At 71.9% G+C, this 57,671-nt stretch carries 45 protein-coding genes; 27 read left to right on the top strand and 18 right to left on the bottom strand.

Annotated features, from left to right (window positions below; genetic code table 11):
* Positions 1-59: 59 nt before the first annotated feature.
* The 6 genes from ACSDR0_RS31195 to ACSDR0_RS31170 form a co-directional block, all read right to left on the bottom strand.
* Positions 60-797, bottom strand: a complete 738-nt coding sequence (locus ACSDR0_RS31195) for an acetoacetate decarboxylase family protein (RefSeq protein WP_435292484.1) — start codon at positions 795-797, stop codon at positions 60-62.
* Positions 782-1,867, bottom strand: coding sequence for a glycosyltransferase (locus ACSDR0_RS31190; RefSeq protein ID WP_435292483.1), 1,086 nt, complete (start codon positions 1,865-1,867; stop codon positions 782-784). The genes ACSDR0_RS31195 and ACSDR0_RS31190 overlap by 16 nt, the downstream gene beginning before the upstream one ends.
* Before the next feature lie 100 nt (positions 1,868-1,967).
* A complete protein-coding gene (locus ACSDR0_RS31185) occupies positions 1,968-3,983 on the bottom strand; it encodes an acyltransferase family protein (protein WP_435292482.1) in 2,016 nt (671 codons plus the stop codon).
* 364 nt (positions 3,984-4,347) lie between these two features.
* The gene (locus ACSDR0_RS31180; RefSeq protein WP_435292481.1) at positions 4,348-5,964 is read right to left on the bottom strand and encodes an LCP family protein; all 1,617 of its coding nucleotides are present in this window, start codon (positions 5,962-5,964) and stop codon (positions 4,348-4,350) included.
* Entirely contained in the window at positions 5,961-6,131 is a 171-nt protein-coding gene (locus tag ACSDR0_RS31175) for a hypothetical protein (RefSeq protein ID WP_435292480.1), read from the bottom strand. The genes ACSDR0_RS31180 and ACSDR0_RS31175 overlap by 4 nt, the downstream gene beginning before the upstream one ends.
* Complete coding sequence (locus tag ACSDR0_RS31170) at positions 6,118-7,488, bottom strand: hypothetical protein (protein WP_435292479.1); 1,371 nt, start codon at positions 7,486-7,488, stop codon at positions 6,118-6,120. The genes ACSDR0_RS31175 and ACSDR0_RS31170 overlap by 14 nt, the downstream gene beginning before the upstream one ends.
* Positions 7,489-7,855: 367 nt before the next feature.
* Between ACSDR0_RS31170 and ACSDR0_RS31165 the strand changes: the two genes are divergently transcribed.
* The 4 genes from ACSDR0_RS31165 (at position 7,856) to ACSDR0_RS31150 (ending at position 13,400) form a co-directional block, all read left to right on the top strand.
* Entirely contained in the window at positions 7,856-9,985 is a 2,130-nt protein-coding gene (locus tag ACSDR0_RS31165) for a hypothetical protein (protein ID WP_435292478.1), read from the top strand.
* A 394-nt stretch (positions 9,986-10,379) separates the two neighbouring features.
* On the top strand, positions 10,380-11,330 hold the full coding sequence (locus ACSDR0_RS31160) for a permease-like cell division protein FtsX (protein WP_435292477.1): 951 nt from the start codon (positions 10,380-10,382) through the stop codon (positions 11,328-11,330).
* Between the two features lie 85 nt (positions 11,331-11,415).
* Positions 11,416-12,309 carry a glycosyltransferase family 2 protein gene (locus ACSDR0_RS31155; protein ID WP_435292476.1) on the top strand — a complete coding sequence of 298 codons (894 nt, stop codon included), beginning with the start codon at positions 11,416-11,418 and terminating at the stop codon, positions 12,307-12,309.
* Positions 12,310-12,311: 2 nt separating this feature from the next.
* Positions 12,312-13,400, top strand: a complete 1,089-nt coding sequence (locus ACSDR0_RS31150; RefSeq protein WP_435292475.1) for a glycosyltransferase family 4 protein — start codon at positions 12,312-12,314, stop codon at positions 13,398-13,400.
* Here the strand turns inward: ACSDR0_RS31150 and ACSDR0_RS31145 are convergent.
* Positions 13,364-14,308 carry a lysylphosphatidylglycerol synthase domain-containing protein gene (locus ACSDR0_RS31145; RefSeq protein WP_435292474.1) on the bottom strand — a complete coding sequence of 315 codons (945 nt, stop codon included), beginning with the start codon at positions 14,306-14,308 and terminating at the stop codon, positions 13,364-13,366. The genes ACSDR0_RS31150 and ACSDR0_RS31145 overlap by 37 nt on opposite strands.
* A gap of 265 nt (positions 14,309-14,573) precedes the next feature.
* Between ACSDR0_RS31145 and ACSDR0_RS31140 the strand changes: the two genes are divergently transcribed.
* The 8 genes from ACSDR0_RS31140 (at position 14,574) to ACSDR0_RS31105 (ending at position 25,529) form a co-directional block, all read left to right on the top strand.
* Complete coding sequence (locus ACSDR0_RS31140) at positions 14,574-15,413, top strand: class I SAM-dependent methyltransferase (RefSeq protein ID WP_435292473.1); 840 nt, start codon at positions 14,574-14,576, stop codon at positions 15,411-15,413.
* Between the two features lie 121 nt (positions 15,414-15,534).
* Entirely contained in the window at positions 15,535-16,452 is a 918-nt protein-coding gene (locus tag ACSDR0_RS31135) for a lysylphosphatidylglycerol synthase domain-containing protein (RefSeq protein ID WP_435292472.1), read from the top strand.
* Positions 16,453-16,543: 91 nt separating this feature from the next.
* Entirely contained in the window at positions 16,544-17,665 is a 1,122-nt protein-coding gene (locus ACSDR0_RS31130; protein WP_435292471.1) for a glycosyltransferase family 4 protein, read from the top strand.
* A 17-nt stretch (positions 17,666-17,682) separates the two neighbouring features.
* The gene (locus ACSDR0_RS31125) at positions 17,683-18,777 is read left to right on the top strand and encodes a sugar phosphate nucleotidyltransferase (RefSeq protein WP_435292470.1); all 1,095 of its coding nucleotides are present in this window, start codon (positions 17,683-17,685) and stop codon (positions 18,775-18,777) included.
* A gap of 28 nt (positions 18,778-18,805) precedes the next feature.
* Positions 18,806-19,702, top strand: coding sequence for a DNA-3-methyladenine glycosylase family protein (locus ACSDR0_RS31120; RefSeq protein WP_435292469.1), 897 nt, complete (start codon positions 18,806-18,808; stop codon positions 19,700-19,702).
* A 419-nt stretch (positions 19,703-20,121) separates the two neighbouring features.
* Positions 20,122-22,731 carry a bifunctional FO biosynthesis protein CofGH gene (locus tag ACSDR0_RS31115; protein ID WP_435292468.1) on the top strand — a complete coding sequence of 870 codons (2,610 nt, stop codon included), beginning with the start codon at positions 20,122-20,124 and terminating at the stop codon, positions 22,729-22,731.
* A 111-nt stretch (positions 22,732-22,842) separates the two neighbouring features.
* A complete protein-coding gene (locus ACSDR0_RS31110; RefSeq protein ID WP_435292467.1) occupies positions 22,843-24,573 on the top strand; it encodes a substrate-binding and VWA domain-containing protein in 1,731 nt (576 codons plus the stop codon).
* 95 nt (positions 24,574-24,668) lie between these two features.
* Positions 24,669-25,529 carry a tetratricopeptide repeat protein gene (locus ACSDR0_RS31105; protein ID WP_435292466.1) on the top strand — a complete coding sequence of 287 codons (861 nt, stop codon included), beginning with the start codon at positions 24,669-24,671 and terminating at the stop codon, positions 25,527-25,529.
* Positions 25,530-25,694: 165 nt separating this feature from the next.
* Here the strand turns inward: ACSDR0_RS31105 and ACSDR0_RS31100 are convergent, their stop codons facing one another.
* Positions 25,695-27,014: a coenzyme F420-0:L-glutamate ligase gene (locus tag ACSDR0_RS31100; protein ID WP_435292465.1), complete on the bottom strand. Its 1,320-nt coding sequence runs from the start codon at positions 27,012-27,014 to the stop codon at positions 25,695-25,697.
* Entirely contained in the window at positions 27,011-28,099 is a 1,089-nt protein-coding gene (gene cofD, locus ACSDR0_RS31095; protein ID WP_435292464.1) for a 2-phospho-L-lactate transferase, read from the bottom strand. Before cofD ends, ACSDR0_RS31100 begins: the two co-directional genes overlap by 4 nt.
* A 251-nt stretch (positions 28,100-28,350) precedes the next feature.
* Between cofD and ACSDR0_RS31090 the strand changes: the two genes are divergently transcribed.
* The 4 genes from ACSDR0_RS31090 to ACSDR0_RS31075 all read left to right on the top strand — a co-directional run bounded on the left by ACSDR0_RS31090 (position 28,351) and on the right by ACSDR0_RS31075 (position 35,935).
* Entirely contained in the window at positions 28,351-30,822 is a 2,472-nt protein-coding gene (locus ACSDR0_RS31090; protein WP_435292463.1) for a hypothetical protein, read from the top strand.
* 228 nt (positions 30,823-31,050) lie between these two features.
* On the top strand, positions 31,051-31,311 hold the full coding sequence (locus ACSDR0_RS31085; protein ID WP_037969494.1) for a WhiB family transcriptional regulator: 261 nt from the start codon (positions 31,051-31,053) through the stop codon (positions 31,309-31,311).
* 329 nt (positions 31,312-31,640) lie between these two features.
* Positions 31,641-34,523, top strand: a complete 2,883-nt coding sequence (locus tag ACSDR0_RS31080; RefSeq protein ID WP_435292462.1) for a glycosyltransferase — start codon at positions 31,641-31,643, stop codon at positions 34,521-34,523.
* Complete coding sequence (locus ACSDR0_RS31075; RefSeq protein WP_435292461.1) at positions 34,520-35,935, top strand: DUF5719 family protein; 1,416 nt, start codon at positions 34,520-34,522, stop codon at positions 35,933-35,935. Before ACSDR0_RS31080 ends, ACSDR0_RS31075 begins: the two co-directional genes overlap by 4 nt.
* A gap of 95 nt (positions 35,936-36,030) precedes the next feature.
* Here ACSDR0_RS31075 and ACSDR0_RS31070 read toward each other — a convergent pair whose 3' ends face one another.
* The gene (locus ACSDR0_RS31070) at positions 36,031-36,486 is read right to left on the bottom strand and encodes a metallopeptidase family protein (protein WP_435292460.1); all 456 of its coding nucleotides are present in this window, start codon (positions 36,484-36,486) and stop codon (positions 36,031-36,033) included.
* Positions 36,487-36,793: 307 nt separating this feature from the next.
* On the opposite strand from ACSDR0_RS31070, the gene ACSDR0_RS31065 reads away from it, so the two are divergent.
* Genes ACSDR0_RS31065 through ACSDR0_RS31045 form a run of 5 tightly spaced genes read left to right on the top strand, consistent with a single transcriptional unit; the run spans position 36,794 to position 40,848 of the window.
* Complete coding sequence (locus ACSDR0_RS31065) at positions 36,794-37,162, top strand: DUF3499 domain-containing protein (protein ID WP_329090499.1); 369 nt, start codon at positions 36,794-36,796, stop codon at positions 37,160-37,162.
* Between the two features lie 48 nt (positions 37,163-37,210).
* Entirely contained in the window at positions 37,211-38,566 is a 1,356-nt protein-coding gene (locus tag ACSDR0_RS31060) for a phosphomannomutase/phosphoglucomutase (RefSeq protein ID WP_435292459.1), read from the top strand.
* A 4-nt stretch (positions 38,567-38,570) separates the two neighbouring features.
* A complete protein-coding gene (locus ACSDR0_RS31055; RefSeq protein ID WP_012888128.1) occupies positions 38,571-38,744 on the top strand; it encodes a Trm112 family protein in 174 nt (57 codons plus the stop codon).
* A complete protein-coding gene (locus tag ACSDR0_RS31050) occupies positions 38,741-39,847 on the top strand; it encodes an SIS domain-containing protein (RefSeq protein WP_435292458.1) in 1,107 nt (368 codons plus the stop codon). Before ACSDR0_RS31055 ends, ACSDR0_RS31050 begins: the two co-directional genes overlap by 4 nt.
* Before the next feature lie 47 nt (positions 39,848-39,894).
* Positions 39,895-40,848 carry a cation diffusion facilitator family transporter gene (locus ACSDR0_RS31045; RefSeq protein ID WP_435292457.1) on the top strand — a complete coding sequence of 318 codons (954 nt, stop codon included), beginning with the start codon at positions 39,895-39,897 and terminating at the stop codon, positions 40,846-40,848.
* Positions 40,849-40,973: 125 nt separating this feature from the next.
* On the opposite strand, the gene ACSDR0_RS31040 is transcribed toward ACSDR0_RS31045, so the two are convergent.
* Positions 40,974-41,315, bottom strand: coding sequence for a MerR family DNA-binding transcriptional regulator (locus ACSDR0_RS31040; protein ID WP_435292456.1), 342 nt, complete (start codon positions 41,313-41,315; stop codon positions 40,974-40,976).
* 222 nt (positions 41,316-41,537) lie between these two features.
* Between ACSDR0_RS31040 and ahcY the strand changes: the two genes are divergently transcribed.
* Positions 41,538-42,965: an adenosylhomocysteinase gene (ahcY, locus tag ACSDR0_RS31035; protein ID WP_435292455.1), complete on the top strand. Its 1,428-nt coding sequence runs from the start codon at positions 41,538-41,540 to the stop codon at positions 42,963-42,965.
* A gap of 103 nt (positions 42,966-43,068) precedes the next feature.
* Positions 43,069-44,310, top strand: a complete 1,242-nt coding sequence (locus tag ACSDR0_RS31030; RefSeq protein WP_435292454.1) for an adenosylhomocysteinase — start codon at positions 43,069-43,071, stop codon at positions 44,308-44,310.
* Between the two features lie 200 nt (positions 44,311-44,510).
* Here the strand turns inward: ACSDR0_RS31030 and ACSDR0_RS31025 are convergent, their stop codons facing one another.
* Positions 44,511-45,143 (bottom strand): DUF305 domain-containing protein, encoded by a 633-nt coding sequence (locus tag ACSDR0_RS31025; protein WP_435292453.1) that lies wholly within the window; start codon positions 45,141-45,143, stop codon positions 44,511-44,513.
* Between the two features lie 181 nt (positions 45,144-45,324).
* Here ACSDR0_RS31025 and ACSDR0_RS31020 point away from each other — a divergent pair, with 181 nt between their 5' ends.
* The gene (locus ACSDR0_RS31020; protein ID WP_435292452.1) at positions 45,325-46,749 is read left to right on the top strand and encodes an LVIVD repeat-containing protein; all 1,425 of its coding nucleotides are present in this window, start codon (positions 45,325-45,327) and stop codon (positions 46,747-46,749) included.
* Positions 46,750-47,033: 284 nt separating this feature from the next.
* A complete protein-coding gene (locus ACSDR0_RS31015; protein ID WP_435292451.1) occupies positions 47,034-48,422 on the top strand; it encodes an LVIVD repeat-containing protein in 1,389 nt (462 codons plus the stop codon).
* 181 nt (positions 48,423-48,603) lie between these two features.
* Here the strand turns inward: ACSDR0_RS31015 and ACSDR0_RS31010 are convergent, their stop codons facing one another.
* A complete protein-coding gene (locus tag ACSDR0_RS31010) occupies positions 48,604-49,839 on the bottom strand; it encodes an RDD family protein (protein ID WP_435292450.1) in 1,236 nt (411 codons plus the stop codon).
* Positions 49,840-49,876: 37 nt separating this feature from the next.
* Here ACSDR0_RS31010 and ACSDR0_RS31005 point away from each other — a divergent pair, with 37 nt between their 5' ends.
* The gene (locus ACSDR0_RS31005) at positions 49,877-50,872 is read left to right on the top strand and encodes a stage II sporulation protein M (RefSeq protein ID WP_435292449.1); all 996 of its coding nucleotides are present in this window, start codon (positions 49,877-49,879) and stop codon (positions 50,870-50,872) included.
* Positions 50,873-51,014: 142 nt separating this feature from the next.
* Here the strand turns inward: ACSDR0_RS31005 and ACSDR0_RS31000 are convergent, their stop codons facing one another.
* The 5 genes from ACSDR0_RS31000 to ACSDR0_RS30980 all read right to left on the bottom strand — a co-directional run bounded on the left by ACSDR0_RS31000 (position 51,015) and on the right by ACSDR0_RS30980 (position 56,572).
* On the bottom strand, positions 51,015-52,379 hold the full coding sequence (locus tag ACSDR0_RS31000; RefSeq protein ID WP_435292448.1) for a DUF58 domain-containing protein: 1,365 nt from the start codon (positions 52,377-52,379) through the stop codon (positions 51,015-51,017).
* 2 nt (positions 52,380-52,381) lie between these two features.
* The gene (locus ACSDR0_RS30995) at positions 52,382-53,344 is read right to left on the bottom strand and encodes an AAA family ATPase (protein ID WP_435292512.1); all 963 of its coding nucleotides are present in this window, start codon (positions 53,342-53,344) and stop codon (positions 52,382-52,384) included.
* Positions 53,345-53,415: 71 nt separating this feature from the next.
* Positions 53,416-54,654 (bottom strand): DUF4350 domain-containing protein, encoded by a 1,239-nt coding sequence (locus ACSDR0_RS30990; protein WP_435292447.1) that lies wholly within the window; start codon positions 54,652-54,654, stop codon positions 53,416-53,418.
* Complete coding sequence (locus tag ACSDR0_RS30985) at positions 54,651-55,292, bottom strand: DUF4129 domain-containing protein (protein ID WP_435292446.1); 642 nt, start codon at positions 55,290-55,292, stop codon at positions 54,651-54,653. The genes ACSDR0_RS30990 and ACSDR0_RS30985 overlap by 4 nt, the downstream gene beginning before the upstream one ends.
* Complete coding sequence (locus ACSDR0_RS30980; RefSeq protein ID WP_435292445.1) at positions 55,277-56,572, bottom strand: hypothetical protein; 1,296 nt, start codon at positions 56,570-56,572, stop codon at positions 55,277-55,279. Before ACSDR0_RS30980 ends, ACSDR0_RS30985 begins: the two co-directional genes overlap by 16 nt.
* 343 nt (positions 56,573-56,915) lie before the next feature.
* On the opposite strand from ACSDR0_RS30980, the gene mtrA reads away from it, so the two are divergent.
* Positions 56,916-57,593, top strand: a complete 678-nt coding sequence (gene mtrA, locus ACSDR0_RS30975; RefSeq protein ID WP_030907316.1) for an MtrAB system response regulator MtrA — start codon at positions 56,916-56,918, stop codon at positions 57,591-57,593.
* The last annotated feature ends 78 nt before the right edge of the window (positions 57,594-57,671 follow it).

Below are 57,671 nucleotides of genomic sequence, written 5' to 3'. Positions count from 1 at the left end.
CCGTGATCCTGCCGGGCGGGGCGTCCGGTCCTCCTGCCGGGCGGGGACGTCCGGGGCCCTCAGGGCTCCTTGGCCTCGCCGAGGGTCATGGACAGGTGGGAGATCGTGCTCGTCACCAGGGCGCGCTTGGGCAGGCCGAGCTCGCTCAGCTCCTTGGCGATCGGGTGGTTGCCCAGGCGGATGAGAGCGCCCCCGGGGCGCGTGCGGATCCCCCGGGGGGACATCGACCACGGGATGCGGCGGGTGACGCCGTCCAGGTGGCTGTAGGCGTCGAGGGCGGTCATCATGCCGGTGCCCGGCATCGGGACGCCGGGTTTGATCAGCAGGTCCAGCACCAGGCGGCCGTCCTTGCGCACGATGCACCGCTTGTAGGGGGAGGACACGCGCAGGTCGATGTCGGCGAGCTCCTTGGGGAAGCCCCAGATGGCGCGGCCCGCCTCCAGGGTGAAACCCTGGTCGACCGGCAGCCAGTGGACGAACGCCCCGGCGCCGGTGCGGCGCAGCTCCGACAGGTTCGTGCGCAGCCCCCCGGCGGGAACGTGGCCGGTGCCGGGCGGCCTGACCAGGAAGGCGACGCCGAACTCGTGGTAGCGGTCCAGGTCGCCGTCGCGATAGTCGGCGAACACCAGGGTGCACAGGGCCTTGCGAGGAAGCACCTCGGCGACGTCCAGTTGGGAGTAGGCGATCACCGCCCGTGCGGCGTCCGCCCGGACCAGGTAGGACGCGCTGCAGACCATGACGTCGCGGACGCGGACCGGCATGGCGACCTCGCGCCCCTGGATCAGATGGCGTGCCATGCCTCCAGTACACCAATCTCCAGGCCGGACGTCACTGGTTTGCCCGCCCATTCCTCCAGCCGCCCGACGAACGCGCCCGCGTGATCCGGCCAGTTGTGGCGGGCCAGGGCCTCGGCGTGGCCGCGAGCGCCCATCTCGGCCGCCCCTTCGGGGTCGTCCCGCAGCGCCAGCACCGCGCGTACCGTCGCCTCCGCGTCCCCGAAGGGGACGACGACGCCGCATCCGGTCCGCTCGACCATGGACGCGGCGGCGGGCAGGGGCGTGGTGACCACGGGGACTCCCCGGGACATGTAATCGATGATCTTGGCCGGTACGGGCCGGGGGCCGGGCGCGTCGTACGGGAGCGACAGGCCGGCGATCGCCCCCTCGGCCATCCGCAGCGCGTGCCGGTTGGCCACGTATCCGTACCAGTCGAGCAGGCCCTCCCGCTGCGCGTCCCGCAGCAGCGGCCGGATCCGGACGTCCGCGGAGCCGATCAGGTCGAGCCTGATCCCGTGCGGGAGCAGTCGCCGGGCCGATTCGATCAGCTCGGTCACGCCCCCGGCCTCGGAGAGGTGGCCCACGTGGACGACCCGGTTCCGGCCGGGCGGCGCGGGCGGGCGCGGGGACACGTAGGCGGCGTTGGGCACGACCGGGTGGGGCCCGGAGAACCGCTCCCGGTAGGAGTCCTCGGCCAGGATCAGGTGCAGGCGGTGCTCGGCGCGGGCCTCGACCCGGCGTACCAGGGCGGGCAGGGCGCGGCGCAGGTGGCCCGGGAGGGGGAGACCGGCGCCCAGCGCGGTGGCCGTGTCCCCGACGTCCTCGCGCACGTCCCAGACGGTGGTGGGGCGGCGCCTGGGCAGGCGGAACAGCAGTTCCATGTCGTGCACGACCAGCAGGTCGGCGCCCTCCACCCCGCGCTTGAGAGCCCCCCGCGCGGCCTTCAGCGCGCGCCTGCGACGGTTGGCGGTCGCCCGGGGCACGTCGACCGCGCGGATCCCGGGATCCGGGGTGACGTTGCAGTCGGTGAAGGGGGCGACATAGGTGATCTCATGCCCGGCGTCGAGAAGCGCCCGGATCTGCCGATGCATGATCCGGGCGTCCTCTGGGTGATGAGCGATTGTCGCAACGCATACCCGCATATCCCGATGCTGAGCGTTCGTTCCGTCATCACCGGATGTGTTGCGTTAATTACCGGGTAACTGAGGTTGAACTCTCCTTGGCGGCGGGTGCGGCCTCGGCCGGTGCGGTGGTAGCGGCGGGGGAAGCGGACGGCCGGCGGTAGAGCCAGACCAGGCGGGGTTCGAGCATCCACTTGAAGAGCCTGCGCGTCTCCGGCAGGCACAGCACGATGGCCAGGGCCAGCGAGCTGGAGGCGATCGCCGCCACGCCCAGCGGGCCGTACAGCCAGGGGAAGCTCAGCCAGCCCTGGTCCTTGGCGATGACCACCACGACGCCGTGGAGCAGGTAGGCGTACAGGGTGCGGGTGCCGAGGTCGGAGAACCAGGTCTCGCCCCGGGGCACCAGCGCGAGCACCGCGACCGTCATGACGAGCGCCGCGACCAGTACGGCGCCGCGCACGCCGAAGCCCAGCCACCAGGACATGTCCATGGCCTTGAAGCTGTAGCGGAAGTAGATCGGGTCGAGCGGGACGCGGGGCGCGACGACGATCGCCACCGCGGCGGCACCGGCGAGGACGACCGCTGAGGTGATCTTGACCCAGAGGGGCTTGAGCAGGTCGAAGTGCTCCGGCTTGAGCAGCAGGCCGAGGACGTAGAACGGCAGCAGGCCGAAGAAGCGGTCGATGCTGAAGTCACCGGAGATCTCAGAGAAGCCCGCGGCCATGTAGATGACCACCGCGACCAGCAGCGGCTGCCGCATCCGGGTCCAGATGGGCGTGGAGATCCGCCAGAGGACCAGGGCCAGCAGGTACCAGTTCAGCCAGGCCGGATCAATTATCGTCAGCGTCCACTTCTGGCCAAGCCCGTAGCGCAGCAGCGCGTAGCCGATCTCCACGACCACGTACGGGATCAGGAGGGTGTCGACCAGCTTGTTGATCTTCGCGTTGGAGTTCCAGAAGTTGCGGCCCAGGTAACCGCTGATCAGCACGAACGCCGGCATGTGGAACATGTAGATGAACAGGTACGCGGCCTCCGCCGAGTGCGCCTTGAGGGTGGGGACCAGCGAGTGGCCCGTCACCACCAGGGCGATCAGGACGAACTTCACGTTGTCGAGGTAGGGCTCGCGCTTCTTCTTGGCCGGAGGGGCCGTGGGCTCCTCGGCGCTCGACTCGCGCTCGCGCTCCGCCCGCAGCTCCTGCTCGGCCTGCGGGCCCTGGTTCCAGAACGAGGGCTCGCTCTCCCGGTTGGTGTTCTCCCAGTACGAGAAGGGGCGCTCACCGGCGGGCCGCGGCTCCTGCCGGGGCCGCGGGGCGGACGGCGGTCGTTCCGGGTCGGGGAACCGCACGGGGGCCTGGGGCTCTCCGGGGAGGCGGGGCCGTCCGGGAAGGTCGGGGTCTTCGGGGAACCGGGACCGCCCGGGAGCGGCCGGCCGGCCGGGGGTCGGCCGGTCGGGGGCCTGAGGGCGCGCGGCCGCGTCCCGCGGGGGGACGCGCGGCGGCGTGGGCGGCGGGGCCCAGTCGGGCCGGGGGGACGGCACCTGGGGGGCGCCCTGTGGAACCTGGGGGGCACCCTGCGGAGGGGTGGGGCCCTCTGTCGCCCACGACGGCAGCGGGGGCGTGGAGCTCTCCTGGGCCCACGACGACTCCTGCGCCCACGCCGGCCCCTCCTGGGCCCAGGAGGGCTCCTCGCGGGCCCACGAGGGCTCCTGGGGAACCGGCTCGGGCTCCAGGGGCTTGGACAGGTCGAGCGGGTCCTGGGAGCTGTGGGGTCCACTGAGGTGGGGTCCGCCGGAGTGGGGTCCGCTGGGGTGGGGCTCGCGATATGCCGGGTAGGCCCCCCACTCGGTGACCTCGCCGGGGCTCTCCTCCCGGCCGTCCCCGGCGTCGCGCCGGGACGCCCTGCCGGAGGTGGCCGGGCCCGGGGGCTCCGGCCATGAGGGCTGGGATCCGCCGGCCGCCTGCGCGTGGCCCGGCGCGGGCCACGGGGCGGATCTCCGGCCCTGCCCGCCGGTGGGCCCACCGGAGCCGGGGTCGGAACCGCCGTCGTCCTGGGGGGCCGGCACCTGGAAGGATCGGATGTCGCTCACGAGGGGGAGGCTCAGCTATCTGTCGGAGACCGGGGGTAGTCGGGCAGACCTGCGGGGCGCCCGGGGGCGGGCCGGGAATGCGGGCGGATGTTCGCCTCGCCGCCTCGACCACCCTAAACCGACTGTGCGCCCTCTGTCGCACGCGCGCACTCTGATTTGGGAGGTTCTCGGGTAATCGTGACGGTCCACCACCCCGGGAACGGCCGGTGCCCGCCGCTTCCCCGGTCGGGGGCTCCCCGCCGCCGGGGCACGATGTCCGGTTCGCTGGGTTTCGCCGTCGCGTCCGGCCGTGCGGCCCGGCTCCGCCCGGTCGGGCCCGGGCCGGTCGCCCCGCCGGAGTGGCGGGGCGACCGGGCCAGGGGCCTCAGGTGCAGGGGTTGGTCTTGCTGTCGACGACCTTGTCCGTGAGGGCGTCGGGGATCTTCGGGAGGGCGCGGACGCCCGGCCAGTCGGCGCCGATGATCAGCTGGATGACCGGTCCGGTCGGGGCCTTGCCCCCCGGGGTGGGCGGGGGCGCCACGGTCGGGACGTACTTCTCGGTGCTGATGGGCTTGACCTTGCCCTCGACCGGGGCGCGCTTGTCGCCGGAGAGCCTGGCGGCCACCGCGTCGCCGTACGAGACGCCCTCGTCGGCGTCCTTCTTGGCGTAGCGCACCGCGGTGGTGGGCACGTTGGCGGCCGCCGGGCGGGCGTTGCCGACGTGGGTGACCACGAAGCCCTGGTCGGCCAGCTCGGCGGCGACCTCCCTGGCCCGGTTCGGCGTGTCCGTGCCGTTGAACACCTGGACCCTGACCTGCTCGCGCTTGACGGCCGGCTTGGCCTTGGGGTCCGGGGGCGGGGTGACCTCGGTGTCGTTCTTGATCGCGGCGAACAGCTGGTTCGCGTACGGCTGCACCCAGGCGACGCGGTTCGGGTCGTCCGGGTGGGGCCCCCACGGGACGGTGATCAGCTTGACGCCGCCCGCGGTCAGCTTCTGGGCGCTCTGCCCGATCTGCAGCAGGGTGCCGGTGTCCTTGGCCAGTTCCTCGTCCATCCGGACGGACTTGGCCGCGGTGTTGATGAAGTTCAGCATCTTGGCGGGGTCGGTCAGCAGCTCGCTGCTGGTGGCCTTCTTCACCACCTGGCTGAGGAAGACCTGCTGGCGCTTGATGCGGCCGATGTCGCTGCCGTCACCGTAACCCCGCAGCCGGACGTAGCCCAGGGCCTTCTCGCCCGCCAGGAGGTGCCAGCCCGCCGGGAGGGTGAGCTTGGCCTTCTTGTCGTCGACCGGTTTGGTGAGGCAGATCCTGACGCCGCCGAGGGCGTTCACGATGTTCTTGAAACCGGTGAAGTCGACCTCGACGAAGTGGTCGATGCGGATGTCGGTGAGCGCCTCGATCGTGGAGATCGTGCAGGTGATGCCGCCCTCGTTGTAGGCGGCGTTGATCATCTCGGTGCGGGCGGCGACCGGGACGCCCGTCTCGGACGTGCAGGCGGGCATGGCGACCACCGAATCGCGGGGGAAGCTGACGAACGTCGCCTTGTCACGGTCGGGGGCGATGTGCATGAGGATGATCGTGTCGGTGCGCTTGCCCGCGTCGGCCATCTTCTGGCCGTACTTGAGGTTGTCGCCCTCGCGGGTGTCGGAGCCCACGATCAGCACGTTGAGGGCGCCCTTGACGGCCGCCGGCCGGTTGTTGCCGAGCTTGCCGACGATATCGAGGCCGTTGATGTTGCCGATCGTGTTGCGGTAGACCCCGTAGCCGCCCAGGGTGCCGAGCACCAGCAGGCCGGTCGCCGCGATGCCGGCCCAGGCGCCGACGGTGAGCCGCCGCTGCTTGCGGCCCCTGCCCTTCGGCGCCGTCTCCTTCGGATGCGGCGGGAGGTCTCCCGGCGGGATTTCCTGGGGGACGTTGCCTTTCGCGCGCCGCGCGCCCCGGTGACCGGGGGAGGTCTGTTCGCTCCGGCGGTCTCTGACGGCCGCCTGCCGGTGGTCGCTCATGCGATCCTCCCGATCGACGGCGGCGTCCGGTGCTCGTGCTCGATCATCGAGCCCAAAGGGTAGATCACGAGGTGCGCACCAGGAGTCGTGATGATGCGAACTTGGCCAAGACCGCCCCCTGCCACCGCCATGATGATCCGGCCGCCAGCATACTCAAATACGGACATTTGTTGGAATGTTACTGAAACTAGGTTTACGAACCGCAAGAGCCGCCGCCAGGCAGGCGGCGGGTACGGCCGGCAGGACGTACCGGTAGTCGAACTCCGCCACCGCCGGAGGCATCACCAGCAGCACCACCGCCACCGACCAGGGCAGCGCCCACACCGTGGAGTCCGGACGAAAACGCCGGACGCACGCCGCCGCGGGCGGTAGCAGCAGGATCACCAGGACCGCCGCGCCAGGCAGTCCGGCGATTCCCTGATAGGTACGCATCCAGCCCGCGTACGGTTCGACGATCCGGGTGGAGATCGGGCCGCGTTCGTAGCGCTCCGCGGCCTCGGCGCCCACCGTCGCCGGATAGCGGCCCGGCGGCGCGGGCGGTGTGGCGGGGAATCGGTAATAGTCGTAGATCTCCTGGTCGGGGTAGACCGGGCGGTTCACGGTGAACGAGCGGGCCAGCTCCGAGGCGACCGAGCCCAGATAGTCCAGCGGCTGGCTCAGGATCGCCAGCGACGCGAACCGCCCGGCCAGCGTGTCGTTCGTCCTGGTGAAGGTGATGCCGGGCAGTTTGACCAGCGGCGAGTCCTGTGCCCAGACGTACTCCTGCGCGGGAGGCCGCAGCGCGGGCGGGCGGGGGTCGCAGAGCACCGCCAGGTCCGGCGGCGGGCGCATCACGCCGCAGTCGGCGAAGGTCATCGTCTTGGCGTACAGGAAGACGCCGTTCGCGCCCACGATGCCGATCCGCTGGTACGTCGCGTGGAACCAGGCCCCGTACCCCAGGATGGGCACCGTCGCGGCGGCGAGCATCACCCCCGCCGCGAACACCCGGCCCCGCTCCCTGAAGATCAGCCAGCCCGCGAAGAGCGCCACCAGCGGCAGCCCGACGGTCCTGGTCAGCGTCGCCGCCGCGAGCAGCAGCCCGATCCCGCACGCCGTACGCCATCCGACCGAGCGGCGCACGGCCAGGCAGGCCGCCGACAGGACCAGGACCGTGAACAGGGTGTCGGAGACCAGCAGGTGCTCCAGCTCGATCTGGTAGGCGTCCAGGAGGGAGGGGACGGACGCCAGCGTCGCGGCCCAGCCGGGCGCCCGCAGCCTCCGCGCGGTGAGATAGACCAGTACGCCGACCAGCAGCCCGAGCAGGTGCTGGGCCAGCACGACGACCGCGAACTCGTGGAACGGTTCGAGCAATCGCATGAACATCGGGTACCCGGCGGGGCGGACCAGGTCGGGCCGGGGTTTCAGCGCGGTGACGACGTACGTGTAGGAGTCGGGGAACCAGAGCGCGGGCCGGTAGCCGAGCATGGTGATCACCCGCAGCGCGATCCCCGCGCCCAGCACGGCCAGGAACCAGCGGTGGTCCATGAGCCGGCGGCGATCCGGGAACCCGTTGCGGCCCCGGGATTCACGGTCGCCCCGAAAACGGCGACGCTGCCGCACCCACCCGACCACTCGTCCCCCTATCGCACGCTGCGCGTACGCTACCGGCTTCCACCCGGCCCCGCGCCCACCTGTACCCCGGCCCCGCGCCCACCTGTACCCCGGCCCCGCGTCCACTTGTGTCCCGGCCCCGCGTCCACCTGTGCCTCGCGCGTGCCTCCGACCCGCGCCCATCCGGATCCCGGCGTTCCGTGGCCCCGCGCCCACCCGGGCTCACCCGCGTCCACCTGGGCGCACCTGGGCCCGGCGTGCCCGGGGCGGGCCGGGGTTGGTACTACGCTCGGTTCGCATCATGACCACCGGCTGGCTGGACCGTACGCGCAGGCCCTCGGCGGGCAGGGTGCTCGCCGTGGTCTCCGTCGTGCCCGCGCTCGTCCTGGCGGGCTGGCTGCTGGCCGGGTTGCCGCTGCTGCTGCTCGGCTGGTTCCGGCCGCTCGTCGCGGTCCCGCTGGGGCTGGCGGCCGTCGCGCTGCTGTGCCGGTACGGCCTGCGCCGCCTGCCGGAGACCGTCGAGGCGACCGCCTGGCAGGTCACCGGGGTGATCGCCGCCGCGCTGGCCTCCGGAATCTTCAACGGCCTGCTCCACGGCGAGCAACTGATCGTCCGCCGCGACCCCGCCACCTACGCGCAGTACGGCGTCTGGCTGGCCCGGCACGGCTCGCTGCCGATCCCCTTCCAGGAGTGGGCCTTCGGCGGCACCGACCCGGCGCTCCACTTCGACAGCGTGGGCTTCTACGCCTCCGGCGGCGCGGTCGTGCCGCAGTTCATGCCGGGGGCGCCGATGCTCCACGCGGTGGGCGCCTGGCTGGGTGACGTCGCGGGGCTGCTGCTGGTGCCGCCGGTGCTGGGAGCGGCGGCCGTGCTCGTCCTCGCGGGGGTCGTCGCCCGGCTCGCCGGGGCTCGCTGGGCACCTCTCGCCGCGCTGGTCTTCGCCGTCTGCCTGCCGATCCTCTACACCTCGCGGACGACCTTCAGCGAGATCCCGTCCCTGGTCCTGCTCTTCGGCGGCCTCGCTCTGCTGCACGACGCCGAGGCCAGGCTCCGCCCCCGTGCCGTCGCCGTCGGCGACCCGCCTCCCGTGCTCTCCGGCTCCGGTGAGGGCCCGGCGCGGGCGGGGGCCGCCCTGGCGGGGCTGGTGTTCGGGCTGGCCGTCCTGGTCAGGATCGACGGGCTGCGCGACGTGCTCCCGGTGCTCGTCTACGCCGGGCTGCTCATCGCCGTGCGCCGGGCGGGGAACCGGGACGGGGGGCGGCTGGGCGTGCCGCTGCTCGGCGGGCTGGCGGCGGGGGCCGGGCTGGGCCTGGCCGCCGCCTACCTGCTGTCCAGGCCGTACCTGAGATACCTGTCGGACTCGGTGATCCCGCTGCTGGCCATCTGCGGCGCGGTCGTGGTCCTCACCGTGGTGGCGGCGGCGCTCGCCCCGCGGCTCGCGGCCCCGCTGCGGCGGGTGGCCGGGATCCCGAGGCTGCCCGAGATCGCCTCCGGCCTGGTCGTGCTGGTCGCGGCGGCCTTCGCCGCCCGGCCGTGGCTGGAGACCGTGGTCCGGCCGCCCGTCACGCCGGAGGACCGGGTGACCGCGCAGTTCATCGAGGGGGTCCAGCGGATCAACCGCCTGCCGATCGACGGCTCCCGGCTCTACTACGAGAACTCGGCGTACTGGGTGGTCTGGTACGTCGGGCTTCCCGTGGCGATCATGGCCACGATCGCCGCGGCCGTGCTCGCGCGCAGGCTCGTCAACGGGACGGGCTCCGGCTGGCTGCTGCCGCTGGCCGTCATCGGCTGGACCACGGTCACCACGCTCTACCGGCCCGGCATCACCCCCGACCAGCCGTGGGCCGCCCGGCGGCTGGTCCCCGTCGTCATCCCCGGCCTGATCCTGCTCGCGGTCTGGGGCCTGCGCTGGACGCGCGACAGGGCGCGGAGGTCGGGGTACGGCCCGGCCGCGCACAGGGGCCTCGTCGCGGCCGGTGCGATCCTCTTCCTCGTCCCCCCGGTGATCACCTCGGGGGGGACGGCGTTCAGCCCGGTAGACCGCGACGAGCTCGCCGCGGTCGAGACCATGTGCGCGGCCCTCCCGCCACGCGCCTCGGTACTCGTCGTCGAGCGCGTCACCGCCGCCCGCTTCACCCAGGTCGTCCGGGGCGTCTGCGGCCTTCCCGCCGCCCGGCTCACCATCTACCGCTCCGACATCCCCAGGGCCGCCGACGTCGCCCGCCTGGCCGCCCGCGTCCGCGCCGCCGGCCGCACCCCGGTCCTGCTCGCCGCCGAGTCCCGCCAGCTCTCCGGGTACGGCACCCCCGTCCACATCATGAACCTCCGCACCCGCCAGGACGACCGCTCCCTCGTCGACCCCCCCAACAACACCTGGTCCCTGGCCGCCGACGTCTGGATGACCGTCCCGCGCGCGAACGTGGACACGTGAGGGACGGGGCCGAGGAGTCGTCCTCCGGGAGGCCGGAGCATGGTCGTCCCGCGCCGGCCCGGGAGAGTCATGCCCGCTGTGGGCTTTGCCATCAGCGGAAACCCCGCGTGGGCATCCCGCGTCGATAAGAATCTTGACGGATTCGGCGAGTGATCATCGCGGATACCGTGATGATCCTGGCCATGGCGCTGGCGATTCGTGAACGTACTTCCACTGTGACCTGGCATATCCAACATTGATGATCAAAAGGTGGTCATTTCTGTCAGGATATTGAGATAAATATCGGGTTATCACTCTGGGTGACAGGGTGAATGCGACGGACCCGGCGGCCGGTTCGGATGATGGGAGCGCTGTGAGCAGCGGAGCGCGAAATTCTGGGCGAGCGCCTTCCAATATGACGGTCCTCGAAGCCGGAGAGCCGCCCGCCAGGGGGGCGGAGCGCGGATCACGTGGCCGGACGTGGGCCGGGGTTCGTCGTGCCCTGCTGGCCGGCGTGGTGGCCGCCGCCGTGGTGCTCGGGGCGGGGGGCGTCGGCCTGCCTCTCACGGAGGGCGCCGCCTTGGGGGCCGTGTCTCCCGGCGGGCCGTGGCCCGGGAACAAGGAGGTGTCCCCGCCGCCGGACGACTGGCCCCAGGCCGTCACGTTCAGCGTCTTCCTCTGCCGTGACCTGGACGTCTTCAAGCAGTGCCACGAGCGGGCGATCACGGCGAAGCAGAGGCGCGCGCTGGAGGCGAGGCTGCGGGCGATGCCCGAGGTGGCGGAGGTGGAGTTCGAGTCCCGGCAGGAGGCGTACGCGAACTTCACGGAGCAGAACGCCGACAACGAGATGCTGCTCTCCGCCATCCAGGAGGAGGACATGCCGGAGTCGTTCAGGGGCACGCTCAACCGGTGGCGCGACATCGCGCCGTTCAGAGCCGCGATGGACAGGACGCCGGGCGTCGCCAACGTCTTCACCTTCGGAGAGTTCTTCTGGCAGGACAAGGCGGACGTCGTCGTCTCGCTGTGCGGGCGCAAGGGGACGATCTTCGCCTGTAAGGGGCGGGGACCGGCCACGGCCAGGGAGAAGAAGGCTGTCGGGGACAGGCTCCTCGCCCTCAAGCAGAGCGAGAGCGTCTACTTCGAGGACGTCGCCCATGCCCGCCGGGTGTTTGCCTACAGGTGGGGGAACAAACCCGACAAGTCCCCTCTTCCTGAGAGGTACTACGTCAGGCTCTCGGATCCGGGGGCCGCTCCGGAGGTCGTCGGCGCCGTCGAGGGGATGGCCGGTATCAAATCGGCCGGACGCCTGGACGGAGGGTGTTCCTGGCTGGGAATAGCCCAAGAGTGCTCGGGGAAGCTGTCCTGAGAAGGTGATGTGCGCTCGGGTCCCGCTCGGGCAGAGTATCCTCGCCCGTCGAGAGCATGCCCGAGAGCCTGAGAGTGGATCAGCCGTGGACGCAACGCCGTACGTGACCATCGTTCTGCCGTGTTACAACGAGCAGGACCACGTCATCGCCGAGGTCGAGCGCATCTGCGAGGCGATGGACCACAGCGGATACACCTACGAGCTCGTGGCGGTCGACGACTTCTCCACCGACGAGACCCTGGCCAGGCTGCAGGAGGCCGCGCCCAGGTTCCCGAACATGCGGATCAGGGCCTTCCACCGCAACGGCGGCTCCGGCACGGTGCGCAGGATCGGCACGCAGGAGGCGCGCGGCGAGATCGTCGTGTGGACCGACGCCGACATGACGTACCCGAACGAGCGCATCCCCGAGCTCATCCAGATCCTGGAGAAGGACCCGGCGATCGACCAGGTCGTGGGCGCGCGGACCAGCGAGGAGGGCTCGCACAAGTTCCTGCGGGTCCCGGCCAAGTGGTTCATCCGCAAGGTGGCCGAGCGGCTGGCGGGGCAGAAGATCCCCGACCTCAACAGCGGGCTGCGGGCGTTTCGCAAATCGGTCGCCAAGCCCTATCTGAGGCTGCTGCCCCCCGGCTTCTCCTGCGTCACGACGATCACGCTGTCGTTCCTGTCGAACCAGCACGACGTCTACTACCTGCCGATCGGCTACAGCAAGCGGGCGGGCAAGTCCAAGTTCAGTTTCATCTCCGACGCCTACCGCTACATCCTGCAGGTGCTGCGGATGGTCATGTACTTCAACCCGCTCAAGGTCCTCATGCCGCCCGCGCTCTGGCTGGTCGGCATCGGTTTGGTCAAGGGCGTCGTCGACATCGTCCGCTACGGCTTCTACCTGACCAGCAACACCATCGTGATCTTCCTGTCCGGCCTGCTCATCGGCTCGCTGGCGCTGCTGGCCGACCTCATCGTGCGCTCCAGGAGCGAGTAGAGATGCGGATCGCCGTCGTCGGGCCGACGTACCCCTACAAGGGCGGTGGCGCGGCGCACACCACCGAGCTCGCCCACCGGCTGCGGGCCGCCGGGCACGACGTGGTGATCGAGTCGTGGCGGTCGCAGTACCCCTCCTTCCTGTATCCGGGGCAGCAGACCGTCGACACGCCCGACGGTGAGCCGTTCCCGCACGTCCTGCGCGACCTCGACTGGCGCCGCCCGGACGGCTGGGTCCGCGCCGGGCGGCGGCTTCGGAGCGCCGACCTGGTCGTCCTCGCCGTCCTCAGCCCGGTGCAGGTCCCGCCCTATCTGGGCATCCTGTCCGGCCTGCGCCGCGGGACGCCGGTCGTGGCGCTCTGCCACAACGTCCTGCCGCACGAGCGCAAGCCGTACGACACGCCGCTGATGAAGGCGCTGCTGCGCCGGGTGGACGCGGTGCTCGTCCACTCGGAAGGGCAGGCGGAGAAGGCCCGCGACCTGGCCCCCACGCCCGTGCGGGTGGCCGAGATGGCGCCGCACCTCCCGTCGGGGACCGGCGGGCACAGCGGGCACAGCCCGGCCGGGGGCGTGCACAACAGGCTGCTGTTCTTCGGTCTCGTCCGGCCGTACAAGGGGCTGGACCTGCTGATCCGCGCGCTGCCCGAGGGCGTGTCGCTGCGGGTCGCGGGGGAGTTCTGGGGCGGCCTGGAGGAGACGACCAGGGCGCTGGTCACCGAGCTGGGGCTGGACGGGCGGGTGGAGCTGCGGCCGGGGTACGTGGCCTCGGCCGACGTGCCGGGACTGTTCGCGGACGTGGACGCGCTGGTCCTGCCCTACCGGAGCGGGACGGCCAGCCAGCAGGTGTGGCTCGGCCACGAGCACGGGGTGCCGGTCATCGCCAGCCGGGCGGGCACGCTCGGCGACCACGTCACCGACGGGGTGGACGGGCTGCTGGTCGAGCCCGGCTCGGTGGAGGGGCTGCGCGCCGCGCTGGCCGCGTTCTACCGGCCCGGCGAGCCCGAGCGGCTCCGCGCCGGGGTCAAGGCCGTCGACCCCGAGCCGTACTGGACCTCCTACGTCGAGACGCTGGTCTCCGGCTCCTCGCGCTGACCCGCGGGGCCGGAGAGGCGTCCCCAGAGGAAGCCGATCCCGGCCCAGCTCAGGTCGGCCAGGGTGAACATCACCCTCGACACCACTGCGGCCACCAGCGCCCTGGGGGAGTCGAGCACCGGTGCCAGGGCGAGCACCAGCGCCCCCTCGCGGACGCCGATCCCGGCGGGGACGATCACCGTGACGATGCCCGTCGCCCAGGCCAGCGCGTAGGCGCCGGTCGCCACCAGATAGAGGGAGTCGCCGGAGGCGCCCAGGTCGGCCATGGGGAGCAGCAGGTGGGGGCCGTACACCAGCCAGCCGGTGACCGTCAGGGCGACCGCGACGAGCACGGCCCTGCCGCTGAGCAGCCGGCCCTGGCCGAGGGGCTCCTGGCGGGCGATCCGCAGGGCCAGGTTGAGCCCGAAGGTGAGCACCGCCGGGTGCAGGCAGACGGCGATGACGGGGATCAGCGCCAGCAGGTACCACGCCTGGGTCATGGTCTCGCGCAGGGTCACCGCCGCGACGAGGAGGGCGCAGCCCAGGGAGATCAGCAGGGCGAGGGAGACGGAGCCGAACATGCGCCGGGGCGGGACGTCGTGGTCGCGGCCGAGCTCGATCATCGCGGCGTACGCCCAGACGCTGCCGGGCACGTACTTGCCGAGCTGGCCGACGAAGAACACCCTCGCGGTGCTCCCGAGGGGGAGCGGCGAGCCCATCCCGGCCAGCACCGTCCGCCAGGCCAGCACCATGACGCCGATCCCGGCCATCACCGAGAGGTAGGACCCGCCGAGCGACCACCACGACAGCTGGGAGATCGCGGCCGTCGTCTCGTCACGGTTCCTGACCAGGCCGTAGCCGAGGAAACCTATCGCGACCAGCGCGAGCAGCACCCGGAGGAGGCGGCTTGACCGCAGTCGGCTGAGCATCCGCCAAGGGTACGACGGTCTCGTTACCCGGCGGTAGGGTCGCGGGTCACCGGTACTCTTGGGCGGCGTGGTGGAGCGGTGGCGGAGCGCCCCCGGGGCGTCGCGCGCCATCCTGGAGGCGTCGTGCGGGAAGCGCCGTGCGGGAGCCGTACGGGAAGCGCCGTACGAAGGACGCCGTCCTGAGGTGTCCGTGGATGTCCTTGGACGTCCGGAGAGAAGGTCCCGGCGTCACGCGGAGGGGAAGAAGAGGAGCGGTGAGCGAGTGATGAGCGCCGAACGGGTCGCGCAGCTTGAATACTCCGAGTTCCAGGCGGCGATGCTGGACGAGGAGAAGCGCCGCAGGAAGGCCGCGAAGATCGTCGCGGTGCTCGGGCACTTCCTCGGCAGGGACGAGGACGTCCTCGCCGGCCTGACGGTCGCCGACATCGGCTGCTCGGCGGGCTTCATCGCCGACGAGCTGGCCGCGGCGGGCGCGAGCCGCACGTTCGGCGTCGACATCGACGTGCCGGGCCTGCGCAGGGCGTCCCAGAGGTTCGGCGAGCGGGTCGAGTTCGTGTGCGCCGACGGCACCGCGCTGCCCTTCCCCGACGGCTCGGTCGACGTGCTGGTCTTCAACCACATCTACGAGCACGTGGTCGACCCGGACGCGATCATGGCCGAGATGCGCCGGGTGCTGTCCGACGACGGCGTCCTCTATCTGGGGCTGGGCAACCGGCTCGGGGTGATGGAGCCGCACTACAAGCTGCCGTTCCTGTCCTACCTGCCGCCCGCGCTGGCCGACCGCTACGTGCGGCTCTTCGGCCGGGCCGACAGCTACTACGAGCGCTACCGCACCCGCCGAGGCCTGCGCAGGATGGTGCGCGGCCTGAGGGTGTGGGACTACACCTTCCCCGTGCTCGTCACCCCGGCCGCGTTCGCCGGGAACGAGCTCTTCCCCGGCGTGGTGGGACGGGTGGCGGGTGGGGTGCTGTCGAAGCTGCCCCGCCCGGTGCTGCGGGCCCTGCTGCCGGTGGTGCCCACCTACCTGTGGGTGGCGACCAGGGGCGACCGCCGCCCGGCCGGGCCCTCCCTGCCCCGGCCGCCAGAGCCGGTCCGCCCCCTGTGAGCTCCTCACGGGCCTCCCGCGAGCCTTCCGCCGGACCCGCCGTGATCGCCGGAGCCGGTACGACCCCGGCGGGTCTCCTGTGACCGCGGGCACCGGATCCGGCGGGTCCACCCTCAGGCGGGTGGCCCGCGTCGCCTTCCTGCTCGTCGCGCTCGGGTTCGGCGCGTGGGTGGTGGTGGGCCAGTGGGACGGGATCCGCGCGGGGTTCGCCCGGCTGTCGTGGACGTCGCTCGCGCTGTCGCTGGTCGCGGTGCTCGCCGCGTTGTGCGGCGGGATGATGACGTGGCGGGCGCTGCTGGCCGACCTGGGCTCGCCGCTGCCCCTGCGGGCGGGGGCGAGGGTCTTCTTCGTGGGCCAGCTGGGCAAGTACATCCCGGGCTCGCTGTGGCCGGTGATCGCCCAGATGGAGATGGGCCGGGAGCTGGGGGTGCCCAGGTCGCGGAGCGCGACGGCGTTCTTCCTGACGCTGCCGGTGCAGCTCGGCAGCGGGCTGGTGGTCTCGGGGGTGACCCTGCTGGCGGCGCTGCCGGGGTCGGTGGCGCCGTACGCGTGGGTGTTCCTGCTGATCCCGGTGCTCGCGGTGGCCTTCGAGCCGAGGGTCGTCAACGCGGTCCTCGGGTTCGGGCTGCGGAAGCTGAGACGTGAGCCGCTGGAGCGGCCGCTCACCCGCAGGGGCATGCTCACCGCGCTGGGCTGGGCGCTGCTCGGCTGGATCGCGTACGGGCTGCACCTGGCGGCGATCGTCCACGACCTCGGGTCCTCCGGTTTTCCCGCCGTTCTGTTCTCGATCGGCGCGTTCGCGCTGTCGTGGTGCCTGGGGATCATGACGTTCGTCGTGCCCGCGGGAGCGGGGGTGCGCGAGGTGGCGATGGTGGCCGTCCTGGCGCCGATCCTGGACCAGGGAACGGCCATCGCGGCGGCGCTCTGCTCCCGGATCGTGATCATTCTTGGCGACCTTCTCTGCGCGGGTCTCGCGGGTCTGGCCGCGCGCCGCGCCGGGGGTTCCCAGAAGGACCACGCTTCGGGAAAAGCAGTGTGATTTCCCCCACGGTTTCGGACGGTCTGGCAATAGAGTAAACAGAGGAAGGGGACGGTTGTCCCGCTGTGGATCATGAGGGGAGCGATCCTTCTTGACGCCGAGAGTGCTCGTCGACGCGGCCGCGGTTCCGGCCGATCGCGGTGCGCTGATCAGGTACGTCGATGGACTCGTCGCCGCACTGGACAGGGCGGGCGCTGACCTCGCGGTCGTCTGCCAGCGCGCCGATGCCGCCCGATATGCCGGACTAGCGCCCTCCGCACGGATCGTGCCGGGGCCTCACGGGATCACCAACAGGGCCGCTCGCCTGACGTGGGAGCAGACGGGTCTCCCGTTTCTCGCCCGGCAGGTCGGCGCCGAGGTCATCCACGCCCCCTATTACTCGATACCGCTGAGCCCGGGCCTGCCGACCGTGGCGACCGTGCACGACCTCACCTGTTTCACCGAGCCCCTGCAGCACGACGCGGTCAAGGCGGCGTTCTTCCGCGCCGCGACCCGTACCGCGGTCCGGCACGCCGCCCGGGTGATCGTGCCCTCCAAGGCGACCAGGGACGAGCTGATCAGGCTGCTCTCGGCCGATCCGACCCGCATCGACGTCGCCTACCACGGTGTCGACCCGGCGCTGTTCCACCCACCGTCCGAGCGTGAGATCACGCACGCCTCCGACAGGCTCGGCCTGCACGGCACCCCGTACGTGGCCTTCCTGGGCCCGCTGGAGCCGCGTAAGAACGTGCCAAACCTGATCCGGGGCTTCGTCCGCGCCGTCGAGAACATCACGGACCCGCCCGCCCTGGTGCTCGCCGGGGGCACCCGCGACGTCGAGGTCGACGCCGCGGTGGAGGAGGTCCCCTCGACCGTGCGGGTGCTCCGTCCCGGCTTCCTGTCGTTCGCCGACCTGTGCGGCTTCCTCGGCGGGGCGGTGGTCGCGGCCTTCCCCTCGCGGGGCGAGGGTTTCGGGCTGCCGGTGCTGGAGGCCATGGCCTGCGGCGCGCCGGTGCTCACCACCCACCGCACCTCGCTGCCCGAGGTGGGCGGCGACGCGGTCGCCTACACCGAGCCGGACGCCGAGAGCATCGCCGACGCGCTCCGTACGCTGCTCTCGTCGCCCGAGCGCAGGCAGGCGCTGTCGGTGGCCGGGATAGCCCGCGCCAAGGAGTTCACCTGGGACGCCTCGGCCGAGGCGCACCTGCTCTCCTACCAGCGCGCGGCCGAGTAGTGAGCTAACCTCGCGGAATGATGGAGACCCCCTTGCCCGATCTAGAGGCGATCCTCCTTGTGGGTGGACGAGGGACGCGCCTGCGTCCGATGACGCTCGGCACGCCGAAACCCCTGCTGCCCACGGCCGGGGTTCCCTTTCTCGCCCACCAGCTCGCCAGGGCCAGGGCGTTCGGCGTGCGGCGCATCGTGTTCGCCACCTCCTATCGGGCGGAGATGTTCTCCGAGGCGTTCGGAGACGGCGAGGCGTTCGGTCTCGCGCTCGAATACATGACGGAGGAGGTCCCGCTCGGCACGGGCGGGGCCATCCGTAACGCCGCCGAGGCGCTGACCTGCGGTCCCGACGAGCCGGTGCTGGTGCTCAACGGCGACATCCTGTCCGGTCACGACATCGGCGAGCAGGTCGCGACGCACGTCGCCAGGGGCGCCGCCGTCACCCTGCACCTGACCGAGGTGGAGGACCCCTCGCGCTTCGGCTGCGTGCCGACCGACGAGGACGGGCGGGTGACCGCCTTCCTGGAGAAGACCCCCAACCCGGTCACCAACCGGATCAACGCCGGATGTTACGTCTTCACCCGCTCGGTGATCGACACGATCCCCGCGGGCGAGGTCGTCTCGGTCGAGCGCGAGACCTTCCCCGGCCTGATCGAGGACGACGCCCTGGTGCTCGGCTACGCCGACGCGTCCTACTGGCTCGACGTGGGCACGCCCGCGGCCTTCGTGAAGGGCTCCCGCGACCTGGTCCTCGGCCGCCTCGCCTCGCCCGCCCTGCCGGGACCCACCGGCGACTTCCTCGCCCTGCCCGGCGCCATGATCTCGCCCGAGGCCAAGGTCTCCGGCGGTTCCGTGATCGGTGCCCGCGCGATCGTGGAGTCGGGGGCGCAGATCAGCGGCAGTGTGCTCGGAGACGACTGCGTCGTGCACTCGGGCGCGGTCGTGGTCGACTCGGTGGTCGGCATCGGCGCGCGTGTCGATTCTGGAGCGGTCCTGAGGGACGTGGTCCTCGGCGACGGCGCCGTGGTCGGTTCGGGCAACGAGCTGCTCGCGGGCAGCCGGGTCTGGCCGGGCGTGGTGCTCCCCGAGTTCGCGATCCGCTTCTCCAGCGACATCTGACCGCCCGCGGCGCGCGGCGGGGACCTTCGTGAGGAAACGTGAGTGGTGCCCGCCGTGGCCGGTCGACCTGGCGCTGGTGCTCGACCCGCACCGGCGCGGGACCGGCGACCCCACCCTGAGGACGGTGCCAGGCGGGGCCGTCTGGCGGACCTCGCGGACGCCCGACGGGCCGGGGACGCTGCGCGTGGCGGAGGCGGGTGGCCGGGTGGCCGCCGCGGCGTGGGGGCCGGGGGCGGAGTGGATGCTGGAGACGCTTCCGGAACTGCTGGGGGCCGGTGACGACGTGTCGGGGTTCGTTCCCGGGCACGAGGTGCTGCGGAACGCGGCGAGACGCCATCCGGGGCTCAGGATCGGCAGGACGTCGAGGGTCCTGGAGGCACTGGTTCCGGCCGTGCTGGAGCAGAAGGTGGTGTCCACCGAGGCGTGGCGGGCGTGGCGGTGGCTGCTGGGCCGCTACGGCGAGCCCGCGCCGGGTCCGGCGCCCGAGGGGATGAGGGTCTTTCCCGAGCCCGAGGTGTGGCGGTCGATCCCGTCGTGGGACTGGCACCGCGCGGGGGCCGAGGCGGTGCGGGCCCGTACGATCGCGAACGCCGCCCGGCACGCGGGGAAGCTGGAGGCGATCGGGGGCAGCGCCGACGCGGATCGGCTGTTACGGGCGCTGCCCGGGATCGGGGTGTGGACGTCCGCCGAGGTGCGCCAGCGCTCGCACGGCGACGCGGACGCCGTCTCGGTGGGAGACTTCCATCTGCCGTCGCTGGTCGGCTGGTCGCTCAGCGGCGAGCGGGTGGACGACGCGCGGATGTTGCGGCTGCTCGCTCCCTACCGGGGGCACCGGCACCGGGTCAGCCGGCTACTGGGGTTGGGCGGTGTGCGGCCACCCGCTCGCGGGCCGAGGATGCCCGTGCGGGACTACCGGTCGTTCTGAGCGTTCTCTCGTCGGGGAACGGTTCGTCGCGATGCCAGTCGAGGCTGTCGCGCGTGTCGGCTCCGACCAGCGGGGCGAGGACGGCGGCGGCGGCGAGGACGAGAAGAAACCAGATCATTTTCGGCTCCTGCTGAGTGGGGTCCGAGGGAGGTTCCCTCGGAGGATCCGGGTGGTTTCCCGTGGATACGGGGGTTCCGGTTGACTTCTCCAATTTATGCATCTGCAAGCATTTACGTCTATCGAGACTTGCTTGACCGCACCCTTTAGAAGATCTGAAGTGTCGGGGCCTCGGCCCGGTACCTCCCCGTACGGGAGGGTCGGGGGTGTCTACCTGCGTCTCACCGCCGGGCGCGCGCCGCCGGGCCCGCCGGCGGGCACCCGCCGCCTCGCATGTCCGTGTCGGGCCGTACTGTGCCGTCATGAGCGCTCATCCCACCGACAACGCGATGCGCCGGGCTCTGGCCAGGGCCCGCGACGGCAAAGCTCTCGATATCGCCGAAGCCACAGTCCTGCTGCACGCTCGGGACGAACATCTGGAGACCCTCCTCGACCATGCCGGGAGGGTCAGGGACGCCGGTCTGGAGGCGGTCGGGCGGCAGGGGGTCATCACCTACAGCCGCAAGGTCTTCATCCCGCTGACGCGGCTCTGCCGCGACCGTTGCGGATACTGCACGTTCGCCACCGCCCCGCACAAGCTGGAAAGCATGTTCCTGAGCCCCGACGAGGTGCTGGAGATCGCCAGGCAGGGCGCGGCGATGGGGTGCAAGGAGGCGCTGTTCACCCTGGGCGACCGGCCCGAGGACCGCTGGCACCAGGCCCGCGAGTGGCTGGACGCCCACGGCTACGACGACACGCTGTCCTACGTCCGCGCGATGGCCGTGCGGGTGCTCGAGGAGACCGGGTTGCTGCCGCATCTGAACCCGGGCGTCATGACCTGGCAGGACCTGCAGCGGCTCAAGCCGGTCGCGCCCTCCATGGGCATGATGCTGGAGACGACCTCGCGGCGGCTCTTCGAGGAGAAGGGGCAGGCGCACCACGGCTCGCCCGACAAGGACCCCGCCGTGCGGCTGCGCGTGCTGGAGGACGCCGGGCGGACGAACGTGCCGTTCACCAGCGGCATCCTCATCGGCATCGGGGAGACGGTCGAGGACCGCGCCGAGTCGCTGTTCGCGCTGCGCAGGGTGGCACGCGAGTACGGCGGCATCCAGGAGATCATCGTCCAGAACTTCCGCGCCAAGCCGGACACCGCGATGCGCGGCATGCCGGACGCCGACCTGCAGGAGCTGGCCGCCGCCATCGCGGTGACCCGGCTGGTGCTGGGGCCGAAGATGAGGGTGCAGGCCCCGCCGAACCTGGTCGACTCCGAGTACGAGCTGATGATCAGGGCGGGCATCGACGACTGGGGCGGCGTCTCGCCGCTGACGCCCGACCACGTCAACCCCGAGCGTCCCTGGCCGCAGATCGACGACCTCGCCGCCCGTACGGCCGCGGCCGGGTTCGCGCTGCGCGAGCGGCTGACCATCTACCCCGAGTTCGTGCTGGCCGGGGAGCCCTGGCTCGACCCCAGGCTCAACGCGCACGTCGCCGCCCTGGCGGATCCGGAGACCGGGCTCGCCCGCGAGGACGCGGTCCTGACCGGCCGCCCCTGGCAGGAGCCGGACGGCGGCTTCGTCTCCCTGGGCCGCGTCGACCTGCACACGGCCGTCGACACCGAGGGGCGCGGCGCCGACCGCCGCGAGGACTTCGACCACGTGTACGGCGACTGGGAGGCGCTCAGGGAGCGCCTGCCCGCCGCCTCCTCGATCGTGAGGGGCGACGTGCGGGAGGCTCTGAGGCAGGCGGAGAGCGACCCGGCGGGGCTGAGCGACGCCCAGGCGCTCGTCCTGATGGACCTCGCCGGAGACCAGAACGGGGTGGGCGCCGACGACGCCGCGCTGGACGAGCTCTGCCGGATCGCCGACGGCCTGCGCGGGGAGGCGGCCGGAGACGAGGTCACCTACGTGGTGAACCGGAACATCAACTTCACCAACGTCTGCTACACCGGCTGCCGTTTCTGCGCCTTCGCGCAGCGCCGCACCGACGCCGACGCCTACACCCTCTCGCTGGAGCAGGTCGCCGACCGCGCCTGGGAGGGATGGCAGGCCGGGGCGACCGAGGTGTGCATGCAGGGCGGCATCCACCCCGACCTGCCCGGCACCGCGTACTTCGACATCGCCAGGGCGGTCAAGGCCAGGGTGCCGGAGATGCACGTCCACGCGTTCTCGCCGATGGAGGTCATCAATGGCGCCAGCCGCACCAACCTGTCCATCGAGGACTGGCTGGTCGCCGCCAGGGAGGCGGGCGTCGACTCGCTCCCCGGCACCGCGGCCGAGATCCTCGACGACGACGTCCGCTGGGTGCTGACCAAGGGCAAGCTGCCCACCAGGGAGTGGGTCGAGGTCATCTCCACCGCGCACCGGGTCGGCATCCCGACGACCTCCACGATGATGTACGGCCACGTCGACAACCACGCGCACTGGGTGCAGCACATCCGGCTGATCCGCCGCATCCAGGAGGAGACCGGCGGGTTCTCCGAGTTCGTGCTGCTGCCGTTCGTCCACCACAGCGCGCCCATCTACCTGGCGGGGATCGCCCGCCCGGGGCCGACGGCGCGGGAGAACCGGGCCGTGCACGCGCTGGCCCGCGTCCTGCTGCACGGCGCGATCGCCAACATCCAGTGCTCGTGGGTGAAGCTCCAGGACGGGCTCTGCCGCGAGGTGCTGCTGGGCGGGGTCAACGACCTCGGCGGCACGCTGATGGAGGAGACGATCAGCAGGATGGCGGGGTCGGAGAACGGCTCCTTCAAGACCATCAGCGAGATCGAGGCCATGGTCGCCCCGACCGGGAGGCCGATCCGGCAGCGGACCACCTCCTACGGCGTACCGGACGCCGAGCGGGTGGCCGCGGCCAGGGCGAGCGACGGCGTCTGCCGCAGCGTCCGCCCCAACGTCCTCCCGCTTCTCTCCCTGGAGCCGTCGGCAAAGTTATAACGAGTTCTACATCGACCCGCCTTTCGTGAGAGGTTCATTGGCACAATCGTCATTCCTGTGTAGTCATCTGTAACGGGAGGTCCGGGTTTGTCCTCCTCCGGTCGACACCGTGTGGCCGCCGGCATCGAGCGGCGCCGGCGTCAGGCGCGCCTGCGCCTCTCGCTGGCGGCGGTCGCGGTCGTGGTCGCCCTGGCGGGAAGCGCCGTCCTGGTGTTCGACAGGGTGGGGGGCTCGTGCTCCAGCCGTGACCCGGTGCTGGTCGGCGTCGCCGCCGCCGTCGACGTCGCCCCGGTCGTCATGGAGGCGGCGGGGCGGTTCAACCGGAGCGGCGCCGGTGTCGACGGCCGGTGCGTGCTGGTGCAGGTGACCGAGCAGCCGCCCGCCACCGTGCTGCGGACCCTGCTCGGCGGCACCGCGGGGGTGCTCAGCCGGCGCCCCGACGGCTGGGTCTCCGACTCCTCGGCCTGGATCCGCCTCGCGCGCAAGCAGGGGGCCGCGGACCTGGCCGGGACCGAGACCGTCATGGCGACCTCGCCCCTGGTCTTCGCCACCCGCAAGTCCCTGGCCCAGCGCTTCGCGGTGGGCAAGACCGACATGAACTGGCGGATGGTCTTCCCCGCCACCACCCGCGGCCGGATCCGGCCGACGGAGAACGAGCCCGACGTGGTCCGCGTTCCCGACCCCTCGCTCGCGGGGGCCGGGATCGCCACCGTGGCCGCGGCCAGGGACGTGGTCGGCAGCGGTCCCGAGGCCGACCGGGCGCTCACCGCGTTCGTCCGCTGGGCGCAGGCGGGGTCGGCGCCCGACTACCGGAGCATGCTCGCCACGGTCGACGACCGCTCCTTCTGGCAGCGGCCAGTGGTGATCGTCCCGGAATCGGCGGTGTGGGCGCACAACCGCCTGCCGTCCGACGACCCGGTGGTCGCCCTCCACCCCCGCGAGGGGACGATCAACCTCGACTACCCGTACGTGGTCACCTCCTCCGACGAGGCGAAGGCGAGCGGGTCGCGGGCCTTCGCCGCCTGGCTGCGCTCCCCGGAGACGCGGGAGGAGGCCCGCAGGGGAGGCTTCCGCTCGGCCGACGGCTCCCTGGGCCCGTACTCGCCCGGTCCCGAGATCCCCACCGAGGCGCCCCGCACCCGCCCGACCATCCTGCCCGGCATGATCGACGAGGCGCTGGAGGCGTGGAGCAGGCTCGCCCCGCCGACCAACATCCTGGTCATGGCCGACACCGGCAAGCACATGGCCGAGCCGATCAGGGGGCAGAAGGGGAAGACCAGGCTCACCGTCGCCCTGGAAGCCGCCAGGCTCGGCCTGCAGCTCTTCCCCGACTCCACCCACATGGGCCTTTGGGACTTCTCCTCGGCCAGGGGAAGGGACCAGCGCGAGCGGGTGCGCTTGGGCCCGGTCGTCGAGCCCGACGGCGGGCAGGTCGTCCGGCGCGGACGCCTGGAGGAGCTGACCCGCACCCTGCGCGCCGCCCCCAAGGAGCCCAGCGCCCTGCACGACTCGATCCTCGCCGGGTTCCAGGAGATGACCAAGGTCTACGACGAGGGCATGAACAACACCCTGCTCGTCATCACGGCGGGGAAGGACGACGGCAAGGGCATCTCGGGCACCGAGCTGGTGCGGGCGCTGCGCGACGCGTGGGACCCCGAGGCGCCGATCCAGGTCGTCGTCCTCGCCTTCGGCACCGACCTCGACCGCGCGGCCCTCACCCAGGTCACCTCCGTCACCAACGGCTCCCTGCACGTCGCCCAGGACCCGGAAGAGATCATCGACGTCTTCCTGTCGGCCCTCGCCAGGCGGCTGTGCCATCCCACCTGTCGTACCTCCGGCTGAGCGTCGCTCGCGACCAGGTAGACATGCTGAAATGTGATGCCTTCTCGGTGCATAGCGCCTACGATCGCTGGTGATCTAGAGAGAGGGCCGGGCGTGTGAGCGGGGCGAGTTCCAGGGGCGGCGGGCAGCGGCAGAGGCTGCTCATCGAGCGTGCCAAGACCTACACGGAGATGGAGCGCTTCGAAGAGGCGGCCGCGGACCTGACCGAGGTGCTCGGGCTCAACCCCGGCGACGACGTCGCGTGGGCCAACCGGGGCGAGCTGTACCGGAGGATGGAGCGATTCGACGAGGCCCTCGCCGACTTCGACCGCGCGATCGAGATCGACCCCGAGTACGCGTTCGCGATCGGCAGCCGAGGTCAGGCCTACGCGGCGCTCCGCCGGCCCGCCGAGGCCCTGGCCGACTTCGACCGCGCGATCGAGCTGACTCCGGACCAGGTCTGGCTCCTCGCCGACAGGGCGAGGCTGCTCCGCGGGCTTGAGCGGTACGACGACGCGGAGACCGATCTGATGCGGGCCATCATGCTCGCCCCGGAGGACGCCGACCTGTACAACGCCCGCGGCGACCTGTACTACCAGATGGACCGCTACGCGGACGCGCTCACGGACTTCTCCCACGCCCTGAACCTGGAGCCGAACAACGTCCGGGCGCTCGTCTCGCGCGGAGAGACGCACCGCATGATGGACGCGTTCGACGAGGCGCTCGGAGACCTGAACCACGCCCTCCAGCTGGAGTCCGACAACGACCGTGCCCTGGCGAGTCGCGGGGCGGTCCTGCACGAGCTCGGGCGGAACGAGGAGTCGGTGGCCGATCTCAGCAGGGCGATCGAGATCGACCCCGAGTACACCTGGGCCTACATCCGCAGGGGCGAGGTCCTGCGCTCCCTCGGCCGCTACGAGGACTCGCTCGTCGACATCAACCGGGCGATGGAGCTCGACGAGGACGGAGAGGCCTGACCCGCCGGGACCGGCCTCCGAGCGGGTCTGAACGGGGAGACCCGGTTCCGTCGGGGCCGGGCCCCGAGCGGGTCTGAACGGGGAAACCTCGTTCCGTCGGAACCGGGCGCCGAGCGGGCCTGAACGGGGAGACCCGGCCCCGCCGGGACCGGGCCCCGAGCGGGCCTAGCGGACGACGATGAAGTCCGCCGCCCGCCTGGGCGCGCGGTCCCTCGGCGGGGCGGCGGGACGGCCGATGGCGACGGCGCCCATCGGGTCCCAGTCCGGGGGCAGGGCGAGGACCTCGCGGACCACGTCGCGGCAGAACATGGTGGACGACACCCAGGCGGAGCCCAGGCCCTCCACCGCGAGCTGGACCAGGAAGTTCTGCACTCCCGCGCCGGTCGCGACCACGAACATCTCCCGCTCCGCCGCGTTGCGCCGGTCGTCGCGGTAGGTGTGCGAGCCGTCCATCACCAGGCAGGGCACCGCCAGGTACGGGGCCGCGCGCAGCACGTCACCCCGCCTGACACGCTTGGCGATCGACTCCTCGGAAAAGCCGTCGCCGCGCAGGTCGGCGATCCAGGCGTCGCGCATGGCGTCGAGCAGCTTCTCGCGGATCTCGGCGGACTCCAGCAGGACGAACCGCCACGGGGTCGTGTGGTGCGGGGCGGGCGCGGCGATCGCGGCGTCGACCGCCCTGCGGACCTTGGCGCCGTCCACGGGGTCCGCGGAGAACTCGCGGACGGTCCTGCGGGCGAAGACCACGTCGCGCGAACCGTAGCGGAACATGTCGTCGGCGGACGGGCGGAGCAGCTCGCCGACTCCCGGCCCGTCCTCCTCGGTGGTGTACTCCGCCAGACCCCTGATCACCGCCACCGGCGTCTGCGCGACCTTCCCCTTCACCAGGTCCCCGGCCGCCGCGAACTCGTCGGCGACGGCGGTCAGGGTGACCTCCAGCGCGTTGCCGTGGTCGTCGGACATGCCCCGGTAGTCGAGCGCGGGGGTCACCCCCGCGATGCCGACGGCCATGTCGGTCTGGCCGTTGCGCCACGGGCGGCCGAAGGTGTCGGAGACGACCACGCCGACCGACACGCCGAGCAGCTCCTTGATACGCGCCCTGACGGCCGAGGCGGAGGCGTCCGGATCGGAGGGTAGCAGGACGACCGTGCCGGGGCGGGTGTTGGAGGCGTCGACCCCGGCGGCGGCCATGACGAACCCGTGTGCCGTCTCGGCGATCACGGTCTCCCCCCTGCGGGCGACCACCCGCCTCGTCTCCGCGTCGATGGCCTCGGCGCGGTTCGCGCCGCGCAGCACCCGGCCCTCCGCCTTGCTGGAGATCTTCGAGGTGACCACGAGGATGTCGCCGTCGCGCAGGTCGGGCAGGGCCGTGGCGATCAGCTCCCCGACGTCGTCGCCCTCGCGAACCTCGGGCATGCCGGGGACGGCGAAGATCTCCAGCCTGACGTCGGCGGGCTCCTCCTGCCGGCGCCTGATCCGGCTCATCGCGAACCCTCCTCGCGGGCCGGGCGGGACTCGCCGGGTCCGCCGGGTTCACTGGCTTCGTTGCGTTCGTTGGATGCTTCGGGTTCCGCCGAGGAGGCGGCCCGCGGGGCGGGGGACTCCCCGTACGGCGCCGGAGATCCGGTGTCCGGGCTCGCGAGCCGCGCGGCCATGTCCAGGGCGGCTCGGGCGATGGCGGCGGCGGACTCGACGTCGTGCATGATCAGCGGGCGCGCCTCGACGTCGACGCCGCCGAGGGCCACCCCGGCGTCCTCCTCCGCGACCAGCCAGCCGTTCACCAGTGGCGATCCGTACAGTTCGAGGACCGCCTGCGCGCTGGTCTCCACGCCGATCGCGGTCAGGCAGGCGTCGGCCATGCCCCGGACGGGGGCGCCGCCGACGATGGGCGAGACACCGACGACGGTCTTGCCCTCAAGGGCCTCGCGGATGCCCTTGATCTGCAGGATCGTGCCGATGCTGACGACCGGGTTGGACGGCGGGAGGATGACCGCGTCGGCGGCGGCGATGGCCTCCAGCACGCCGGGGGCAGGGGAGGCCTTGTCCGCGCCGACCAGGATGATCTGCTCGGCCGGGACCGAGGCGCGCAGCCGCACCCACCACTCCTGGAAGTGGATGGCGCGGCGCCCCCGCTCGTCGGAGATGACGACGTGGGTCTCGGTCCTGTCGTCGCTCATCGGGATCAGGCGCACGCCCGGCTGCCAGCGCGCGCACAGCGCCTCGGTGACCGCCGACAGGGGGTATCCGGCGTCGAGCATCTGGGTGCGCACGATGTGGGTGGCGAAGTCGCGGTCGCCGAGGCCGAACCACTGCGGCTCGACGCCGTAGGCGGCCAGCTCCTCCTTGACGACGTGTGACTCCCGCCGTCGCCCCCAGCCCTGCTCCTCGTCGATGCCGCCGCCCAGCGTGTACATCACGGTGTCGAGGTCGGGACAGACCCGCAGGCCGTAGAGGCTGATGTCGTCACCGGTGTTGCCGATGACGGTGATCTCGGAATCGGGGGCCGCGGTGAGGAGGCCCCGCAGGAAACGGGCGCCGCCGATCCCGCCGGCGAGGGAGACGATGCGCATGCCGTCCAGTGTTCCACTAGGTCACCGAGCTCGTCGGCGGGGTGCCCGCGGGCGGTCCGGAGTAGTCTTTTCATGATCGTTATTCGGAGTGTCCCGCCTGGCGGGATCGCCTGATTGGCCGCCCGATATGTGGCCTTATAGGGTGTAATGGAGCACTTATGGGGTTGGTGGGCTTCCTGGGACCACCGGCAACAAAGTCAGCCATGTGCAAAACTGACCCGGGTTTACCTAAAGACCCTATGGGGGTAGTTGTGATCAATGTCGAGGCAGGTCGGCTTCGGGAACCGGCGGCGTGGCTCATGGTCGCCGTCGCGTCCGCGAGCGTTCTCGTCGGCATCGAACGCCTGTTTTTCGGGGGTGGATCGGCCTCCTTCGCCGAGCGCGCGGCGGGCTCCCTGGGGCAGCTCACCTCGCCGGTCGTCCCGGCGTTACTCGTGGGTGCCGTGCTGCTGGCGACCAACCTCGGCCCGGTGATCGGACGGCTGAAGGCGATGGCGCTCGTGGTGGCCGGCACGCTCGGGCTCTCCGTGCTGTTCGGCCTGATCGGACTGTTCGGCGGGCTGTTCGGAGGAGTGGAGGGCTTCCTGGGGAAGATCGAGTTCCTCCTGGTCAGCCTGCCCGCCCTCGCGCTGGCCGCGGTCGCGCTGTTGTACGTGCTGCCGAAGGCGGTCCCCGCGGGCTCGCGCGCCGGCACCCTCCGTGCCGACGGCGGCCGCGGCCGTTCCCCGGAGCACCCACGGGAGCAGCGGTACGCCCACGGCCAGCCGCCCGTCCCCGCGCAGGGGCCGATCCCCTTCCAGGAGTACCCCCAGGGACAGGGTGTCCCGCAGGGCGCGTACCCCCAGGCCCAGGGCGGCGTCCACCCCCAGGGACCCCAGCAGGGCTTCCCCCACCCGCAGGGGCAGGGACCGCAGGGACAGCAGGGTGGCCATGGCTACCCGCAGGAGGCTCCGCCGGCCCCGCAGCCCCCGCACAACCGCCCCGCCCTCCCGCCGGCGCCCGCGCACAGCTCCGCCGGAGCCCCGGAGGGGTACGGCCAGCAGGCGGCCTCCCACGCGCCGCCCGCCTCCCACGCGCCGCAGGCCGGTGACGGGTACTCCCAGGCCCCCTACGCGCCGCCCGCGGAGAACCAGTCGTATGCCCCCCAGCCCGGTGGCCCCTACCCGCAGCCGGAGTCGCAGGGACAGGGATACGCGCAGCCGGAGCCGCCGAGCTACCCGCAGCCCGTCCCGCAGGTGCCGCAGCCAGCCGCCCCCGCCGCCTACACCCCGAGCCCGTACGTCGCGGCGGACGTCCAGCCCGCGGCCCCGGCCAAGCAGTACGAGCCCCCGTCCGCGGCCTACGACCCGCCGGTCTACGCCGCCCCGGTGGAGCCGCAGGCCCAGACGGAACCCCGGCTGCCGAGCTACCCCCAGTTCCCGGACCCGCAGTTCCAGGACTCCTCGTTCCAGGACTCCTCCTCGTACGGTCAGGAGTCGCAGGGCTTCGGCCGGCAGGCAGAGTCCCCGGCGTCCCCGGCGTCCCCGGTTCCCCCGGCGTACGGTCAGGAGCCGCAGCCGTCGGGGTCCGGCCGGCACTCCAGCCCCCAGCTGCCGAGCTACTCCCAGTACTCGGACTCCTCGTCGTACGGTCAGGAGTCGCAGGCGTACGGCCAGGAGTCGCAGGACTTCGGCCAGCAGCCCGACTCCTCCGCGTACGGCCATCGCTCTGACCGGCCGCAGCCCGACTACGGGCAGGCCACCTCCTCCAGCCGGCCCGACCCGCTCTTCGGCCGGCAGGCAGAGTCCCCGGTCTCCCCGGCGTCCCCGGTCTCCCCGGCGTCCTCGGTTCCCCTGGCCTCTCCGGTTCCCCCGGCGTACGGCCAGGAGCCGCAGCCGTCGGGTTCCCGGCCGCAGTCCGAGCAGCCGGGCTACTCACAGCCCGATCCGCAGGGCTACCAGCGGTCCGAGGCCCCGGGCTTCGGCAGGCAGCAGGAGCCGCAGGGCTTCGGGCAGCAGGAGCCGCAGTCGCCCGGCTACGGTCACCAGCCCGAGCAGCAGGCCCCCGCGTCCTACCCGCCGGCCGACGGACGCCAGGGCCAGCCGCTCGACGCCCAGCAGCGCCCGCCGCTCGACGGCCGGCCGCCGCAGTCCTTCCCGCAGCCTCCGGAGAACTACGGCCAGCCGTTCAGCGGTTTCTCCGGCGCGGAGTTCGGCCGCCAGGCCGAGCAGGGCCCGGCCTACCAGGCGCCCGACCCGGTGGACCTCAGGTCCCAGCAGATGGCCCAGGCCTACCAGCAGGCGGAGAGCTACCAGCAGCAGGCCCAGCAGGGCGGCAACGAGCCTCAGCTGCGCGTTCCCGAGTACGGTTCCCCGGGCTACGAGGGCCCGTTCGGGCACCCGCAGACCCCGCAACCCACCCAGGCCCCGCCAAGTCCCCAGCCCGCGCAGAACCCCCAGGCTCCCCAGGCTCCCCAGACGCCGCCGTACCCGTCCCACCAGTGGGATCCCCAGTCGGAGGCGACGCTCCGGTTCGATCCGAACGCCTACCAGGGAGACCCGCTGAACGACCCCGCGCCCGCCGCCAGGACCTGGGACTCGCAGCCGATAGACCCCACGGCGATCTACAAGCCCGAACAACGCCCAGGTCAGGTCACGGATGAGGAAACCCCGGATAGAGAGAGGGTGGGCCCGGGTCAGGATCAGAACATGTCCTGGTACGGTTCCGACCGCCGAGAGCACTGAGCCCCTGGCGGTCACAGCGATCACCTGGTGCAATTGCCGTCGTGGCAGGCACACGACCCACAACCGGGGAGAGCAGGTCTTTCCCCGGATACCAGCATGCCGCTTGACGCCACACCGGGCACGCGCGTGTAATTACACACGTGTTGTTACGCCTTCCTCTGGGTGGGTAAGGGGGAGGCGTTCATAGGGGGGCTCCAATTTTGCGGGCGTGCGGCAGGGAGGTGTGCAGTGGCCGACCTGGTCATCGCACAGGAGAGCATCGCTGAAGAGCAGCTTGGCTGGCAGGAGCGCGCCTTGTGCGCGCAGACCGACCCGGAGGCGTTCTTCCCGGAGAAGGGAGGGTCCACCCGCGAGGCCAAGAAGGTTTGCCGCTCCTGCGAGGTGCGTGCCGAGTGTCTTGAGTACGCGCTTGAACATGACGAGCGGTTTGGAATCTGGGGTGGGTTGTCGGAGCGTGAACGCCGCCGGATCAAGCGTGAGGCGGTCTGAGCCGTCCGTGAACCGGGTGGCCGGAAGGCTTGAGCGCTCTGAGGTCCGGACGGTCTGGACGTCCGCGCACCGACGAACACTATGAACACCGATCAACACCGACGGACCCCGAACAACACTGAAGAAGTGCCGAAGAGGTCCGATCGGCCTGGCGGAAGACAGAAGTGTGTGACGCCTCTCGGGGGCGTTTGACGAATATGTCCTTGGGGCCACGTGACCGTCGGTCGCGTGGCCCTTTTTCATGCGCGCGACCAGGTGTAAGACATAGTCAGACAGAGGGTGCCGTATCGTTGTCGCGCCGATCACCACCACTCCTGAACACGGGACGTATGTCCATCACCGACCCCCCGCACCCCCAGCGCCCCCGCCACACCGTCACCGCGATCGTCGTCTCCCACGACGGCTCCCGCTGGCTGGGGGAGACCCTGGAAGCCCTGCTCAGGCAGACCCGCCCGGTGGACCGGGTCGTCGGGGTCGACAACGGCAGCAGGGACGGCAGCGCCGCGCTGCTGACCGACGCCCTCGGCTCCAGGGCGGTGCTCACGCTGCCGCGCTCGACCGGTTTCGGCGAGGCCGTCACCGAGGTCCTCGACCGGCTCGGCCCCGGCGGTGGCCGGGAGTGGATCTGGCTGCTGCACGACGACTGCGCCCCGGACGTCCACGCCCTGCGGCTCCTGCTTGAGGCCGCCGACGAGGACCCCAAGGCGGCGGTGCTCGGCCCCAAGCTCCGTGACTGGCTCGACCGGCGGCTCCTGCTGGAGGTCGGTGTCACCGTCGACCGCACCGGCCGCAGGGACACCGGGCTGGAGGCCCGCGAGTTCGACCAGGGGCAGTACGACGGGACCAGGGACGTGCTCTCGGTCTCCACCGCGGGCATGCTGATCCGCAGGGACGTCTGGGAGGAGGTCGGCGGGCTCGATCCCGCCCTGCCGCTGTTCCGCGACGACCTCGACCTGTGCTGGCGCGTCAGGACCGCCGGATACCGTGTGCAGAACGTCACCCGGGCGATCGCCTGGCACGCCGAGGCCGCCACCCGGCGGCGGCGCCGCATCACCGCCAGCGGAGACCATCCCCGCCGCCTGGACCGCCGCAACGCCCTCTTCGTCGTCATGGCGAACCTGCCCCTGCGCCCGCTGCTGTGGGCGCTGGTGCGCAACGCGTTCGGGTCGCTCGCCCGTACGGTGCTGTTCCTCGTGGCCAAGCAGCCCGCCAACGCGCTGGACGAGTTCCTCGCGTTCGGCTCGGTGTTCGGCCACCCCATCCGGATGATCAAGGCTCGGCGGGCGCGGGCCAAGGGCCGCAGGCAGGGGTACGCGGCGGTCAGCCGGCTCCTCACCCCGTCGGGCGCCGGTTACCGGCGGCTCGTCGACAGGGCCCAGAGCTATCTGGCCGGGGGCGGGTTCGTGGAGTCCGCGGGCCGCCACCACGCCATGACCGCCTCGCCGGACGCGCAGGAGGAGGGCGAGGAGCTGCTCACCGACGCCGGGGTGATGCAGCGCGTCTTCGGCAACCCCGGCGTCCTGCTCTTCCTGGCGCTCTCCCTGGTCACGCTGGTCGCCGAACGCGCGGTGACCGGCGGCGCGAGGCTGGGCGGCGGCGCGCTCGTCCCGGTGATCGGCGGGGCCTCCGACCTGTGGGACCTCTACCGCGAGAGCTACCACCAGGTGGGCCTGGGCACCGACGCGTGGGCCCCGCCCTACGTGGCGGTGCTGGCCGTGCTCTCCACGGTGCTGTTCGGCAAGACGTGGCTCGCGGTGTCGCTGCTGCTGCTCGGCTGCGTGCCGCTGGCGGGGATCTCCGCGTACACGGCCACCCGGTCGATGATCCCCGGCCGCTGGACCAGGGTCTGGCTGGCCTCCTCGTACGCCCTCCTGCCGGTCGCCACCGGCGCGGTGGCCGCGGGGCGGCTCGGCACCGCGGTGGTCTTCGTGCTGCTGCCCGTCTACGCGGCGCTCGCCACCATGGTGCTCACCGGGGAGCGCCGCCGCGCCCGCCGCGCGGCCTGGGGCCTGGGACTCCTCCTGGCCGTCGGCACGGCCTTCGCCCCGCTGGTCTACCCGCTGACCGCGGTCCTCGGCGCGCTGGCGGCGCTGGCCTTCCCACGCAGGGGCGTCGCGGTCTCGATGCTCGTGGCGTTCGCCGTCCCCGTGGCCCTGCTGTTCCCCTGGCTGGCCCAGGTGGTCGCCGACCCCGGGCAGCTCCTGCTGGAGGCCGGGCTGCACCAGCCCGCGCTGGTCGACCCCGCGCTGCCCGCCGGGTCGCTGCTGCTGCTCAGCCCCGGCGGGCCCGGCATGCCGCCGCTCTGGGTGACCGGCGGTCTTCTCGCGGCCTGCCTGCTCGCGCTGCTGATGCGCCGCAACCGGATGGTCATCGCGGTCGGCTGGGGCGTCGCGCTCTTCGGCGTGCTGGTGGCGATCCTGGTCAGCAGGACCACCGTCACCTCGATCAACGGCGACGTCGAGGCCCCCGCCTGGCCGGGGGTGCCGCTGGCCTTCGCCGCCACCGGCATGCTCGTGGTGGCCGCGCTCACCGCCGACAGGGTCGTGGAGTTCCGGGCGGCCGGGGGAGCGCGCAGGCTCGCCGCGTTCGGCGTCGTGCTGGTCGCGTTCTCCACGCCGCTGCTCGCCGCGGGCATGTGGATCGCCAAGGGCGTGGACGGCCCGCTCCGCGGGACCGTGCGCGACGTCGTGCCCGCGCTCGCCGCGGACAACTCCGCGGGCGGCGAGCGGACCCTGCTGCTGCGCGCCTCGCCGGGCGGCCTGCTCTTCACCGTGCTGCGCGGGCGCACCCCGGTGATCGGCGAGGCCGACATCCCCGTCCCCGACGGCCCCAGGGAGCTGGTCCGCGTCGCCGCGGCCGGGCTGGTGTCCGGCAGGGGCGGTGACGACGCCCGTGTCCTCGCCGCCCACGGCGTGCGGTTCGTCGTGGTGACCGCGCCCGTCGATCCGGGGATCAGCCACGCGCTCGACTCGCAACCCTCGCTGGCGCGGATGAGCCTGTCCCGCTCGGTCGGCGTGTGGCGCCTGACCCAGCCGATCGCCCTTCCCGTGACCCCGCCGGGCGACCCCTGGCACGGCCGCTGGCTCTGGGCCCAGGCCGTGCTGGTGCTGATCGTCTCGGTCCTGGCCGCGCCGGGCTCACGCACCGAGCCCGACGAGCCCGCCCTCCCCCAGGACCAGCCCGAGCCTCGCAGAGAGATGGCCGCCCGGTGAAATCCCTGATCGAGAACCGGTTCAGCCTGCTGGTGCTGGTCCTGGTGGCCCTGCTCGCCCTGTACGGGGTGGCCTACGCCTCCCAGCCGGGGGCCGTCGCCACCCCGGCACCGGGGTTCGAGAAGGTGCCCGTCGCCTCGGTGACAGCCGTCTGCCCGTCGCCCGGCGACACCTCCGTCGGCGTGGTCGCCCCGCCGGGCAGCAGGGAGCCCGGCTCCGCGACGCTCGTCACCGGAGGCAAGACCCTCGCCACCGTCGACATCCCCGGCCGTCTCTGGCACGACGAGGTGCCGGCCTCGTCGCCGCCCCTCGTCGTCGCGGCCACCGGGAGCATGGCGGCGGGACTGGAGGTGGCGCAGACCCGCAGGGAGAAGTCGGGTGATCAGCGGGGTCTGGCCGGGACACGCTGCACCGAGCCGGTGGCGAGCACCTGGCTGGTCGGGCCGGGACCGGCCGCGGCGGACGTCACGCTGTACCTGACCAACGCCGACCTCGCCCCGGCCATCGCGGAGATCATGGTCTACACGGGCGAGGGCCCGGTGTTCGACGACACCGGCGGCGTGTTCACCCTCAAGCCGGGCCAGAGCCGCACGATCAAGGTCCTGGATCTCGCGCCCTCGGCGCTCGTCCTGGCGATCCAGGTCCGTACCAGCTCGGGGCGGGTCGCCGCCGCAGCGCGGGCGATCATGAACGACGGGCGCGGCGTGGACTGGCTGCCGGTCTCCGCGGCCCCCGCCACCCGCGTCGTCGTACCGGGCATCCCCGGCGGCGGCGGGAGGCGCGAGCTGATCGTCGCCTCCGCCGAGGAGTTCGACACGCTGGTGGAGGTCAAGGCCCTCACCCCCGACGGGACGTACGCGCTGCAGGGCCACGAGCTCGTCGAGGTGCCCGCGGGGTCCGTGGCCACCCTCGACCTGTCCACCGGGATCGGCGGCCAGCCGTCCGCGCTGGTCCTCACCTCGGACACCCCGATCGTCGCCGGGCTCGTCGCCACCGGCACCGGTTCGAAGACCGACGTGGCCTTCACCGCCGGGGCGGCTCCCATCGACCTGGGCAGCGTCGTCGCCGACAACCGTACGGGCGGCAAGGTGAGTTCCCGGCTGCTGCTGACCGCGCCGGACGCGGCGGGCACGGTGAGCGTGCAGGTGGTTCCGCGAAAGGGCGAGCCGCGCGAGCCGTTCCAGGTGGAGGTCTCCGCCTCGCGGACCAAGCAGGTCACGCTCACCAAGGTGGACGGGCCCTTCACGGTGGTCGTGCAGCCGCTGCCCGGCTCGGGGCCGGTCTACGGCGGGCGGGTCATGGAGGAGCGGCTGAAGGGCGGGACGGCGCTGACTGTGCAGCCGCTGGCCCCCGCCCGCATGTGGGCGCTGGTCCCGCCGATCGCCGAGTCGGTCGCGACCGTCCTGCCCTGAGGCGCGGCGGGACCGTCTTGCCCTGAAGAGGGGCGGGACCGTCAGACCGTCCGGGACGCGGAGGGGCCGTCAGAGGCGTACTGGGATGCGGAGGGTCAGTCGTGGTCGTCGAAGCCGGGGTCGACCGACTCGGGGGAGAGCCCGAACAGGCCCGCGACCTGCTCGACCACCGCCTCGTGCACCATCGCGCCCAGGTGGTCGCGGTCGCGGGCCCTGCTCTCCAGGGGGCGGCGGTAGATGATCACGACGGCCGGGCGGCTCCCCGCGGCGGGCTCCGCCCGCCCGAACGGGATGGGCTCGCCGGTCAGCAGCCCGGGGCCGTCGCCCAGCTCGCTGATCGGCGGAACCTCCTCGACCGCGAACTCCACGGCCGACAGCTGCTTGGCCCACCGGGGCTTGAGCCGGTCGACGGCGTCCAGGACGAGATCGTCGAACCGCTCGCTGCGGGCCTTGGCGATCGGCACGTGCGAGGGCGCCAGCGGGCCACGCAGGCCGCGACCGTGCCTGTCGCGCCTGCGGGGAGAACGGGGTCTGCCGGGTGCCGGGCTCACGGCCCCAGCTTAGACGTGACCCGGACGGGGGCGGGAGGCGCCGTGACCCGAGCGCGGCCGGGGGGAGGGGGTGACGGCGGAGGCGCGGGTGGAAAGGCGGGGAGGGGCGTGCGGACGAGAGGGAGGCGCGGCGGGCGCGGGCGGGGGTCGTGCGGGTGAGGCGAGGTTTGGGAGGCAGGCGTGCGGACAGGGGGTGTAAGCCGTACAGGCGGGTGGAAGCCGGGACACGTGTCCGAATTGTGGCGACACGCTCGTTAAGAGCGCTCAGATAGTGGCGCCCCGGACGCTTACCGGATACGGTCCCACCGTGAGCCCCGTCCGCCGCTGTTCCCGCACCGCGTGCAGTCAGCCTGCCGTTTTCACGCTCACGTACGTCTACGCCGATTCGACCGCTGTTCTCGGACCCTTGGCGACGTACGCCGAGCCGCACTGTTACGACCTGTGTGCCGAGCATGCCGAGCGGCTCACCGCCCCCCGAGGCTGGGAGGTGGTGCGCCTGCCGACCGACGGCGCCCCGCCGAGCACGGACGACCTGGAGGCCCTCGCCAACGCGGTCCGCGAGGCGGCCAGGCCCGCGCCGAGCGGCGGCACCGAGCCGGTCGGCCAGGGGGTCGAGGTCGGCCGCCGAGGTCATCTGCGAGTGCTCCGCTCCGCCCAGCCCCAGCGTGACCGCTGACCCTACTAGGCTGGGGGGCACGAACACGACGCAAAGGGTGGAGCTGGAGTGGGCGACCTCGCCAAGATCTTCAAGGCGTACGACGTCCGTGGCGTCGTGCCGGACGAGCTCGACGAGGAGACCGCCGAGGCGGTCGGCGCGGCCTTCGCGGAGGTGACCGGGGCCGAGACCGCCGTCGTGGCACACGACATGCGCGAGTCTTCGGTGCCCCTGGCGGCCGCCTTCACCCGGGGGGCGACCTCGCGGGGGGCCGACGTGATCAACGCGGGCCTGGGCTCCACCGATCTGCTCTACTACGCGAGCGGCAGCCTCGGCCTGCCCGGCGTGATGTTCACCGCCAGCCACAATCCGGCCCGCTACAACGGCATGAAGATGTGCAGGGCGGGTGCCGTGCCGATCGGCGGCGCCACCGGGCTCGTCGAGATCCGCGACCGGGCCGCGGAGATCCTGGCCTCGGGCACCCTCGGCGGCGAGGGCGGCGGGACCGTCTCCGAGCGCGACCTGCTGCGCGGCTACGCCGACCACCTGCGCACCCTGGTCGACCTGTCCGGCATCCGGCCGCTGCGGGTCGTGGTCGACGCCGGAAACGGGATGGGCGGGCACACGGTCCCGACGGTGTTCGAGGGGCTGCCCGTCGAGCTGACCGCCCTGTACTTCGAGCTCGACGGCACCTTTCCCAACCACGAGGCCAACCCCATCGAACCCGACAACCTGCGCGACCTGCAGAAGGCCGTGCTCGACGTGGGCGCCGACATCGGGCTGGCCTTCGACGGCGACGCCGACCGCTGCTGGGTCGTCGACGAGCGCGGCGAGTCCGTCTCCCCGTCCACGATCACCGCGCTGGTCGCGGTCCGCGAGCTGGGCAGGCACCCCGGGGCCGCGATCATCCACAACCTGATCACCTCCAGGGGCGTCCCGGAGATCGTCGGCGAGCACGGCGGCCACCCGATCCGCACCCGCGTGGGCCACTCGTTCATCAAGGCCGAGATGGCCGAGACCGGCGCGGTCTTCGGTGGCGAGCACTCCGCCCACTACTACTTCAAGGACTTCTGGTTCGCCGACTCCGGCATGCTGGCCGCGCTGCACGTGCTGGCCGCGCTGGGCGAGCAGGAGAGGCCGCTCTCGGACATCCTCGCCGAGTACACTCGCTACGCGGCCTCCGGGGAGATCAACAGCACCGTGGCCGACCAGGGTGCGGCGACGGAGCGGGTCCGGGAGGTCTTCGCCGCCCGCGACGGGGTCACCTTCGACGAGCTGGACGGTCTGACCGTCTCCGGCCCCGGATGGTGGTTCAACCTCCGTCCGTCCAACACAGAGCCGCTGCTCAGGCTGAACGCCGAGGCGGCCGACGAGATTCAGATGGCAGCGATCAGGGACGAGGTCCTTGCTGTCGTGAGGAGCTGAACGAGTGAAGATCGACGACTGGCTGCTGGAGATCCTGGCCTGTCCCAACTGCAAGTCCCCGCTGCGAGCCGAACCCGAGGTGGACGAGCTGTCCTGCACCTCCGCCTCCTGCGGTCTGGTCTACCCGGTCCGGGACGACATCCCGGTCCTGCTGGTCGACGAGGCCCGGAAGTCGTGAACTGGGAGCCCGATCGGCTCGATGATCAGCAACGGCTGGCCGAGGGCGATCCGGCGGGCATGCTGCGGGCGGTGGCCGACTCGGCCGCGCAGGTCCGCACCTCCCGCAGGGCCGCCCTGGAGTCGGGCCTGTCCTCGCTCGCCGGGGACGGGCGGCCCCGGGCCGTCGTGGTCGCGGGTGTGGGCGGTTCGGGCATCGCCGGTGACATCCTCAACGTGGTGTGCGGGCACGGCGCCCCGCTGCCGATCGTCACCGTCAGGTCCCACCGGCTGCCCGGCTGGGTCGGCGCGACCGACCTGGTGATCGCGGTGTCGCGTTCGGGCCGGACCGAGGAGACGCTCGCGGTGGCCGCCGAGGCCGTCCGCCGGGGATGCCGGCTGCTCGCCGTCGGCGGGCCCGACTCGCCGCTCCACGCGATCGCCAGGCAGGCGGGAGCGCCGTTCGTGCCCGTCGCGGGCGGCGGGCAGGCGCGTGCCGCGGTGTGGGCGCTGACGGTCCCGCTGATCGTCGCCGCCGCCGAGCTCGGCCTGGTCGAGGCCGGCGAGGAGGTGTTCGAGGAGGTGGCCAAGCGCCTTGAGGACCTCGCCCACCGCTGCCGCCCGGCGAGCGAGTCATTCATCAACCCGGGCAAGTCACTGGCCATGGAGCTCGCCGAGACCGTGCCGATGATCTGGGGGTCCTCCCCGCTGGCGGCCGTCGCGGCCCGCCGGTGGGCCGGTCAGCTCAACACGAACGGCAAGTATCCGGCCGTGTGGGGGGAGCTCCCCGAGGCCGGTCACGACCAGGTGGCCGTCCTCGACGGCCCGCTCGCCCAGCGCGACATCTTCGCCGACGAGAGCGGCAGGTCGCTCCGGCTGTTCGTGCTGCGCGACGTGGAGGAGCACCCCCGGGTCGTACGGCAGCGGGAGGTGTCGGTGCGGCTGGCGGAGGATCGCGGCGTCCCGGTCACGCAGATCGCCGCGGAGGGGGTGCACCCGCTGGAGCGGCTCGCCACGCTGATCGCGCTCGGGGATTTCGCGAGTACCTACCTCGCTCTCGGGTACGGGGCCGACCCGACCCCTGTGTCGGCGATCACAGAACTCAAGGCAAGGGTTTCGCAATAGGATCCTTGTCCTGTCTTTCCTGAATAACGAGCTGAGCGGAGGCTGCCGTGAGCGCGGGCGGCGGTACTAAGGCAATCATCGCGGCGTTGGCGGCCAACCTGGCGATCGCCGTGGCCAAATTCGTGGCGTTTCTCTTCACGGGTTCGTCATCGATGATCGCCGAGTCGGTCCACTCGGTGGCCGACTCGGGCAACCAGGCGCTGCTGCTCCTGGGCGGCAAGCGCGCCCAGCGGGCGCGCACGCCACAGCATCCCTTCGGATACGGCCGGGAGCGCTACTTCTACGCGTTCGTGGTGGCGGTGGTGCTGTTCACCATCGGCGCGGTGTTCTCCCTCTACGAGGGCTGGCACAAGCTCTCCCACCCGGAGGCGCTGAGGAGCCCCGAATGGGCCTTCGGCGTGCTGATCTTCGCGATCATCGCCGAGTCGTTCTCGTTCAGGACGGCGATCATCGAGTCCAACCACGTCCGGGGAAACCAGTCGTGGGTCCAGTTCATCCGCCGCTCCAAGTCGCCCGAGCTGCCGGTCATCGTGCTCGAGGACCTGGGCGCGCTGCTCGGCCTGATCTTCGCGCTCTTCGGCGTGACCATGGCCGTGGTGACCGGCGACCCCATCTGGGACGGCATCGGCACCATCATGATCGGTGTCCTGCTCGCGGTGATCGCGGTCATCCTGGCGATCGAGACCAAGTCGCTGCTGATCGGCGAGGGCGCCGGGCCCGAGGTCGAGACCCGCATCGCGGAGGCCCTGGAGGGCGCGCCCGAGGTCACCCGGGTCATCCACATGCGCACGCTCCACCTGGGCCCCGAGGAGATCCTGGTCGCCGCCAAGATCGCAGTGGACCACGACGACACGGCCGCCGATGTGGCCCGCGGGATCGACGAGGCCGAGCAGCGCGTTCGCGCGGCCGTCCCGGAGGCCCGCGTCATCTATCTGGAGCCCGACCTCGACAGGGCCCGCGTCACCGGTTCGTCCGACTCGGACGTGATCCCGCGCGCATAGGGCCCCTGACGGCCGTACCGCACGGTACGGGCTTCGGACGCGAGTCGAACGCGGGACCCCGGCGCACGGCGCCGGGGTCCTGTGTTCTTCCTGGGGTGCGGGGTGGCCGGGAGAGGGCGGGGGCGTCACCCCTGGGCGCGGCGCTGGAGCAGGCGCAGCGCCTTCTCCTTCTCGAAGTCCAGTGCCCTGCGGGGTGCCTGGAGGCGGCCGATCCGCAGCCCCAGGTCCCGTACGGCCTGCGCGACCGCGGGCTCGCTCAGCGCCCGCAGCGCGAAGGCCAGCTCGGCGGGGGAGATGTCGAACCGTTTCTCCAGCTCGACGCCCTGGGCGACGGCCGAGAGCTCGTCGGGGCCGAACCGCCGGTGCGCGCCCTGGTTCCTGACCGGGGGGAGCAGACCGAGCGCCTCGCGGTAGCGGAGCATCCGGGGAGACATGCCCAGCTTCCTGGCGGCCTCGGTGATCCGCATCGGTGACCTCTTTCCAGCGGTTTTCCGGGAAACCTTACATTCTTGTGTCAGGTTACCCGCTCAAGGGGTGCGTGGAGTCGCTCCGGCCGCCTAAACTCGCATGCGTCGACTGTTCCGGTGGAGCGGCAGGCCCGGCCCCAGAGCGAAGCACGATCGCGAGACGAGCGCGACGAGCGAGGGTGTGAGGCGAACGCCGCCCATCAACCAGAGGGGTAACCACACATGGACTTCAAGGTCGCCGACCTTTCTCTTGCGGCCTTCGGCCGCAGGGAGATCCAGCTCGCCGAGCACGAGATGCCGGGCCTGATGGCCATCCGCAAGGAATACGCCGCGGCCCAGCCGCTGGCCGGTGCGAAGATCATGGGCTCGCTGCACATGACCATCCAGACCGCCGTGCTCATCGAGACCCTGGTCGCGCTCGGCGCCGAGGTCCGCTGGGTCAGCTGCAACATCTTCTCCACCCAGGACCACGCCGCCGCCGCCGTGGTCGTCGGCCCCGAGGGCACCGAGGAGAACCCCCAGGGCGTCCCGGTCTTCGCCTGGAAGGGCGAGACCCTGGAGGAGTACTGGTGGTGCACCGAGCAGGCCCTGACGTGGCCCGGTGACGACGGCCCCAACATGATCCTCGACGACGGCGGCGACGCCACCATGCTCGTCCACAAGGGCAGCGAGTACGAGAAGGCCGGCGCCGTGCCCACCGCCGGCGAGAACGACCCGGAGGAGTGGGGCGTCGTCCTCGACCTGCTCCGCCGCACGGTCACCGACGAGGGCCGCTGGACCCAGGTCGCCTCGCGCATCAAGGGCGTCACCGAGGAGACCACCACCGGCGTGCACCGCCTGTACGAGATGTTCAAGACCGGCACGCTGCTCTTCCCGGCGATCAACGTCAACGACTCGGTGACCAAGTCCAAGTTCGACAACAAGTACGGCTGCCGCCACTCGGTGATCGACGGCCTCAACCGCGCCACCGACGTGCTGATCGGCGGCAAGGTGGCGGTCATCGCCGGATACGGCGACGTCGGCAAGGGCTGCGCCGAGGCGCTCAAGGGCCAGGGCGCCCGCGTCATCGTCACCGAGATCGACCCGATCTGCGCGCTCCAGGCCGCCATGGACGGCTTCCAGGTCACCACCCTGGAGGAGGTCGTCGGCATCGCCGACATCTTCGTCACGACGACCGGCAACTTCGACATCATCACGGCCGACCACATGTCCCGGATGAAGCACAACGCGATCGTGTCCAACATCGGTCACTTCGACAACGAGATCGACATGACCGGCCTGGCGCGGATTCCCGGCATCGAGAAGACCGAGGTCAAGCCGCAGGTCCACACCTGGCGCTTCCCCGACGGCAAGCAGATCATCGTGCTCGCCGAGGGCCGCCTGATGAACCTGGGCTGCGCCACCGGCCACCCCTCGTTCGTCATGTCCAACTCCTTCACCAACCAGGTGATCGCGCAGATCGAGCTGTTCACCAAGACCGACGACTACCCGGTCGGCGTCTACGTGCTGCCCAAGCACCTGGACGAGAAGGTCGCGCGCCTCCACCTCGACGCCCTGGGCGTGAAGCTCACCACGCTCACCAAGGCCCAGGCCGAGTACATCGGCGTGGACGTCGAGGGCCCCTACAAGTCCGACCACTACCGTTACTGATACCCACGGCTGAGTTCCACCGGGCCCCCGCGCTTCGCGGGGGCCTTCGGGCGATCCGGGGTTCGGGTGGTCAATCCGGGGTTCGGGAGATCTGGGGAGATACGTGGACAGGGCTCTGGTGGCCGCGGGGGAGCTAAGGATCGGGTGGGCGGCGCGGGCGATGCCGGTGCTCACCGCCCTCGGTGAGCGGTTCGCCGCCGAACGGCCCTTCGAGGGGCTGCGGATCGCCGCGTGCCTGCACGTCACCGCGGAGACCGCCGTGCTCATGGGCACCCTCAAGGCGGGCGGGGCCGAGATCGCCCTGGCCGCGTCGAACCCCCTGTCCACCCAGGATGACGTCGCCGAGGCGCTCCGTGACTACGGCGTCGTCGTGCACGCGCGGGCCGGGGTGACCGTGGACGCCTACTACCGCCACATCCACCAGGCGCTCGACATCGTCCCGGACATCGTCCTGGACGACGGCTGCGACCTCGTCAACATCCTGCACACCGAGCGGACCGAGCTGCTGGAGACGGTCTCCGGCGGGTGCGAGGAGACCACCACCGGGATCATCAGGCTCCGCCAGATGGCCGCGGAGAAGGCGCTCAGGTTCCCCGTGGTGGCGGTCAACGACACGCGGACCAAGCGGATGTTCGACAACCGCTACGGCACCGGCCAGTCGACCATGGACGGGATCATGCGCGCCACGAACACCCTGCTCGCGGGCAAGACCGTGGTGGTCGCCGGGTTCGGTTACTGCGGCCGGGGCGTCGCCGAGCGGGCCAGGGGCCTGGGGGCCCGGGTCGTGGTGACCGAGATAGACCCCGTCAAGGCGCTGGACGCCTCGCTGCAGGGCTACGACGTACGGTCGATGGCGGCGGCGGCCCGCGCCGGGGACGTGTTCGTCACGGTCACCGGCAACCGCGACGTGATCAGGGGCGAGCACCTGGCGGAGATGAAGGACGGCGCGATCCTGGCCAACGCCGGGCACTTCGACGTCGAGATCGACGTCCGCGCCCTGGACGACCTGGCGCACGCCGTCCATCGGGGGGTGCGCCCCAACACCGACGAGTACGTCCTCGCCGACGGCCGCAGGCTCCTGCTGCTCGCCGAGGGCCGCCTGGTGAACCTGACCGCCGCCGAGGGGCATCCCGCCGCCGTCATGGACATGTCCTTCTCCGCGCAGGTGCTCTCGGTGGCGTGGCTGGTCCGCGAGCGGGCGCGGCTGGAGCCGGGGGTCTACGACGTGCCGGGGGAGGTCGACGTGGAGGTGGCGCGGCTCAAGCTGGCCGCGGCCGGGATCGAGATGGACGAGCTCACCACCGACCAGGAGGAATACCTCCACTCGTGGCGGCTCGGCTCGTAGTCACGCCCGCGTGGCGGCTCGGTTCGTGGTGAGGCTCGCGGTTTCGGCTCGGTTCGTGGTCACGCCCGCGTGGCGGCTCGGCTTGTGGTCACGCTCGTGCTCCGGCGTGGTTCGTGGTCACGCCCGCGTTCCGGCTCGCGGTTCGAGGTCTTCGAGCGGGGGAGGGCGCCGGAGTCCCGGGATCGCCGGGCGGGAGGGCGTCAGAGCTCGGCCTGCATCTCCTGCATCCTGCGGACCTCGGCGCTCTGGGTGGCCGAGACGTCGTTGGCCAGCTCCTCGATCCGCTGGTGCGAGCCGGAGACCAGGACCTGCTCGGACATCGTGAGCGCGCCCCGGTGGTGCGCGATCATGAGCTGCAGGAAGAGCCGGTCGAAATCCTTGCCCGAGGCGGCCTTGAGCGCCTCCATCTGCTCCGGCGAGGCCATGCCGGGCATGGTGTCGTGCTCGGCGTGGTGTTCGGGAGCCCGCATGCCCTGCTGCTGGAGCCAGGAGATCATGAACTGGATCTCCGGGCCCTGCGAGTCCTTGATGCGCGAGGCCAGGCTCTTCAGCCTGACGTGCTCGGCCCGGGTCGGGGCCAGGGAGGCCATGTCGAGGGCCTGCCGGTGGTGGACGACCATCTTCTGGACGTACGTCACGTCGGCCGCGTTGGCGGTGGGTGAGGGCACGAGCGTGGCGGCCTCACTCGGGCCGACGGTCCGGGCGACCTCTCCCGGCCTGCCCGGGACGATCACCGGTGCCGACGCCTGGGGGGTCGGGGCAGGCTTGGGCTGCTCCGCGCTGCACGCGCTGAGAGACAGGGCGGCGATCACGGCGATGAGCGCGACGCGCACCCGGCCTCCTTCGTGAATGTCCAGTAGCGAAAGACCGTAACCCCTGCGGGGGCGGCCCGTAAAGACCGCACACCGGTAACAGTTGCTGACACTGTGACGGCTTGCCGGATGACCGTACAACCTGAACGATTTAACCGTTTATGCACCTTTTATTGGGTGCATGTGTCAAGGAGGTTCACGAGTGTCCACCCCCCTCAGGAAGGGCTTGACCGGCCGGTTCCTGTTTGTGGCCGGGGTCGCCGTCGCAACGGCGCTTGCCGCGTTCCCCGCGCAGGCAGCCGACATCCCGGCACCCGGTGAGATCGCCAAGAGCGCGAACATCGAGCATGTCCTCAACGTGGTCAAGCCTGCCGCGCTGACGGACATCAACACCGACATGGCGTTCCAGGGCGACTACGCCTACGTCGGCAACTACACCGGCTTCTCGATCTACGACATCAAGAAGCCGAAGAAGACCTCACTCGTCAGCTCGGTGGTCTGTCCTGGCGGACAGATGGACCTGGCGGTCTACGGAGACCTCCTCTTCGCCGCGGTCGACTCCTCCCGCAACAACGACTCCTGCAGCAGCGTCGGCCAGAGCGCCGCGAACAAGGCGTCGTGGGAGGGCATCCGGATCTTCGATGTCAAGGACAAGCAGAACCCCAAGTACGTCAAGTCCGTCGAGACCAACTGCGGCTCGCACACGCTGACGCTGGTCCCGGGCAAGGGCAGGGACCGTAGGAACGTCTACGTCTACGTCTCCTCCTACAGCCCCAGCGCGTCGTTCCCCGACTGCCAGCCGCCGCACGACAAGATCTCGATCGTCAAGGTGCCGCTGCGTGACCCGGCCTCCGCCGCGGTCGCCGCCACGCCGGTCCTATTCCCCGACGGCGGCAACCCGGGCGAGACCCTCCCCTACCCCGAGCGCACCTCGGCCACGAGCGGTTGCCACGACATCACCGCGTACCCGGAGAAGAACATCGCCGCCGGAGCCTGCATGGGCGAGGGCGTCCTGATGGACATCTCCAACCCGCTGGAGCCCAAGGTCACCGCCACGGCCCGCGACGACCAGAACTTCGCGTTCTGGCACTCGGCGACGTTCAACAACGAGGGCACCAAGGTGATCTTCACCGACGAGCTCGGCGGCGGCGGCGCGGCCACCTGCAACGAGGCGATCGGCCCGAACCGCGGCGCCAACGCCTACTACGACATCGAGGGCGGCCAGCTCGCCTTCAAGAGCTACTTCAAGATCGCTCGCCACCAGGCCGACACCGAGAACTGCGTCGCGCACAACGGCTCGCTGATCCCGGTCAAGGGCAAGGACATCATGGTCCAGGCCTGGTACCAGGGCGGCATCTCGGTCGTCGACTTCACCGACTCCACCAAGCCGCAGGAGATCGCGTTCTTCGAGCGCGGCCCCGACAGCACCGCCCCCGCGCTCAGCGGCGGCTTCTGGTCCGCGTACTACTACAACGGCCACATCTACGGCAGCGACTTCAACCTCGGCCTCGACGTCCTGAAGATCAACGATCCGCGGACGAACAAGGCCAACGGTGTCAAGTTCGACATCCTGAACACGCAGACCCAGGCGTCCTACCGTGAGGGCGGTCACGGCCACGACCACTGACATTTGACGGCGGTCATGGCCGCTGACCTTTGACAACGGCCACGACCACCACCTGCGGAAGGCCACCGGGCGCTCGTCGAGCGCCCGGTGGCCTTCGTGTGTGAGGGGCCGGAAAGCCCGTGCGCATCGCGGAAGGGACATCGACCGTAAACTTTTTCAGGGCCTCAGTAAAGAGTTAATCTCATATTTTATTGTGACAAAGTCACAGTCCGTCGATCCGGCTGTCAGGAGGGACGATTTGCTAATTTATGCATGCCTTATGTCCGCTCCAAGGAGGCACCCGAGTGTTCGCTCCCCGAAGGACCGTCCGGGCGTTGGTAGTGGCGGCCACGGCCGCCGCGATGCTGATGTCCACGGTCTCGGCCCAGGCCGCCGACATTCCCCCGCCCGGTGAGGTCGTCACCAGCCCCAATGTGACGCACGTGGGCACCCTGCCCAAGCTCCCCGGTCTTGAGGCCACCACCAACAGCGACATCGCCTTCCAGGGCGACTACGCCTACGTCGGCAACTACGGCGGCTTCTCGATCTACGACATCAGGAACCCGAGGCGCGCCAAGCTCGTCAGCGGCGTCCTGTGCCCCGGCTCCCAGATGGACGTGTCGGTTCACGGCGACCTGCTGTTCGCCGCGGTCGACAACTCCCGCAGCGACGACTCCTGCAACAGCGTCGGCCAGCCGGCCAGCGTCAAGGAGTCGTGGGAGGGGGTTCGGATCTTCGACATCAGCGACAAGAGGAACCCCAAGTACATCAAGTCGGTCGAGACCAACTGTGGCTCCCACACCCTGACACTCGTTCCCGGCAAGGCCAGGGACCGGCGCAACGTCTACCTCTACGTCTCCTCCTACAACCCGAACGCCACGTTCCCCGACTGCCAGCCGCCGCACGACAAGATCTCGATCATCAAGGTGCCGCTGCGCAACCCGACCGCCGCGGCCGTGGTCAAGGCGCCGGTCGTCTTCCCCGACGGTGGCAACGAGACGCAGCCGGGCCTGCTGCTGCCGACCAGCGGCTGCCACGACATCACCGTGTACGCGGAGAAGGACATCGCGGCCGGAGCCTGCATGGGTGACGGCGTCCTGTTCGACATCTCCGACCGGGAGAACCCGGTGATCACCGCGCGGACCACCGACCCGAACTTCGCGTTCTGGCACTCGGCGACGTTCAACAACAAGGGCACCAAGGTGATCTTCACCGACGAGCTCGGCGGCGGCGGCGCGGCCACCTGCAACGAGGCCACCGGCCCGAACCGCGGCGCCAACGCCTACTACGACATCGTCCGCGGCAAGCTGGTCTTCAAGGGCTACTTCAAGATCACTCGCTACCAGGCCGACACCGAGAACTGCGTCGCGCACAACGGCTCGCTGATCCCGGTCAAGGGCAAGGACATCATGGTCCAGGCCTGGTACCAGGGCGGCGTCTCCTTCGTGGACTTCACCGACTCGGCCAACCCGAAGGAGATCGGCTTCTTCGAGCGCGGCCCCGAGCCCGACGGCGGAGGCGGCGGCATCTGGTCCGCGTACTACTACAACGGCTACGTCTACGCCAGCGACTTCCGCAGGGGGCTGGACGTCCTCAAGATCGACGACCGCCGCACCGACCCGGCCAAGAGCGTCCGCCTGGACCGGCTGAACGTGCAGACCCAGGCCTCCTACGGGGAGCGCGGCCACCACTGACCATCCGGCGCGGCCGTCCCTGAGAGGACGCGGTCGCCCATGAGGAATCCGCAAGAAGCATGAGGAAAGGGGCGGCGGGCCTTCCCGCCGCCCCTTTTCGCGTTCCCGGCGCCGCGGCCACGTTCCCGCGCGGCGCCGCCGGCGATGCCGGGCCCGTACGGCGTCACGCCGGCGAGAAAGGTCAGGCGGGAGGGACGAAGCCGCCGGGTGTGGGGTCGGGCTCCCGCGCGCCGGGCCCGCCCACGGGGGGCGGGGGCGGCGGAGGCGCCGGATACGGCGGCCCCGCCGGGGGAGGGAGCGGGATCCGCGGCTGCGACGGCCGGTAGGCGGGCCGCGTGTGAGGCTGAGGTGCCGATCCCGGCGGCGCGTACGGGACGGGAGGGTTCTGCTGCCCCCCCGGGGCAAAGGGCGCGTACGGCCCGTCTCCGGCTCCGGGTGGCGCGTACGGCGGGGGTGGCGCGGCCGGGTGGGGCTGGAACGACGGCGCGTGAGCCGAGTGAGGCTGGAACGACGGCGCGTGAGACGGGTGGGGCTGGGGCGCGGCATGGCCGGGCCACGGCTGCCCGGGCTGCTGATCGGCCCACGGCCCGGGCTGCTGATCGGGCCAGGGCTGCCCCGGTCGCTCGGACTGCGGCCGGCCGGTCCACTGCCGGGCCGGTTGGCGCGCGCCGGTCTGCTGGGCCAGGCGCGCCTGCTCGCGGCGGCGGCGCTCGGCCAGGACGGCGGTCAGGTAGGCGAACGGCGGCACGCCGGGCGGGGCGGGCGGGGACACGAAGGCCGACATCTCGGTGGCGATGCGCACGCCCATCTCGTACTGCACGGCCGGGGCCAGGTCGTGCCAGCGCATGAGGTACTGCCTCGCGGTGGCCGCGACCTGCTCGGGCAGCCGCGACAGCTCCAGCGTCGCCGCCCACGGGGCGAGCATCGGCGGCATGTCCAGCGGCGGCCCGTACTGCCTCGGGGCGCGCTCGGAGATCACGATGGTGCCGGAGAAGATGTCGCCGAGCCGCTTGCCCTTCTCCGAGATCAGCGAGCTGATCAGCGCGGGGGCGCCACTGAGCATCCAGAACTCCAGGACCCCCGCCAGGCCGCGGAACAGCGCCTGGCGGAACCGCACGGGACCGCCGTCGTCGCTGACGACCCGGAGCCCCAGCGCGAGCTTGCCCAGGCTGCGCCCGCGCGTGAGCGTCTCGAAGGCCACCGGGTAACCGACGATCACGAGCACGGTGAGCACGATGTAGACCATCGTCGTCAGTGCCGGATCGCTCAGGAACGCCAGGCTGCCGACCAGCAGGGAGGCGCCCAGCAGCGTCACGACCTGGAGCGTCATGTCGATCAGCAGCGCCGCGGCCCTGCTCGGGAGCTGGGCGACGCGGACCTCGACGACCACGGCCTCGCCGGTTACGACATCGGACACAATCAGAACCCTACCTTCGACTGGATAGGCTGCCCGCGTGGACATCGACGCCTTCGTCACCGCGCACCGGCCAGCCTGGGACCGTCTTGAGGACCTGGTCCGGCGGCGCGGCTCGCTGGACGGGGCAGAGGTCGACGAGCTGGTCGACCTCTACCAGCGGGTGGCCACGCACCTGTCCCTCGTCCGCTCGGCCTCCGCCGACCCGATCCTGGTGGGCCGCCTGTCGGCGCTCGTCGCCCGCGCCCGCTCCGCCGTGACCGGGGCGCACACCCCGGCCTGGCGGGAGTTCGCCCGTTTCTTCACGGTCTCCTTCCCGGTGGTCGCCTACCGGGCCCGCTGGTGGTGGCTGGCCACGAGCGTCGCGTTCCTGCTGGTCTCCACGGTCGTCGCCGTCTGGGTGGGGGAGAACCCCGGTGTCCAGGCGGCGATCGCCACCCCCGAGGAGATCACCCAGCTCGTCGACCACGACTTCGCCGACTACTACTCGGAGAACCCGGCGACCTCCTTCGCCGGACAGGTCTGGGTCAACAACGCCTGGGTCTCGATGCAGGTCATCATGATGTCCATCCTGCTCGGCCTGCCGATCCCGTACGTCCTGTGGGAGAACGCGCTCAACGTGGCCGTCTCCGCCGGGCTGATGGCCTCGCGCGGCAAGCTCGACATCTTCTTCGGGCTGATCACCCCGCACGGCCTGCTGGAGCTGACCGCGGTGTTCCTCGCCGCGGCCGTCGGCATGCGCCTCGGCTGGACGGTCGTCGACCCCGGCCCGCGCAGGCGTACCGAGGTCCTGGCCGAGCAGGGCAGGGCCGTGATGAGCGTGGCCCTCGGCCTGGTCGTGGTGCTGCTCGTCTCCGGGATGATCGAGGGCCTGGTCACCCCCTCGGGGCTGCCCACCTGGGCGCGGATCGGCATCGGGGTGGTCGCGGAGGCGGCCTTCCTCGCCTACGTGATCTTCTTCGGCCGCCGGGCCGTGGCCGAGGGCGAGAGCGGCGACGTGGAGCGCGCCCCCGACCTGGCCCCCAGCGCCGGCTGAGCGTTTCCGGCCTCGCCCCCGCCGTCGGCTGAGCATCTCCGCCGTCGGCCGAGCATCCCCGGCGCCGGTCGAAGCGCCCCCGTCCGTCCGGCTTTACCCGACGCGCTCCGAAGGCGCCCGAATCCCCGCCGGGCGAGCGGCGTCAGAGCCGCCCGGCCGCCTTCAGCGCCAGGTAGGCGTCGGCCAGGGCCGGGGCGATCTGCTCGGGGGCGGTGTCCACGACCTCCACGCCCTGGCGGCGCAGCAGGGCGGTGATCCTGCGCCGTCCCGCGCTCAGGTGCTCGGCCGCCGCCGCGCCGTAGACGAGCTCGGAGGTGCCGCGCCCGGCGGCCATCTCGGCCACCTGCGGGTCGGAGACGGCGGCCAGGAGCACCAGGTGCCGCGAGGAGAGGCGGGGAAGGACCGGCAGAAGGCCCTCCTCCAGCGCCGCCGGGTTGAGGTCGGTCAGCACGACGACCAGGCAGCGCCGCCTGGCCCGCGACATGACGGCCGCGACCATCCCCGCGGAGTCGGCCTCGACCAGCTCGGCCTCGATCGGGGCCATGCTGTTGACCAGCGACGACAGCAGCTCCGTACGGCCGGTGCCCGACACCCAGGCGCGCACTCCCCGGTCGTGGGCCATGAAGTCGACCCGGTCGCCCGCGCGGGAGGCCAGGGCGGCCAGCAGCAGCGCCGCGTCCATCGACCAGTCGAGGCGGGGCCAGCCGGGCACGACCCGCGACCTCCCGCCCCCGGCGGCCCTCGGCACCTCGCCGGCCAACGGGATCGGGGCGGTGCCCACCCGCCCGGCCGAGGTGCGGCCGGTGTCGAGCACGATCAGCACCCGCCGGTCGCGCTCGGGCCGCCAGGTGCGGACCACGACGTCGTCGCGGCGGGCGGTGGCCCGCCAGTCGATCGAGCGGACGTCGTCGCCGACCACGTACTCCCGCAGCGAGTCGAACTCAGTGCCCTGCCCCCGGATCATCGACGGGTGCCGGCCCTCCAGCTCCCTGAGCCTGGACAGCTTGGCGGGCAGGTGCTTGCGGCTGAGGAAGGGCGGCAGCACCCTGACCGACCAGGGCACCCGGTGCGAGCCCTGGCGGGCCGCCACGCCCAGCGGGCCCAGCGTCCGCACCGTCACCGTGACGGCCTCGCGGTCACCCCTGCGGGTGGGGGTGAGCGTGGTGACCAGCCGGCGGCGCTCGCCGGGAGGCACGTCCAGCGGCAGGTGCCGCGGCGTGGCGCCGGCGGAGGGCGGCCAGGCGTCCCTGAGCACGCCGCGCGCCCGGCGCGTGCCGGGGTTCTCCACGATCAGCTCGACCGCGACCGACTCGCCGAGCCGTACCAGCCGCTCGCCCGAGCGGGTGAAGCGCAGCGGGCGCACGCTCCCGGCCAGCAGCAGGTCGACCGCGACCAGCGCCACGATCAGCAGTGCCACCCCGGCCACGGCCGGCCCCGGCTGAGGGGCGAACAGCACGGCCAGGGTGCCCAGCAGTGCCAGCAGCGCGGCCCGTCCTGTCAGCGCCATGGTCAGCGGGGGACGGGGACGGAGGCGAGGATGGCGTCGATGAGGCCGTCGGCGGTCGCGCCCTCCAGCTCGGCCTCGGGACGTATCTGGATCCGGTGCCGCATCGCGGGCCTGGCCAGAGCCTTGACGTCGTCGGGCGTCACGTAGGCGCGGCCGGACAGCCACGCCCAGGCCCGCGCCCCGGCCAGCAGCGCGGTGGCGCCGCGCGGAGAGACGCCGAGCTGGAGCGAGGGCGACTGGCGGGTGGCCCTGGCGATGTCCACGATGTAGCCGAGCACCTCGGGACCCACGTGCACCTGGCTGACCGCCGCGCGTCCCGCGGCGAGGTCGGCGATGGTGGCCACGGCCTTGATGTGCGACAGGTCGCGCGGGTCGAAGCCGAGCGCGTGCCGCTCCAGCACCGCGATCTCCTGGTCGCGGGGCGGCAGCGGGACGGTCAGCTTGAGCAGGAACCGGTCGAGCTGCGCCTCGGGCAGCTGGTAGGTGCCCTCGTACTCGACGGGGTTCTGGGTGGCGGCCACGATGAACGGGTCGGGCAGCGCGCGCGCCGACCCCTCCACGCTGACCTGGCGCTCCTCCATCGCCTCCAGCAGCGCGGCCTGCGTCTTGGGGGGCGTGCGGTTGATCTCGTCGGCGAGCAGGAGGTTGGTGAAGACCGGTCCCTCGCGGAACTCGAACTCCGACGTCTTCGCGTCGTAGATCAGCGAGCCGGTGATGTCGCCCGGCATGAGGTCGGGGGTGAACTGCACCCGCTTGAAATCGAGCGAGAGCGCCGCCGACAGCGTCCTGACGAGCAGGGTCTTGGCGACGCCGGGCACGCCTTCGAGCAGCACGTGGCCCCGGCAGAGCAGCGCGATCACCAGCCCGGTGACGACGGCGTCCTGGCCGACGACCGCCTTGGAGACCTCGGCGCGCAGGGCTCCCAGCGCCTCCCTGGCGCGGTCCGCGCCCTGCGCGGCGGGCACGGCGGATGCGCCGGGCGCGGTCCTGACGACGGAGGTCGCCTCGGTGAGACCGCCGTTTCCCGGTGGTGTGGTCACGACTTTCCGACCTGCCTTTCCACGATGTCCATGTATTCGGCCAGGGCTACCAGCCCCGCCTCGTCGACCGGCGGCGGTCCGTACAGGGCGGCGCCCACGTGTGACGCCGCCTGTCCGGTCCGCTCGGCGATCGCGTTCACCAGCGCGTCGGGGGCCGCCCCCGGGGGCAGCCCGAGGCGGGGTGTGACCCGGTCGGTGAAGCCCGCGCGCAGGGCCGCGGCGGCCCGGTCGCGGGCCCGCCGCGCGCGGTAGAGCCTGGCACGTCCCTCGACGGTCTCGGCCGCCCGCACGACGACGGGCAGCCGCTCGGCCACCACGGGGCCGAGCCTGCGGCCCCGCCAGAGGGCCAGCAGCAGGACCGCGACGAGCACCTGTACCAGGGCCCATTTGATCCCCTCGGGGACCAGGTCGTAGAGACCCGCCTTGCCGCCGCCCGCCTGGGAGGAGGTCTCGGGGGCCGTCAGCCAGATCAGGGTGGGCCTGGCGCCGGCGAGGTTCATCGCCAGCGCGGCGTTGCCGTCCTCGGCGAGCCGCAGGTTGGTCATGAACTGCGCGTCGCCCGTGACGGTGATCGTCCGGCCCCCGGCGGTGTGGGAGACCAGGGTGGGCGTCCCGTTCGCGGGGTAGCAGCCGATCGCCCCCGGGGGCGAGGTGAGGGCCACGCCGCCGCTGTAGGCGCTGCCCGCCCTCGTCGCGGCAGGGAGCGCGCACCGGGGCTCACGGGAGCGCGCCCGCGCCTCACGCACCGGGACCACCCCCGGCGCGAGCAGGTCCAGCTGTGCCCGTACGCCCACCAGCAGCAGATCGGAGGGTGTGGCGGCGAGCCGCTCCGCCTCGTCCTCGCCGAGCGGGAAGGTCTCGCTCACCAGCAGGGTGCCGCCCGCGGGACCCGCCTGCCCGGCCAGCGACGCGGCCTCGGCGACCGAGGTGACCCGTGCCACCCGCACGCCGCGCGCCTGCAGCAGCCGGGCCAGGGCCTTGCCTCCCGACAGCGAGGTGTCGGCGGGGTCGAGGGTCCTTCCCGGCCCGCCGGAGCCGCCGAGCAGCACGCCGGTGACGGCGACGGCGACCACGAGGAGCGCCACGAGCAGGACGCCCCTGCCGCCGCGCCAGAGGCCGCCCGCGGTCGGCGAGGTGGAGGTCGTGCCGGAGTCTCGCGCGCCGGCCTGGCCGGCGATCCGCGCGCCGTCCTCGGCGAAGGCCGGTGCCGCCTGTCCTGGCGCCGCCGGGCTCATGGCGCGTCCGCCCGTACGGCGGGCGCGGGGCGGGCCGCGCGCAGGTGCTCGTCGAGATCGCGCATGATCCCGTACGCCTCGGGCGTGCCGGGCACCTCGCCGTAGGTCACGTCGTCGAACACCCGGGCCGCCGCGGTCAGCTCGTCGGCGAGGGCGGGCAGCGCGCGGCCGGCCTCGGTGGCCAGCTCGTCGGCGGTGCGGCCGGGCGTGTAGTCGATGATCACGCGGTCCTCCAGGTCGCGGGCGACGGCCCGGAGCCGCTCGCGGACCGCCTCGGCCCACCGGGCCTCCGCCGCCAGCCGCTCGGCGGCCTCGCGGTGCTCGGCGGCGCTGAGGCGGCGGTCGCCGAAGATCCCCCCGGCGCGGGCGGCGCCGCCCCTGGCGGTCCTGCGGGCGACGAGGAGCAGCGCGACGATGATCCCGACCACGATCACGAGGAGGATCGCCCGCGCCACCAGGCTGCCCGCGACGCCCACGGACTCCTGGTCCAGCAGGTCCCCGATGAACTGGTTGACGTTCCGCCAGAGGCGGTCGACCAGGGACTCCTTGGCGTACTCGGGTCTGAGTAGTTCCTGGATCGCCTGGCGCCGCGCCTCTTCGCGCTCGATGTCGATCGGGGACGTCAGGAGTGGGGCCACGGGGCTCCCTGGTCGGGGGAACCGTGCCGCGCGGGGCCCGAGGGCGTGACGGAGGGGTCCCACAGGTCGTCGGCCGACGCGTGGACCCATCCCTGCCGCTGCTGCTCGATCGCCGCGGTCTGGAGCACCAGGTCGAACGCCTCGGAGCGCATCCGCCGGTCGGCGTAGAGCAGGCCGTTGACCCCCGCCTGGAGGGGATAGGTGATCATCGAGCCGAGGGTGACGCCCACGGCGATGAGGACCGCCGAGGCGATCTGCGCGCCGGTGGAGCCCCCGCCGAGGAGGGCGAAGAAACTTCCGCCCAGGACGAAGGGGAAGGCGAGCACCTGGCCGATCAGGAACGCGATGATCTGGGTGAGGAGCACGATGCCGAGCGTCCGCCAGAAGCCGCCGGAGACCAGGTGCCAGGACCTGCGCAGGGAGTCGGTGACGCCGCGCCGCTCCAGCACCGCGGCCGCCGGGGCGAGCACCAGCCGGGTGGTGACGAAGAAGGCGTAGACCACGTAGGCCAGCACCGCCACCACGCCCACGATCGCCACCACGGCGACCTCGGCCCCCGCCGCGCCGAGTGCGAGGAACAGGCCGACGACCAGGGCCATCGGGACGAACAGGATCACGAGGTTGACGACGACCAGCCCGAACAGCGTGGGCACCCGGCCGCGGGTCAGCGTCCAGGCCTCGCCGGCGGTCATCTTGCCGCCGAAGACCGCGCGGCCCAGGATGCGGGTCAGCACGCCGGTCAGCAGCGTCACCGCGACGAACTGGACCGCGTAGGAGAGCAGGGTGCCGCCGTACTGGGTGAGGAAGCTCCCCTCGGGAGGGGTCGCGCCCGGGTTCTCCAGGATCGGGGTGAGGGAGTTGAGCATGATCGCCTGGCCGATCGCCAGGGGGATCGCGCCCAGCGCGGCGGCGATCGCCGACAGGCCCAGCACGCTTTTGGGGTTGGAGCGCATCAGCTTGATCGCGCCGTCGAGGATGTCGCCCAGGCCGAGGGGGCGCAGCGGGATGATGCCGGGGCGCATCGCGGGGGGCGGCACGCGCGCGCCGTACGGCGGCGGGCCGTAGGGGCCCTGCTGGTACGGCGGCTGGTACGGCGCCTGGCCGTGGGGCTGCCCGGGCCCCTGCGGGGGACCCTGGGGCGGGGGACCGGGGGCGCCGGACGCCGGGCCGGGGGCGGTCCACGGCGATCCCGGGGCGTTACCGTACGGCGGAGGTTGGTTGGACGCCCAGCCCGAAGGTGTGCCGGGAGTACCGGGAGTGGAGCCGTGACCGTCTGACATATCCCAATCCTGACATGTGGACACACCATTCGTGGTGATCGGGCGATCACGCGAACGTTTCATCCTCTCCGAGAGGGGCGGAGATGCCGGAGGGATGGCCGAGACGCCTTGGTTTACCGCAGACTGTGACCGTGGTCATCACCGCCCGGCGTCCGCAGTCGCCGGGGCCGGGGGCGGCCGTGGGGGGGCACCACTGCGCGTTTCACGTTGCGTGCGCCTAAAATTCGTCATTTGGACGCCCGGTCGTCGGTCGGTGTCATCCAGTAGGCGGACAAGGGTAATCTTCGACGATCGAGCGGTTTATCCCAATAACTCCCGAACTGCGTAAACCGAATGAGGGGCCATGAAAGGACGCGTGCTGGTCGTCGACGACGACGCGGCTCTCGCCGAGATGCTCGGGATCGTGCTGCGAGGGGAGGGCTTCGAACCCTCCTTCGTCTCCGACGGTGACAAGGCGCTCGACGCGTTCCGTGACACCCGGCCGGACCTGGTCCTGCTCGACCTGATGCTGCCCGGCGCCGACGGGATCGACGTCTGCCGCCGCATCAGGGCCGAGTCCGGGGTGCCGATCGTCATGCTGACGGCCAAGAGCGACACCATCGACGTGGTGCTCGGGCTGGAGTCGGGGGCCGACGACTACATCGTCAAGCCCTTCAAGCCCAAGGAGCTCGTCGCCAGGGTCCGCGCCCGGCTGCGCCGCACCGACGAGCCGACGCCGGAGATCCTGCAGATCGGCGACATCACGATCGACGTCGCCGGGCACTCGGTCAAGCGGGAGGAGGAGACCATCAACCTCACCCCGCTGGAGTTCGACCTGCTGGTCGCCCTCGCCAGGAAGCCGCGCCAGGTCTTCACCCGCGAGGTCCTGCTCGAACAGGTCTGGGGCTACCGGCACGCGGCCGACACCCGACTGGTCAACGTGCACGTCCAGCGGCTCCGGGCGAAGATCGAGAAGGACCCCGAGCACCCCGAGATCGTCGTGACGGTCCGCGGGGTCGGGTACAAGGCCGGACCGGCCTAGTACTGCAACGGCGTTTAGAGGGTGGTGTGGCCGCGTCTTCGGTAGTGGGAGCGTCGAGCTTGGGCTTGTCGTCGGCGG

The organism is Streptosporangium sp. G11, assembly GCF_051192615.1.
Lineage (GTDB): Bacteria > Actinomycetota > Actinomycetes > Streptosporangiales > Streptosporangiaceae > Streptosporangium.
The sequence above is the reverse complement of the archived record's forward strand: the minus strand, read 5'-3'. Positions and strand labels throughout refer to the sequence as shown.

Coding starts and splice junctions, on each gene's coding strand:
- ACSDR0_RS31165 (WP_435292478.1), top strand. CDS start 7,856: ATGACCACCGGCTGGCTGGACCGTACGCGCAGGCCCTCGGCGGGCAGG.
- ACSDR0_RS31160 (WP_435292477.1), top strand. CDS start 10,380: ATGACGGTCCTCGAAGCCGGAGAGCCGCCCGCCAGGGGGGCGGAGCGC.
- ACSDR0_RS30990 (WP_435292447.1), bottom strand. CDS start 54,654: ATGAGCCCGGCGGCGCCAGGACAGGCGGCACCGGCCTTCGCCGAGGAC.
- ACSDR0_RS31190 (WP_435292483.1), bottom strand. CDS start 1,867: ATGCATCGGCAGATCCGGGCGCTTCTCGACGCCGGGCATGAGATCACC.
- mtrA (WP_030907316.1), top strand. CDS start 56,916: ATGAAAGGACGCGTGCTGGTCGTCGACGACGACGCGGCTCTCGCCGAG.
- ACSDR0_RS30980 (WP_435292445.1), bottom strand. CDS start 56,572: ATGTCAGACGGTCACGGCTCCACTCCCGGTACTCCCGGCACACCTTCG.
- ACSDR0_RS31140 (WP_435292473.1), top strand. CDS start 14,574: ATGAGCGCCGAACGGGTCGCGCAGCTTGAATACTCCGAGTTCCAGGCG.
- ACSDR0_RS31125 (WP_435292470.1), top strand. CDS start 17,683: ATGATGGAGACCCCCTTGCCCGATCTAGAGGCGATCCTCCTTGTGGGT.
- ACSDR0_RS31100 (WP_435292465.1), bottom strand. CDS start 27,014: ATGAGCCGGATCAGGCGCCGGCAGGAGGAGCCCGCCGACGTCAGGCTG.
- ACSDR0_RS31145 (WP_435292474.1), bottom strand. CDS start 14,308: ATGCTCAGCCGACTGCGGTCAAGCCGCCTCCTCCGGGTGCTGCTCGCG.
- ahcY (WP_435292455.1), top strand. CDS start 41,538: ATGGACTTCAAGGTCGCCGACCTTTCTCTTGCGGCCTTCGGCCGCAGG.
- ACSDR0_RS31080 (WP_435292462.1), top strand. CDS start 31,641: ATGTCCATCACCGACCCCCCGCACCCCCAGCGCCCCCGCCACACCGTC.
- ACSDR0_RS31180 (WP_435292481.1), bottom strand. CDS start 5,964: ATGAGCGACCACCGGCAGGCGGCCGTCAGAGACCGCCGGAGCGAACAG.
- ACSDR0_RS31040 (WP_435292456.1), bottom strand. CDS start 41,315: ATGCGGATCACCGAGGCCGCCAGGAAGCTGGGCATGTCTCCCCGGATG.
- ACSDR0_RS31000 (WP_435292448.1), bottom strand. CDS start 52,379: ATGGCGCTGACAGGACGGGCCGCGCTGCTGGCACTGCTGGGCACCCTG.
- ACSDR0_RS31115 (WP_435292468.1), top strand. CDS start 20,122: ATGAGCGCTCATCCCACCGACAACGCGATGCGCCGGGCTCTGGCCAGG.
- ACSDR0_RS31150 (WP_435292475.1), top strand. CDS start 12,312: ATGCGGATCGCCGTCGTCGGGCCGACGTACCCCTACAAGGGCGGTGGC.
- ACSDR0_RS31175 (WP_435292480.1), bottom strand. CDS start 6,131: ATGTCCGTATTTGAGTATGCTGGCGGCCGGATCATCATGGCGGTGGCA.
- cofD (WP_435292464.1), bottom strand. CDS start 28,099: ATGCGCATCGTCTCCCTCGCCGGCGGGATCGGCGGCGCCCGTTTCCTG.
- ACSDR0_RS31170 (WP_435292479.1), bottom strand. CDS start 7,488: ATGGACCACCGCTGGTTCCTGGCCGTGCTGGGCGCGGGGATCGCGCTG.
- ACSDR0_RS31195 (WP_435292484.1), bottom strand. CDS start 797: ATGGCACGCCATCTGATCCAGGGGCGCGAGGTCGCCATGCCGGTCCGC.